54 protein-coding genes and 1 other annotated feature (1 of these 55 only partly in view) are annotated in these 57671 nt (G+C 38.4%); of the genes, 43 read left to right on the top strand and 11 right to left on the bottom strand.

Annotation, left to right across the window (positions count from 1 at the left end):
* Nucleotides 1–90 precede the first annotated feature (90 nt).
* The 5 genes from PB1_RS02935 to PB1_RS02915 all read left to right on the top strand — a co-directional run bounded on the left by PB1_RS02935 (nucleotide 91) and on the right by PB1_RS02915 (nucleotide 5030).
* Nucleotides 91–1002, top strand: a complete 912-nt coding sequence (locus PB1_RS02935; protein ID WP_034644846.1) for a sensor histidine kinase — start codon at nucleotides 91–93, stop codon at nucleotides 1000–1002.
* A complete protein-coding gene (locus PB1_RS02930) occupies nucleotides 980–1612 on the top strand; it encodes a response regulator transcription factor (protein WP_003350664.1) in 633 nt (210 codons plus the stop codon). The genes PB1_RS02935 and PB1_RS02930 overlap by 23 nt, the downstream gene beginning before the upstream one ends.
* Nucleotides 1613–1726: 114 nt before the next feature.
* The gene (locus PB1_RS02925) at nucleotides 1727–2659 is read left to right on the top strand and encodes an ABC transporter ATP-binding protein (RefSeq protein ID WP_003350663.1); all 933 of its coding nucleotides are present in this window, start codon (nucleotides 1727–1729) and stop codon (nucleotides 2657–2659) included.
* A gap of 11 nt (nucleotides 2660–2670) precedes the next feature.
* Nucleotides 2671–3939, top strand: coding sequence for an ABC transporter permease (locus PB1_RS02920; RefSeq protein ID WP_003350662.1), 1269 nt, complete (start codon nucleotides 2671–2673; stop codon nucleotides 3937–3939).
* Nucleotides 3936–5030, top strand: coding sequence for an ABC transporter permease (locus PB1_RS02915; RefSeq protein ID WP_003350661.1), 1095 nt, complete (start codon nucleotides 3936–3938; stop codon nucleotides 5028–5030). Before PB1_RS02920 ends, PB1_RS02915 begins: the two co-directional genes overlap by 4 nt.
* A gap of 103 nt (nucleotides 5031–5133) precedes the next feature.
* Here the strand turns inward: PB1_RS02915 and PB1_RS02910 are convergent, their stop codons facing one another.
* A complete protein-coding gene (locus tag PB1_RS02910) occupies nucleotides 5134–5697 on the bottom strand; it encodes a DUF2777 domain-containing protein (protein ID WP_003350660.1) in 564 nt (187 codons plus the stop codon).
* Between the two features lie 155 nt (nucleotides 5698–5852).
* Between PB1_RS02910 and asnB the strand changes: the two genes are divergently transcribed.
* Entirely contained in the window at nucleotides 5853–7700 is a 1848-nt protein-coding gene (gene asnB, locus PB1_RS02905; RefSeq protein WP_003350659.1) for an asparagine synthase (glutamine-hydrolyzing), read from the top strand.
* Nucleotides 7701–7773: 73 nt separating this feature from the next.
* Here the strand turns inward: asnB and PB1_RS02900 are convergent, their stop codons facing one another.
* The gene (locus tag PB1_RS02900; RefSeq protein ID WP_003350657.1) at nucleotides 7774–9534 is read right to left on the bottom strand and encodes an alpha-glycosidase; all 1761 of its coding nucleotides are present in this window, start codon (nucleotides 9532–9534) and stop codon (nucleotides 7774–7776) included.
* A gap of 276 nt (nucleotides 9535–9810) precedes the next feature.
* Between PB1_RS02900 and PB1_RS02895 the strand changes: the two genes are divergently transcribed.
* Both PB1_RS02895 and PB1_RS02890 read left to right on the top strand, forming a co-directional pair.
* Nucleotides 9811–11346 carry an alpha-amylase family glycosyl hydrolase gene (locus PB1_RS02895; RefSeq protein ID WP_003350655.1) on the top strand — a complete coding sequence of 512 codons (1536 nt, stop codon included), beginning with the start codon at nucleotides 9811–9813 and terminating at the stop codon, nucleotides 11344–11346.
* A gap of 46 nt (nucleotides 11347–11392) precedes the next feature.
* Nucleotides 11393–13753, top strand: coding sequence for a glycoside hydrolase family 31 protein (locus PB1_RS02890; RefSeq protein WP_003350654.1), 2361 nt, complete (start codon nucleotides 11393–11395; stop codon nucleotides 13751–13753).
* Between the two features lie 290 nt (nucleotides 13754–14043).
* Here the strand turns inward: PB1_RS02890 and PB1_RS02885 are convergent, their stop codons facing one another.
* The gene (locus PB1_RS02885; protein ID WP_003350653.1) at nucleotides 14044–14535 is read right to left on the bottom strand and encodes a YajQ family cyclic di-GMP-binding protein; all 492 of its coding nucleotides are present in this window, start codon (nucleotides 14533–14535) and stop codon (nucleotides 14044–14046) included.
* A 116-nt stretch (nucleotides 14536–14651) separates the two neighbouring features.
* Here PB1_RS02885 and PB1_RS16770 point away from each other — a divergent pair, with 116 nt between their 5' ends.
* On the top strand, nucleotides 14652–14801 hold the full coding sequence (locus tag PB1_RS16770) for a S1-like domain-containing RNA-binding protein (RefSeq protein WP_003350652.1): 150 nt from the start codon (nucleotides 14652–14654) through the stop codon (nucleotides 14799–14801).
* A 453-nt stretch (nucleotides 14802–15254) separates the two neighbouring features.
* On the opposite strand, the gene PB1_RS16765 is transcribed toward PB1_RS16770, so the two are convergent.
* A complete protein-coding gene (locus PB1_RS16765; protein WP_003350649.1) occupies nucleotides 15255–15386 on the bottom strand; it encodes a DUF3941 domain-containing protein in 132 nt (43 codons plus the stop codon).
* 73 nt (nucleotides 15387–15459) lie between these two features.
* Nucleotides 15460–16317 carry a DegV family protein gene (locus tag PB1_RS02880; protein ID WP_003350648.1) on the bottom strand — a complete coding sequence of 286 codons (858 nt, stop codon included), beginning with the start codon at nucleotides 16315–16317 and terminating at the stop codon, nucleotides 15460–15462.
* A gap of 155 nt (nucleotides 16318–16472) precedes the next feature.
* On the opposite strand from PB1_RS02880, the gene PB1_RS02875 reads away from it, so the two are divergent.
* Entirely contained in the window at nucleotides 16473–17315 is an 843-nt protein-coding gene (locus PB1_RS02875) for a YitT family protein (RefSeq protein ID WP_003350647.1), read from the top strand.
* Nucleotides 17316–17333: 18 nt separating this feature from the next.
* On the top strand, nucleotides 17334–17729 hold the full coding sequence (locus tag PB1_RS02870; protein WP_238533078.1) for a Gmad2 immunoglobulin-like domain-containing protein: 396 nt from the start codon (nucleotides 17334–17336) through the stop codon (nucleotides 17727–17729).
* Between the two features lie 101 nt (nucleotides 17730–17830).
* On the opposite strand, the gene PB1_RS02865 is transcribed toward PB1_RS02870, so the two are convergent.
* From PB1_RS02865 to PB1_RS02860, 3 genes are all read right to left on the bottom strand, one after another.
* Nucleotides 17831–18016: a DUF3813 domain-containing protein gene (locus PB1_RS02865; protein WP_003350645.1), complete on the bottom strand. Its 186-nt coding sequence runs from the start codon at nucleotides 18014–18016 to the stop codon at nucleotides 17831–17833.
* Complete coding sequence (locus PB1_RS17765) at nucleotides 18017–18169, bottom strand: hypothetical protein (protein WP_003350644.1); 153 nt, start codon at nucleotides 18167–18169, stop codon at nucleotides 18017–18019.
* 109 nt (nucleotides 18170–18278) lie between these two features.
* Nucleotides 18279–19097: a Cof-type HAD-IIB family hydrolase gene (locus PB1_RS02860; RefSeq protein WP_003350642.1), complete on the bottom strand. Its 819-nt coding sequence runs from the start codon at nucleotides 19095–19097 to the stop codon at nucleotides 18279–18281.
* Between the two features lie 204 nt (nucleotides 19098–19301).
* Between PB1_RS02860 and PB1_RS02855 the strand changes: the two genes are divergently transcribed.
* The 14 genes from PB1_RS02855 to clpB all read left to right on the top strand — a co-directional run bounded on the left by PB1_RS02855 (nucleotide 19302) and on the right by clpB (nucleotide 36342).
* On the top strand, nucleotides 19302–20090 hold the full coding sequence (locus tag PB1_RS02855; RefSeq protein WP_003350640.1) for a prolyl oligopeptidase family serine peptidase: 789 nt from the start codon (nucleotides 19302–19304) through the stop codon (nucleotides 20088–20090).
* Nucleotides 20091–20113: 23 nt separating this feature from the next.
* Nucleotides 20114–20422 (top strand): metal-sulfur cluster assembly factor, encoded by a 309-nt coding sequence (locus tag PB1_RS02850; protein WP_003350639.1) that lies wholly within the window; start codon nucleotides 20114–20116, stop codon nucleotides 20420–20422.
* A 363-nt stretch (nucleotides 20423–20785) separates the two neighbouring features.
* The gene (gene moaA / locus PB1_RS02845) at nucleotides 20786–21802 is read left to right on the top strand and encodes a GTP 3',8-cyclase MoaA (RefSeq protein WP_003350638.1); all 1017 of its coding nucleotides are present in this window, start codon (nucleotides 20786–20788) and stop codon (nucleotides 21800–21802) included.
* Nucleotides 21803–21921: 119 nt separating this feature from the next.
* Entirely contained in the window at nucleotides 21922–23187 is a 1266-nt protein-coding gene (locus PB1_RS02840) for a molybdopterin molybdotransferase MoeA (RefSeq protein WP_003350637.1), read from the top strand.
* Nucleotides 23175–23723 carry a molybdopterin-guanine dinucleotide biosynthesis protein B gene (mobB, locus tag PB1_RS02835; RefSeq protein ID WP_238533077.1) on the top strand — a complete coding sequence of 183 codons (549 nt, stop codon included), beginning with the start codon at nucleotides 23175–23177 and terminating at the stop codon, nucleotides 23721–23723. Before PB1_RS02840 ends, mobB begins: the two co-directional genes overlap by 13 nt.
* 172 nt (nucleotides 23724–23895) lie before the next feature.
* Nucleotides 23896–24930, top strand: coding sequence for an N-acetyl-gamma-glutamyl-phosphate reductase (gene argC / locus PB1_RS02830; protein ID WP_003350635.1), 1035 nt, complete (start codon nucleotides 23896–23898; stop codon nucleotides 24928–24930).
* Nucleotides 24931–24948: 18 nt separating this feature from the next.
* A complete protein-coding gene (gene argJ / locus PB1_RS02825) occupies nucleotides 24949–26181 on the top strand; it encodes a bifunctional ornithine acetyltransferase/N-acetylglutamate synthase (RefSeq protein WP_003350634.1) in 1233 nt (410 codons plus the stop codon).
* Between the two features lie 12 nt (nucleotides 26182–26193).
* On the top strand, nucleotides 26194–26967 hold the full coding sequence (gene argB, locus PB1_RS02820) for an acetylglutamate kinase (RefSeq protein WP_003350633.1): 774 nt from the start codon (nucleotides 26194–26196) through the stop codon (nucleotides 26965–26967).
* On the top strand, nucleotides 26964–28127 hold the full coding sequence (locus PB1_RS02815) for an acetylornithine transaminase (RefSeq protein WP_003350632.1): 1164 nt from the start codon (nucleotides 26964–26966) through the stop codon (nucleotides 28125–28127). Before argB ends, PB1_RS02815 begins: the two co-directional genes overlap by 4 nt.
* Nucleotides 28128–28193: 66 nt before the next feature.
* Nucleotides 28194–29276 carry a carbamoyl phosphate synthase small subunit gene (locus PB1_RS02810; protein ID WP_003350631.1) on the top strand — a complete coding sequence of 361 codons (1083 nt, stop codon included), beginning with the start codon at nucleotides 28194–28196 and terminating at the stop codon, nucleotides 29274–29276.
* Nucleotides 29269–32382, top strand: a complete 3114-nt coding sequence (locus tag PB1_RS02805; RefSeq protein ID WP_003350630.1) for a carbamoyl phosphate synthase large subunit — start codon at nucleotides 29269–29271, stop codon at nucleotides 32380–32382. The genes PB1_RS02810 and PB1_RS02805 overlap by 8 nt, the downstream gene beginning before the upstream one ends.
* Nucleotides 32379–33332 carry an ornithine carbamoyltransferase gene (gene argF, locus PB1_RS02800; RefSeq protein WP_003350629.1) on the top strand — a complete coding sequence of 318 codons (954 nt, stop codon included), beginning with the start codon at nucleotides 32379–32381 and terminating at the stop codon, nucleotides 33330–33332. The genes PB1_RS02805 and argF overlap by 4 nt, the downstream gene beginning before the upstream one ends.
* Before the next feature lie 128 nt (nucleotides 33333–33460).
* Entirely contained in the window at nucleotides 33461–33640 is a 180-nt protein-coding gene (locus PB1_RS02795; protein WP_003350628.1) for a YjzC family protein, read from the top strand.
* 101 nt (nucleotides 33641–33741) lie between these two features.
* Nucleotides 33742–36342: an ATP-dependent chaperone ClpB gene (gene clpB, locus PB1_RS02790; RefSeq protein WP_003350626.1), complete on the top strand. Its 2601-nt coding sequence runs from the start codon at nucleotides 33742–33744 to the stop codon at nucleotides 36340–36342.
* Nucleotides 36343–36452: 110 nt separating this feature from the next.
* On the opposite strand, the gene PB1_RS02785 is transcribed toward clpB, so the two are convergent.
* Complete coding sequence (locus PB1_RS02785; protein WP_003350625.1) at nucleotides 36453–36635, bottom strand: YjzD family protein; 183 nt, start codon at nucleotides 36633–36635, stop codon at nucleotides 36453–36455.
* 203 nt (nucleotides 36636–36838) lie between these two features.
* Here PB1_RS02785 and PB1_RS02780 point away from each other — a divergent pair, with 203 nt between their 5' ends.
* The 3 genes from PB1_RS02780 (at nucleotide 36839) to PB1_RS02770 (ending at nucleotide 39685) form a co-directional block, all read left to right on the top strand.
* Nucleotides 36839–37576, top strand: a complete 738-nt coding sequence (locus tag PB1_RS02780) for a lipase family protein (protein WP_003350624.1) — start codon at nucleotides 36839–36841, stop codon at nucleotides 37574–37576.
* A gap of 79 nt (nucleotides 37577–37655) precedes the next feature.
* A complete protein-coding gene (locus PB1_RS02775; RefSeq protein WP_003350623.1) occupies nucleotides 37656–38510 on the top strand; it encodes a hypothetical protein in 855 nt (284 codons plus the stop codon).
* A gap of 224 nt (nucleotides 38511–38734) precedes the next feature.
* Entirely contained in the window at nucleotides 38735–39685 is a 951-nt protein-coding gene (locus tag PB1_RS02770; protein ID WP_003350622.1) for a BMP family ABC transporter substrate-binding protein, read from the top strand.
* 39 nt (nucleotides 39686–39724) lie between these two features.
* Here PB1_RS02770 and PB1_RS02765 read toward each other — a convergent pair whose 3' ends face one another.
* The gene (locus PB1_RS02765) at nucleotides 39725–40021 is read right to left on the bottom strand and encodes a hypothetical protein (protein ID WP_003350621.1); all 297 of its coding nucleotides are present in this window, start codon (nucleotides 40019–40021) and stop codon (nucleotides 39725–39727) included.
* A gap of 216 nt (nucleotides 40022–40237) precedes the next feature.
* On the opposite strand from PB1_RS02765, the gene PB1_RS02760 reads away from it, so the two are divergent.
* The 10 genes from PB1_RS02760 to PB1_RS02720 all read left to right on the top strand — a co-directional run bounded on the left by PB1_RS02760 (nucleotide 40238) and on the right by PB1_RS02720 (nucleotide 50809).
* Nucleotides 40238–41170, top strand: coding sequence for a beta-ketoacyl-ACP synthase III (locus PB1_RS02760; RefSeq protein WP_003350620.1), 933 nt, complete (start codon nucleotides 40238–40240; stop codon nucleotides 41168–41170).
* Between the two features lie 299 nt (nucleotides 41171–41469).
* Nucleotides 41470–42711, top strand: coding sequence for a beta-ketoacyl-ACP synthase II (gene fabF, locus PB1_RS02755; protein ID WP_003350619.1), 1242 nt, complete (start codon nucleotides 41470–41472; stop codon nucleotides 42709–42711).
* Between the two features lie 188 nt (nucleotides 42712–42899).
* Nucleotides 42900–43613, top strand: a complete 714-nt coding sequence (locus tag PB1_RS02750; protein WP_238533076.1) for a DUF2268 domain-containing putative Zn-dependent protease — start codon at nucleotides 42900–42902, stop codon at nucleotides 43611–43613.
* A 227-nt stretch (nucleotides 43614–43840) separates the two neighbouring features.
* A complete protein-coding gene (locus tag PB1_RS02745) occupies nucleotides 43841–44824 on the top strand; it encodes an ABC transporter ATP-binding protein (RefSeq protein ID WP_003350617.1) in 984 nt (327 codons plus the stop codon).
* Complete coding sequence (locus PB1_RS02740; protein ID WP_003350616.1) at nucleotides 44821–45843, top strand: ABC transporter ATP-binding protein; 1023 nt, start codon at nucleotides 44821–44823, stop codon at nucleotides 45841–45843. The genes PB1_RS02745 and PB1_RS02740 overlap by 4 nt, the downstream gene beginning before the upstream one ends.
* Nucleotides 45844–45948: 105 nt before the next feature.
* Nucleotides 45949–47589: a peptide-binding protein gene (locus PB1_RS02735; protein ID WP_003350615.1), complete on the top strand. Its 1641-nt coding sequence runs from the start codon at nucleotides 45949–45951 to the stop codon at nucleotides 47587–47589.
* Nucleotides 47590–47719: 130 nt separating this feature from the next.
* The gene (locus PB1_RS02730) at nucleotides 47720–48670 is read left to right on the top strand and encodes an ABC transporter permease (protein ID WP_003350614.1); all 951 of its coding nucleotides are present in this window, start codon (nucleotides 47720–47722) and stop codon (nucleotides 48668–48670) included.
* A 90-nt stretch (nucleotides 48671–48760) separates the two neighbouring features.
* Nucleotides 48761–49600 carry an oligopeptide ABC transporter permease gene (opp4C, locus tag PB1_RS02725; RefSeq protein WP_238533090.1) on the top strand — a complete coding sequence of 280 codons (840 nt, stop codon included), beginning with the start codon at nucleotides 48761–48763 and terminating at the stop codon, nucleotides 49598–49600.
* A gap of 145 nt (nucleotides 49601–49745) precedes the next feature.
* Nucleotides 49746–49967 carry a YuzI family membrane protein gene (locus PB1_RS18675; RefSeq protein WP_081485586.1) on the top strand — a complete coding sequence of 74 codons (222 nt, stop codon included), beginning with the start codon at nucleotides 49746–49748 and terminating at the stop codon, nucleotides 49965–49967.
* A gap of 95 nt (nucleotides 49968–50062) precedes the next feature.
* Nucleotides 50063–50809, top strand: a complete 747-nt coding sequence (locus tag PB1_RS02720; protein ID WP_003350610.1) for a YjbA family protein — start codon at nucleotides 50063–50065, stop codon at nucleotides 50807–50809.
* Nucleotides 50810–50846: 37 nt separating this feature from the next.
* Here PB1_RS02720 and trpS read toward each other — a convergent pair whose 3' ends face one another.
* Nucleotides 50847–51836: a tryptophan--tRNA ligase gene (gene trpS / locus PB1_RS02715; protein WP_003350609.1), complete on the bottom strand. Its 990-nt coding sequence runs from the start codon at nucleotides 51834–51836 to the stop codon at nucleotides 50847–50849.
* A gap of 98 nt (nucleotides 51837–51934) precedes the next feature.
* Nucleotides 51935–52176: a binding site (T-box leader), on the bottom strand.
* A 571-nt stretch (nucleotides 52177–52747) separates the two neighbouring features.
* Here trpS and PB1_RS02710 point away from each other — a divergent pair.
* The 5 genes from PB1_RS02710 to PB1_RS02690 form a co-directional block, all read left to right on the top strand.
* Complete coding sequence (locus PB1_RS02710; RefSeq protein WP_003350608.1) at nucleotides 52748–54397, top strand: peptide ABC transporter substrate-binding protein; 1650 nt, start codon at nucleotides 52748–52750, stop codon at nucleotides 54395–54397.
* Between the two features lie 104 nt (nucleotides 54398–54501).
* Complete coding sequence (locus PB1_RS02705; RefSeq protein WP_003350607.1) at nucleotides 54502–55437, top strand: ABC transporter permease; 936 nt, start codon at nucleotides 54502–54504, stop codon at nucleotides 55435–55437.
* A 2-nt stretch (nucleotides 55438–55439) separates the two neighbouring features.
* Nucleotides 55440–56357, top strand: coding sequence for an ABC transporter permease (locus tag PB1_RS02700; RefSeq protein ID WP_003350606.1), 918 nt, complete (start codon nucleotides 55440–55442; stop codon nucleotides 56355–56357).
* 12 nt (nucleotides 56358–56369) lie between these two features.
* Nucleotides 56370–57437, top strand: coding sequence for an ABC transporter ATP-binding protein (locus tag PB1_RS02695; protein WP_003350605.1), 1068 nt, complete (start codon nucleotides 56370–56372; stop codon nucleotides 57435–57437).
* 1 nt (nucleotide 57438) lies between these two features.
* A protein-coding gene (locus PB1_RS02690; RefSeq protein WP_003350603.1) for an ABC transporter ATP-binding protein crosses the window boundary here: on the top strand, nucleotides 57439–57671 show its 5' portion. It continues 703 nt past the right edge of the window; 233 of the gene's 936 nt are visible here — the first part of the coding sequence; the start codon lies at nucleotides 57439–57441; its stop codon lies off the right edge, out of view.

The raw sequence follows: 57671 nt of genomic DNA, 5'->3' as shown, positions 1-57671 counted from the left end.
TACTTTATAATTCCAATTATTAAAAAGAAATGGATTCCATACTGGATCTTATCTTATTCTTCAGCCGCTGCCCTTTTGATAACAGAAGACATGTCTTTTTGGATTTTTGTTGCAATTGCTTTCTTTTACTTATTTGAAGCCGGTCGGGATTTAATGCCTGCAAACTTTCGGGCATTATTGTTTTCAATTTTCTCATTAATAGGAGGTATATTTTTCTTTCATTTTTCATTTTATTATTGGTGCATTTACATAGCAATCTCGATAGCAATCTCGATGGCTCTTTTTTATTTCAACAGCCTCCAATATGAGCTTATTTATCAGCGTAACTTGTATGACCAACTTCTCGATGAATATAGAAAGTTAAAAAGACTCGCTCTTGAAAATGAACGGACTGCCAGGCTTGAAGAACGGACACGAATTGCAAGAGAGATGCATGACTCCGTAGGGCATAAGCTTACAGCATTAAATTTGCAGATTGGGATGATGCTTGCCGAGAATAAAACAAACTTGCTTTTGCAAATGAAGGAAATGGTTGAAGACAGTCTCAAAGAAACGAGAAGGGCAGTGCGCGCTCTTGAAACGGATGAAATCGAAGGAATTTCTTCGGTGATCCACTTAATACGGAAACTGGAGGCCGAAAGCCATTTAAGAGTACATTTTACAACAAAGCAGGGGGTTCTTGGTGTCTCTTTATCAAACGAACACAGCGTTGTAATGTACAGGGTGATTCAGGAAGCATTAACAAACGCAATGAAGCATGCATATTCCAAAGAAGTATATGTTACTCTCGGCGTCTCTCCAATCGGACAGTTAACTTTTGAAATAAAAAATAAAATCCATTCGCATAAACCTTTCCATGAAGGATTCGGGTTGAGGAATATAAAGGAGCGGATGATGGAAATCGGAGGTAAAATTACGATTTTTAAAACAGACAATCATTTTATTATTCAAGGAATTATGCCGGGAGAAGGTGAGAAGCATGATTCGAATTTTGCTGGTTGAGGATCAGAGCATTGTTCGCCAAGGACTTAAGATGATTATTGAACAAGATAAAGAATTCTCTGTAATAGGAGAAGCGGAAAACGGAAGAGAAGCGATTGACTTCCTTGAAAAGCAGGAAGTCGATGTTGTTTTGATGGATATTCGCATGCCTGTCATGAACGGTCTCGAAGCAGCCCATAAAATGAAACAAAGATGGCCGGAAATAAAAATCATCATCCTGACAACCTTTAACGATGAAGAATATGCTTTGCAAGCATTCAAGGACGGGGTGAGCGGATTTTTGTTAAAAACAGCTGATGGGCCAAAATTAATACATTCGATTAGGAGTTCCATAAACGGAGGAATCTCGATTCATGAACAAGTAGCGGCAAAAGTGGTGCCAAAGCTTTTGCAACAGCCGAAAGCATCCCCGGCAAATCTCCCATTAACGCCCAGGGAATTAGAAATCACAAAAATGGTCGGTCAGGGCAAAACAAATAAAGAAATTTCGGCCGAACTGTATTTGTCAATCGGAACCGTTAAAAACCATATGACGCAAATTTTGGATAAGTTGGAACTGCGCGATCGAACCCAGCTTGCCATTTTTGCAGTAAAGAATAATATTATATAAGATTTTGAGCAAAAACCATGACTCTGGTCATGGTTTTCTCATTATTTCATGACGGAAGATAGTATAAGCGTTTTTATAAACGATATATCATTTTATTGTAAAGGAGGAGATTGAATGTTAGAGGTTGTCGATCTTTCAAAACATTTTAAAAATAAAAAGGCAGTAAACAGTGTAAATTTGTATCTGGAACAGGGTGAAACGGTCGGTTTGCTCGGGCCGAACGGAGCAGGAAAGTCTACCACCATTTCGATGATTTCTTCGCTAATACGTCCTACGTATGGAGATATTAGACTCGGGAATAACAGCATTTTAAAAACTCCTGAAAAACTAAGGAAAATATTGGGGGTTGTACCACAAGAGTTGGCCCTGTATATGGAATTAACTGCCCGTGAAAATTTAGAATTTTTCGGCGCCATTCATCAAATCCCAAAACAAGAGTTAAGAAATCGTATAGAAGAAGTTTTGGAGATTATTGGTTTAAAAGACAGAGAGAAAGAACTTGTCAAAACATTTTCCGGAGGAATGAAAAGGAGGCTCAATATTGGGGCAGCGCTTCTTCATAATCCGGAAATTGTCATTATGGATGAACCGACGGTCGGCATTGATCCGCAGTCCCGAAATTATATCCTTGAAACGGTAAAACGGCTTAATAAAGAGAAAAATATGACGGTTTTATATACGAGCCACTACATGGAGGAAGTGGAATACTTATGTGACCGGATTTACATTATGGATAACGGACGCATCATCGCGTCCGGGACAAAAGAAGATATAAAAAGCATTTTATCTCAAGAACAGTCTATTTCTATTAAAGTAGAAATATTAAAAGGGACTTTTCTGGAAGTTCTGGAACAAATCCAGGTTATTAAAAACATATCTGCTAAAGAACCGTATGTTACAATCATTGTCCCCAAGCAGGTGAATATATTAAAAGATATTTTTAAAGCTGCGGAAGAAACCGAAACGAATATTGTTTCTGTCAATATTGAAACCCCTACATTAGAGGATGTTTTTCTGCACTTAACAGGCCGGCAATTAAGAGATTAGGAGGCGAACACATGCTTTTTCAAATGATAAAAAAAGATTTACTTATGTTTTGGCGGCGTCCCAGTGAATTGATCGTCCTTCTTCTCATGCCGTTTGTTTTAATCTGCATTCTCGGCAATGCTCTTGAGTCTGTTATTAATGGGGAGATTCCTGAAATAAAATTGAAGGTTGGGGTTATTCAAAAGGACCATCCTGAAAAAGGAATTGAGCAGATCGTAGAGGAGATGAACAATCTCCCTATACCGGAAGAGCAAAAAAATCAAATAAAAGAAGGAATAAACGAGTTCCATCCGACCGCTGTCCTAACTGAAGAAATTTTTAAAAGCAAAGAATTAAAAGACATCATCAAAGTGGAGCAAATTTCTGAGAAGGACGCAGAAAAAAATAAAAAACAATACAGCGGCATTATCGAAATCCCGGAGAATTTTACGTATGACTTTTACAAGAAAGCAATTTTTCATGAAAAAAAAGAACCTCAGTTTAAGGTTCAATTGAATAAATCCAAAGGAAGGGAAGCTGGAATACTAAGGGATATTCTATCGACCTTTCAGCAAGACATATCGTTGATGGTTGCGGCAAATTCAAAAGGATTTAACTCAGATAGCATGGATGTAATTAAGCAAATGCATTTGAGTATGGGTTCAATCAAAACGATTTCGGCCAAAGAACCTATAAGTGCCGTTGACTATTATGCAATTGGAATGAGTGTCATGTTTATCTTTTTTGTGGCCTCAACGGTTGCCTCTTATGCTTATGCGCAAAAAGAAAGTCTTGTTTTTAATAGGATTATACTTGCAAATGTCCCTGTATCTATTTTTTTCTCAGGAATTTTTGTTTCTGCAGCGATAGCCGCTTTTTGTCAACTGAACATTCTTTATGGCCTTGCCGCGGTCATTTTCAAGGTGCACTGGCCAAATTTCATGAATTATTTGGCAATTACGGCTGCGATGTCGCTTATGATTGGAGGCTTTGCCGTGTTATTATCTGCTATAAGCTATCGCAGCAATAATGAAAAGACTTCAAGTATCTTCTCTTCATTTCTATTGCCAATTTTTACTTTTATAGGCGGTGGTTTTTTTCCTATCTCGCAGTTGGGAAAATCGTTTGAGGAATTTAGCATTTATACACCGATCGGCGCAGGTATATCTGCTTACTTAAAGGCGATGCAGGGGTATCCAATTGGTGAAATCGATACAGAGCTGCTTTTCATCGTGATTCTTGCAATGATTCTTACTGCAATTGCCGTGATGCTACAGCCAAAAAGAGGTGAAACGGTATGATCGGAATTTTGATTGGTAAGTTCAGGCTATTGCTGCGAAAACCGGGCGCTTTAATCACCACGACTCTTATTTGTATGGTATTTGCGTTTGTTACCGGTAAAGCAGGATTTGATAAATTGGAAATTCCCGTTTACAGTTCGATGGAAGCAAATGAATTGAAACAATATATAAATCAGCTCAACAAGGGAGATGTCTTTCATTTTAAGCAATCATCAGAAAACGAAGTAAAAGAAAGGGTTTCCGAGGGAAAAGTTGAAGCAGGCGTTCAACTTGAAAAAAGCAAATATACAATTTATATTGCAAGAAATTCTGAAAATATTCCTTTGCTTGAGCAATATGTAAAAGCTTTTTATAAACAAACATTAAAACAAAAAGCATTGGAAGGTATTTCCTTGGAATCGACTGACTCCAACAAAAAAACCGTTGCTGAATGGCCTGAAATGTTTAGTCTGAAAACATCCTATTTTAATAACAAAGAAAAGCCGGCATATAACCAGGCGCTTCAATCATTATTTGGATTTACTTTATTTTTTGTCATTTATACAATAGGTTTTAATGTTGTCGATATATTAAATGAAAAACAGATGGGTGTATGGGATCGGATTATTATTTCACCTACTTCAAAAGTTGCTGTCTATACGGCTAACTTGCTTTATTGTTTTCTTATTGGTTACGTGCAAGTGGTATTCATTTTTTTGGTGTTCCGCTTTGGTGCTGGAGTTGATTTCCAAGGAGCGTTCGGTAAAACACTTATCATTATTATACCTTACCTTTTTTCTATTGTTGCGCTAACAATATTGCTGACAGGTTTAGTAAAAACGACTGGGCAATTTAATGCGCTTCTGCCGTTGATCGGTGTAAGTTTTGCGATGCTGGGGGGAGCGTATTGGCCGCTTGAAATTGTAAGTTCGGAATTGCTTCTGGGAATTTCGAAAGTAATTCCGGTAACATATGGCATGGAATTATTAAAAGGTGCAGTTATTTCCAAGTCTTCGCTGCAAGAGCTGTTATATCCAATTGGTATTTTGTTATTAATGGGCGTCGTAATGATGGGTATTGGAATAAGGCTAATTGAACGAAGGCATGTTTAGGAAAAGGAACAAAGGGGCTTACTCCCTCCGGCAGAGACAATATATAAAATGATTTTATCAGTGTTTGTCTATATGTTGTATTGGAGGGGTTTGACCCTTTGTGTTATGAAGATATTTTTTCAATTATCATCCGCTTTCCGGTGTTCAAAGTAAATTCAAAACGGTCGTTAATTTTCTCATAATAAGAAAAATGGTGCTGGACGCTGCAAATTTGTTCCTGATTATCAAAAACCATAAAATTGACACCGATTTTTCGTTCATTATCCCCTAAAAAATCAAGATGGTTATAGCAATAAATACAATCATAGATTGAAAAATGCAGCGAATTAAGCGTTGTAACGAACTGGACAAACGCTTCATCATTTATTTTATTTAATAATTGATCTAACGCATAAATTAAATGTTTTCGAATCCTAATTAAATCCTGATCCTTTAAATAATGGACCTCATCGCCAAATCCGATTTTTCCATCTTCAAACAAAATACCTTTTTTCCATCTGTTATATCGGAAGACTTCAATCTCTTGATGAAGAAGATCATCCAATATTGATGCTTCTTCTGTTTCACTGTCAAAGAAAATCCATTGTCCGTTAATATTTTCCACGGTTCCTTTAGTAAACGCCCTCATTTGATGCTCAAAAAGCTTTAATCGTTGATGTCGATTCATGACTGACCTCCATGAAAATTGCCTCACCATCCTTTGTAGACAGTTTTCGTGAAATTTATAACTGTATATTGGCATAATTAGGACAATTAACCATTTAATAAGCATTGCATAAAATAAAAGCATACAATTTGTTCCGCTAAGAAAGGATGAGGGCGATGTGCGGCATAACCGGTTGGGTGGATTTTGAAAAAGATATTCAAAAAGAGAAATCTGTAATTGAAAAAATGGCAGAAACTCTGTCGAAGCGGGGTCCTGATGAAACAAATGTATGGATCGGGTTGCATGCAGGCTTCGGTCATAAACGGCTTGTTGTTGTAGACCCTGCCGGGGGCAAACAACCGATGGTTAAGGAGAAAAATGGACAAAAATATATTATTTGTTATAATGGTGAGCTTTATAATACGGAAGATATTAGAAAAGAACTTTTATTTAAAGGATATTCATTTAATGGCTATTCTGATACTGAAGTACTATTAACAGCATATATGGAATGGGAGGAAAAATGCGTTGATCATTTAAACGGTATATTTGCCTTTGCGGTTTGGGATGAAAGAAGAGAACAGCTTTTTATCGGCAGGGACAGGTTAGGGGTCAAACCATTATTTTTTGCTGAGCATCAGAAGGGCTTGCTTTTTGGATCAGAGATTAAGAGTTTACTGGCACATCCTCACATTAACGCTGAACTGGACAGAGAAGGATTGGCTGAAATTTTCGGATTGGGGCCTTCCCGATCACCGGGCCATGGTGTGTTCAAAGGGATAAAAGAGCTAAGACCCGCACATGCGCTTATTTTTTCAAGAAACGGTTTAAAGACATATCGTTATTGGAGCCTAAAGAGTGAATTTCACAAAGATAGTTTAGAAGAAACAGTGGAAAAAGTTCGGTACTTCGTAACAGATGCTGTCAAAAGACAGCTCGTTTCAGATGTGCCTTTATGTACATTTTTATCTGGCGGAGTTGATTCAAGCGCGATAACTGCGATTGCAGCAAATGAATTTAAAAACGATGGGAAAGGGAGACTGCACACTTATTCCATCGAATACGAAGGAAATGACCAATACTTTAAAGCAACTGAATTTCAGCCGAATTCAGATGAACCGTGGATTCAAAAAATGTCAAATACTTTTGAAACGATTCATCACCGCTGTGTGATTTCCCAGGAACAACTGGCAGACTCACTTATTGAAGCCGTCCATGTAAGGGATCTGCCGGGAATGGCTGATATTGATTCTTCGCTCCTTTGGTTTTGCCGCGAAATCAAGAAAGATTTCGTTGTCAGCTTATCTGGAGAATGTGCAGATGAAATATTTGGGGGTTACCCGTGGTTTCACCGAACAGCAGATTTAAATCGGCCCGGGTTTCCATGGATGAGGTCTACGGAGGCGAGGGAGCGCCTTTTGAAAGAGCATTGGAGAAACAAATTGAACCTTTGGGATTACACTTTGGCAAAGTATAAGGAAACAGTATCAGAAACTCCCCTGTTGGAAGGGGAAGGAACAGAAGATGCGAAACGCAGGGAATTGTTTTATATAAATAAGATCTGGTTTATGACAACTCTTTTAGACAGAAAGGACAGAATGAGCATGGGAGCAAGCCTCGAAGTCAGAGTGCCTTTTGCTGATCATCGCCTCGTGGAATACGTATGGAATATCCCTTGGGAAATGAAAATGTACGGCAATCGGGAAAAAGGCATTTTAAGAAAAGCATTAGAAGGAATTTTGCCGGAAGAAGTTCTTTACCGAAAAAAGAGCCCTTATCCGAAAACCCATCATCCGAAATATACAAAGGCAGTGAAGAAGTTATTAGAAGATAGCCTTAAAGACAAAAGTTCCGCACTATATGAGTTTTTTGACCAAAAACAGCTAAAAGAGATTATTGAAACGGAAGGGGCTGCTTTTAAAGTTCCGTGGTTCGGGCAGCTAATGACAGGTCCTCAGTTATTGGCTTATATGGCTCAGTTTCATATTTGGTTTAAAGATTACAAAATTGATATTGTTGATTAATCGAAATTGTCTCGTTCTATAAGAATCAAAAAGAAAGAAGAGGCGGCCCTTATTGAGCCCGCCTCTATTTCAATTAAAATTTAAAAATTGCGTGTTCATACCCTTTTAAGGGGATATAATGATGTTCAGCTTCCGATGCAAATACCGTTCCATCTAACAGATTTGTGACTTTTTTTCCTTTTAAATTGAATGGGATCGAAAATTTTGCTTCATTGCCGGATGAATTTAGCACTACAAATACACTTTCCTCTCCAGTTGACTTTATGAACGATACACAGCTGCTATTCTCAGCCGGTGTTAATAATTCAATTTGTCCCTCATTACTGAGCAATTTTTCTTTGGAACGAAGTTTAATGAGGCGCTGGACATGCCTGAACAAATCTCTATTTTGGTTTTCCTTTTCCCATTGCATGCATTTTCGGCACCCTGGATCCATTTCTCCTGTTAATCCAATTTCATCACCATAATAGATGCAAGGTGTTCCGATAAATGTAAGTAAGAAAGTAAAAATCAATTTTACCTTGTTTACATTTTCACCGCATTCTGTCAATATTCTCGGAGTATCGTGGCTTCCAATAAGATTAAATGTGGCTTCGTTTACAGTAGCCGGGTATTGGAAAAGGACTGCCGTCATTTTTTCAGTAAATTCTTTTGATGATATTGTTTCTTTTGCAAAAAAGTTTATTACGTTTGTCAGAAATGGATAATTCATGACCGCATCAAATTGGTCTCCACGCAACCACGGCATCGCATCATGCCAAACCTCTCCCAATATATATAAGTCGGGCTTAATTTTCTTTACTTCCCTTCTAAAATCGCGCCAAAATTGATGGTCAACTTCGTTTGCCACATCAAGCCTCCAGCCGTCAATATCAAATTCCTTGACCCAGTATCTCCCCACTTCAAGAAGATACTCTTTTACTTCGGGATTTTGCGTATTTAATTTTGGCATCGACTCTACAAACGCAAAGGTTGAATAATTTGGTCGTTCTCCGCCTTTTAGGGGAAATTCGTTTATATGAAACCAATGGCCGTAACGTGAATTTTCCCCGTTTTTTAAAACGTCCTGAAAAGGTTCAAAATAATAGCCGCAATGGTTAAATACCGCATCGAGCATAACTCTTATTCCGTTTTTATGGCATTTTTCCACAAGCTGCTTAAAAACTCCCTTGCTTCCGAACTGCGGGTCAATCTCAAAGTAATCGATTGTATCGTATTTATGATTCGAGTATGCTTTAAAAATCGGTGTAAAGTAGATTCCGGTGATCCCTAAATCTTTCAAGTAATCAAGATGATTCATCACTCCTTGAAAATCACCGCCAAAAAAGTTATCAGGCGAAGGGGCTGTTGATCCCCATTCTAATGTATTTGGCGGATTTATCGATTCATCGCCATTTGCAAATCTCTCCGGAAAAATCTGATACCAGACTGTATCCTTAACCCAATTAGGCGCGCGGAATACTTCGCTGGCGTGTAAATATGGGAAACAGAAATAATAACCGGGATCTTGAGGCGGCTCTTGAAAAAATCCTTTTTCAGTATAAGTTGTTTGTTCGTTCCCGCTATGCAAAATAAAACCGTATCTCAGCCGTTTATAAGGCGGTCTTATTTCAATATGCCAGTAGTCGTACAAAAAATCGGAGCCTATTTTATGTAATTCTTGCTTAAAACTGACCCAGCTGTCGTCACTCCATTCATATTGATCGCCGTATAGAAGTTCTGCTTTTGAAATGTTGTTCTTTTTCGTTTTTAATCGTATATGAAGCAATTCTTCCCGAAAAGGGTAAGCAAAATTATCAGTAGGCCGATGAAAAATCGAAGAATACTCAATCATAAAAAACACCTCAACAATGCAATCTTTCGCATTAATTTTTTCCTTTTAAAATAAATTACAATATAAATACATAAGAAACAAATTACATAAAATGATTTTCAGGAGTTTTCAAAATCAAAATTGGAAGTAAAATGAAAACAAATGTTTGAACAACCGTTTTTACTAGAAGTCCATAATTTCAATTTCCATCTCAAAATAATTTATCTTTCGTTTGACGCAAGGAGGGACGAAAAGCTAATCTTAAAAGCGTAGAAGAAACTCAAGGAGGAGCAGGGGATGAAAAAATTTTTTGTAACTTATATCTTAATCCCGTTTCTTCTTTTTTACGCGGTCCCGATTGAGGCGGCAGAAAAAGAACAGCGGAAATGGAAAGATGAAACGATTTATTTTTTAATGGTTGACCGTTTTAATGATGGAGATACAACCAATAATTTTACAGTTGATGTCAATGATCCGGAAGCATATCAAGGAGGAGATTTTCAAGGAATTATTGACAAGCTTGATTATATAAAAGATATGGGCTTTACAGCTATTTGCCTGACGCCGATCTTTGATAATGATAAAAAAGGTTACCACGGTTATTGGATAAAAGATTTTTATAAGACGGAAGAGCATTTTGGTTCATTGGATAAATTTAAGGAGTTAGTCAAGGAAGCACATAAACGCAACATGAAAGTAATCCTTGATTTCGTAGCCAATCATGTCGGACTAAAATCTGAATGGGTGAATGATCCTGACAAACAAGATTGGTTCCATGACAAAAAGGAAATTATTAATTGGAATAACCAGAAAGAACTCGAGAATGGCTGGCTTAACGGTCTTCCTGATCTTGCCCAGGAAAATCCCGAGGTGAAAAATTATTTGATCGATGCCGCCAAATGGTGGATCAAAGAGACCGATATTGACGGATATCGGCTTCATGCAGTAAATCATGCCCCTGTCAGTTTTTGGGCAGATTTTGCAAAAGAAATAAAAAAAGAGAAACAAGATTTTTTTCTATTAGGTGAAATTTGGTCAATCGAGCCAACTTACATAGCACAATACGAAAAGGCCGGAATTGACGGTTTTGTTGATTACCCGTTAAACGGGCATTTACGCACTGCATTTGCCAAGCCGGACCAATCATTAGAACGGCTTTTTACCGTATGGGAAACAAATAAAGAAGCATTTGAAAATCCATATTTGCTGGGTACGTTCATGGATAATCACGATACTGTCCGCTTTACTCGGGCTGCAGTCAATAACAATCTGCATCCGGGTCCAAGATGGAAGTTGGCTCTAACATATTTATATACAACACCTGGTATACCAATTGTCTATTATGGAAGTGAAATTGCTCTTGACGGCGGGAAAGATCCAGACAATCGCCGAATCATGGATTTTCGGACAGACAAAGAATTGATCGATTATATTTCAAAAATAGGAGAATTGAGAGATAAGCATCCTTCTTTAACAAGAGGAACAATGGAACTTCTTTACGAGAAAAAGGGAATGGCTGTTTACAAACGAGAGTATGAAAATGAAACCTCTGTCATTGCCATCAATAATACGAAGAAGTCACAAAAGGTGACGTTGACAGATAAAGATATTGATGCAGACAAAGAACTGAGAGGCTTGCTGAATGGTGACGTTGTCCAAAGTGAAAACGGTGAATACAACTTGATAATTGACCGCGATGAAGCAGAGATTTATTTTTTGACAGAAAAAACAGGGTTAAATATTCCTTTCCTTGTCATTTTGGGAGGGGTTATTGCGGCCTTCATTCTATTCCTTATTTTAGCTCGGAAGAAAGGAAGAAAGACAAGTTCCTAGTATTAATTGAATTTTTTCAGCTCGGGACTAAAAGGAGGTTTGCGGCATGTTAGAAGATACAAGCTTTGCTATTCATCCAGGACAAAAAAAGCAAATGAAAGATACTAACTACAAGGATATCGGGAATGTGTTAGAAGTTGTAAAAACGGATAACGGTGCATCGGTAAAAACAGAATCCGGGACATTATTCATCAAATTCTACCGCGATGATATCGTCCGTTTTGTGTTCAATCCATTTGGCGAGACAACTTTGAAGAGCAGTCCGGCTCTGATCACGGATGGTGAGAAAACAGAGGTATCCGTATCCGAAAAAAACGGAGAAATTCTTTTAACATCTGCAAAATTACAAGTTTATTTAGATAAGTCGCCTTTGCGCATTACGGTAACCGATCCGGATGGGCGCCTGCTTGTAAAAGAAGGCGCAAAAGGGATGGGATATAAGGAGTCAAAAGAGATTATTTGTTTTAAGGAAATGCATCCGGAAGACCATTTTTACGGATTTGGAGAAAAAACAGGATTTTTAGATAAGCGCGGTGAAAAAATGACGATGTGGAACAGTGATGTTTACGCACCGCACAACCCTGAAACCGATTCCTTATATCAATCGATTCCGTATTTTATGACGTTAAGAAACGGGTTTGCACACGGGGTCTTTTTAGATAATACGTTTAAGACAACGTTTGACTTTCGATCAGAGGAAGCCAATTATTCTTTTTCAGCAGAAGGCGGGCAAATCAATTACTACGTTATGGCCGGTCCAACCCCGAAAGATGTATTGGAACAATACACATATTTAACGGGAAGAATCCCGATTCCGCCAAAATGGGCAATCGGGTACCACCAGTCCCGCTACAGCTATGAAACAGAACAGGAAGTTCGTGAATTAGCAAACAATTTTATCGAAAAAGGAATACCGCTCGATGTGATATATTTGGATATTCATTACATGGACGGCTATAGGGTTTTTACTTTTGATAAAGAGAGATTTCCAAATCCGAAGCAGCTAGTTGAAGATTTAAGGGCACAGGGCATCCGCATTGTTCCAATTGTCGATCCTGGTGTAAAAGAAGATCCTGAATATTATATCTACCAGGAGGGTATCCGGGGAGATTTTTTTTGCAAGTATATTGAAGGAAATATTTATTTTGGCGACGTTTGGCCGGGAAACAGTGCCTTCCCTGATTTTACAAATTCAAAAGTGCGGCGGTGGTGGGGAGAAAAACATAAGTTTTATAGTGATTTGGGCATTGAAGGCATATGGAATGATATGAATGAGCCTGCAGTGTTCAATGAAACAAAGTCGATGGACGTGAAAGTCATGCATGATAATGACGGTGATCCCCGCACCCATCGGGAACTCCACAATATTTACGGATTAATGATGGGAGAAGCGACTTACAGCGGAATGAAAAAGCAGCTAAGGGGCAATCGGCCTTTCTTGTTAACCCGTGCCGGCTATTCAGGGGTTCAGCGTTACGCAGCCGTCTGGACCGGAGATAACCGAAGCTTTTGGGAGCATTTGCAAATGTCAATTCCGATGATTATGAATCTCGGCCTATCAGGCATTCCGTTCGCTGGAGCTGACGTTGGCGGCTTTGCCCATGATTCAAACGGAGAGCTGCTTGCACGCTGGACTCAAGTTGGAGCGTTTACACCTTATTTCCGCAATCATAGCGCTCTTGGTTTTGCACGCCAAGAACCATGGTCATTCGGGGAAAAATATGAAAAAATCATTAAGAGATATATTGAATTGCGATATAAATGGCTTCCGCATTTCTATTCGCTTTTTGCTGAAGCGCACTATACAGGGACTCCCGTAATGCGCCCGTTAATGATGGAATACCAGAAAGATGAAAATACGTACAATCTTTCTGACCAATTCATGGTTGGCGATAATGTCATTATTGCACCGATCATGCAGCCGGCCGTTCAGCATCGCGCTGTCTATCTTCCTGAAGGAAATTGGGTGGATTACTGGACGGAAGAAGTATATAAAGGAGGAAAACACCATCTTGTAAGAGCAGATTTAAACACGCTGCCGATTTTTGTTAAACAAGGTTCTATCCTTGCTCACGGCCCGGTAAAACGATCAACGGAAATCAAAAACGAAAAGCTGACTCTCCATTTGTATTACGGTGAATATACATCATCTTCTTTTAAGTTGTATGATGATGACGGAAGTACGTTTGAATATGAACAAGGAGGCTATTTAATAAAAACCTTTGATGTAAAATGCGAAAAAGACCAAATTTCGTTGACTATTTCTAATGAAGGCAGATATAAGCCTGCTTGGAAAGAAATCGAACTGGTTGTGCATGGAGCCCATGAAAATATCGCGTTATTTATTAATGGAGAAGAGAAATATTTACAGAAAAAGGGAGATTATACACTTAAAGTTACTTTATAAAAAGAGGCTGTCTCAAACCTCCATGGCATATCAGCCACCACGATAAATGAGTCTTCTAGATAAGACACCGTATAAAAAGCCTAAGGGTCAGACCCCATAACACAATATATAGGACATAATGTTGGATAAATGTGCTATATATTGATAAATGCATATGGGGTCAGACCCTTATGAGACAGCCTCTTTTTAATTTTGCCACATGATTGTCCGGTATTTTGTCAATTGGCTCATAAATGCTAAAAATTGACGCATTAAACAGTGTGGAAAGCACGTTCCCATGATTCCACTTTTTATCGGTAATTAATAAACTGAACCTCAATGGACAGATCGGCTTCACGAATGGCAGCAATGATTTTTTGAAGATCATCCCTGCTCTTTCCGGATACGCGGATCTGGTCATCCTGTACCTGACTTTTCACTTTTAAGGCACTGTTTTTAATAATAGTGTTGATTTTTTTGGCGTTATCTTTATCAATACCTTGAATGAGCTTAGCTCTTTGTCTTACAGTACCTCCGGAAGCATTTTCAATTTTTCCGTAATCCAGATTTTTAATAGGGACTCCTCTTTTTATCAATTTCCCGATTAAAACATCCTTTAATTGTCCGAGTTTGTACTCGTCATCAGAAACAAGAATGAGTTCGTCCTTTTCCAGCTTAATATCACTTTTGCTGCCTTTAAAATCGTAGCGAGTTTGAATTTCTTTCATTGCTATATTAATTGCATTTGTTACTTCAGACAGATCTACTTTAGATACAATATCAAATGAACTCTCTTTTGCCATTTTAACCTCCGAAAACATTTTTATTTATTGCCTTAATTATAGTAAAATATAGCAGTTCGAACAACTTTATAAGAAAAGCGAAAAACACTAAAGAAATGAATATTGGAGGGATCAAGGTGTCCTTGACTGCACTATTGGGCCGGATTGTGGATTTTAAAGTTTCCCGTATTACAGAATTTGGGTATTTTTTAACGGATGGAAATGAAGCTGTGATAATGCATAAAAACGAAGCAAAGAGTGAATATACAGAAGAAGAGAATGTGTAGACTTGCATCTGACAAAGTGATCGAAGAAATTGCAAAAGATTTATCGGGAAGAAGGCTGGACATATCTGAAAAAAAGTAAAATCCTAAAGATTTACTGGATTTTTGATCCTTTTCAAGGGGAAAATTATGAATTTTTGTTTGCTTAACGAGCTTTTTATCGTTTATGAGCCTTTAATTTGAAATATGAGCCCTTATTTTGAAATATGAGCCTTTATTCCGATATATGAGCCGTTAATTCAGCATTTTAGCCTTTATTCTAATTTATGAGCTGTCATTCCAATATATAAGCCGTCGTTCTGATATATGAGCCATCATTCAATATATGAGCCGTTATTCCGATTCATAAGTCCTTTTCCAATTCAGATGCCCTTATTCAATTTTATGAGCCGACAAACTCACTTATGAGCTTTCATTCCAATTTAAAAGAACCGGGCGCAACCCCGGTTAATCTTATCATAGATGATCAGTCTTTTTTGAGTACTGGTTTTTTCCGGCTTTTCGGTTTTTCTCCCGAAGCATGTTTTTTTCATGCCTTAGTGCCTGGTTGTCTTTGGCCTTTTTATCATTATCAGAAGTATGCGGCATATAAATACCCCTTTCAGTAAATTTAGGTGGCTGCGACCTTATTGTTTACATTACTGAAAGGAGTATGTATGAATTATGGCATTTGATTTAAGAAAAAGACCGCAATCGCTCCCGGACCTGTATGGGCTCCGATTGCTGCTCCAATAGAAGTAATTTCAATGTGTTTTGGGCTGAATTCCTGTTCGATCATGGTTTTCATTTTTTGAGCTGTTGCTTCGTCGTCAGCGTGACTGATTCCAATCACCTGACTGCTCAAGTCGGTTCCGCGCTCTTTCATCAATTCAATGATGCGGTGCATCAATTTCTTTTTCCCGCGGATCTTTTCAATAGGAATTAGTTTGCCGTCTTCAACATTTAAGAGCGGTTTAATGTTTAGCAATCCTCCTAAAAAAGCAGATGCTTTGGAAACCCGGCCCCCTTTTGCTAAATACTCAAGGTCATCGACTGTAAAAAGGTGTTCCATATGTTCACAGCGAAAGCGGATATCCTCGAGTATCTTTTCTTTTGCTACGCCATTATTCGCTAACCGGGCCGCTTCCTTGATGACTAGACCAAGACCGAGTGAGGCGCATTTTGAATCAATAATCGTTAAATTGAAATTGGGGTACCGTTCCTTAACTTGTTCAAGGACCATCACAGCAGTTTGGTATGTTCCTGATAGTTCAGAAGAAAAAGCGACGTATATTCCATTTTCGTTAGCTTCAGCCATTTTTGTGAAGAGTTCTTCAAGTCCATGAGGGGAAGCTTGCGAAGTTTTTGGAACTTTTCCTTCTCTTATTGAATCATAAACCGCTTTTGGTTCAATTGTTTTAAGATCGTCGTATTCTTGTCCATCTAAATGTACCTTAAGAGGAATCAACACAGTCTGTTGCTCGTTGTAAAATTCTAAAGGCAAATCGCATGCACTGTCTGCCAAAATTTTAATTGACATTTTTTCACCTGCTTTCATTCCATAAATTACGCTTTAAGTTTATCCGTTTCATCATAAAAAGACAATTAAAGTAGTGAGAAACAGCAAATTAGGGTAAAAAATAATAACAATCAATAAAGTTCTTAGTTTTTTACGATTTAATAGGAGGATTCATCATGATCTGGCTGCAAACAAAAAAAACAATTGTCGTACTATTTGGGGCATTATTAAATGCTATAGCAATGAACTTTTTTTTAATTCCTGCCAATGTATATGCCAGCGGTTTTACCGGTGTAGCCCAGTTAGTTTCAAATATCGTTGGTGAATATACACCATTTACTATATCAACTGGCATATTTTTATTTTTGCTTAATATTCCTGTAACAATTCTAGGGTGGAAAAAAGTAGGCAAATCTTTTACTTTATTTAGTTTTATTAGTGTTTTATCAATGTCGTTTTTCCTCGAAGTATTTCCTGTTAAGCAAGTATCAACTGACATTTTGTTAAATGCTGTTTTTGGAGGAGTTATTGCAGCTATAGGGGTCGGTATTACGCTTAAATGGGGAGCTTCAACGGGTGGGCTTGATATTGTGGCAATGGTAATTTCAAGAATGAAAGATAGACCGGTCGGTACATATTTTTTTACACTTAATGCCATTATTATAATAACAGCAGGATATTTGTATGGGTGGGAAAAGGCGTTGTATACCCTTGTTACCCTTTATGCTTCTACAAGGGTGATAGATGCGATCCACACAAGGCATGAAAAACTTACTGCAATGATTATTACAAAGAAACCGGATGAGCTGAAAAAAGCGATTCATAAGAAGCTTGTGCGGGGAATTACAAGAGTGCCTGCCAAGGGAGCGTTTACAAACGAGAGCAAAGAAATGATGATTATTGTAATAACCCGTTACGAACTGTTTGATCTTGAAAGAATTATTAAAGAAGTCGATCCTAACGCGTTTACAAATATTGTGCAAACGACTGAAATTTTGGGGTTTTTCCGGAAAGATTAAAACTGTGCTGGAGGGATAATGGTGAAGCGATTATTGCTATTATTAGGCTTGCTGTCAATGTTGACTGCACCTGTAAAAATGTCTGCTATGGAAAATGAAAAGGCTGAGGAAAACCCTGTTTTCCGAAATGTGAAAGTCAGCGGTGAAAAAGGGAATTATGAAGTAAGCGGGGAAGCAAGGCCGATAAAAGGTGTGTTTTATTTTACAGTGGAAGACGGCCATAATGAGTTTATTTTTGAAACAAAAAGGGACCATAAAACAAAATTTCCAGTGTGGGCTCCATTCAGCATTTCTATAGACATAGATAAAAATAAGCTCCCTTTAAATGGCAGCTTGATTTTAAATTTGTATGAACGAAGCAAAAAAGATAACAGCATTATCCATACTTATCCGGTCCAATTAGAACAGTTTTAATCGCAAGAAAGGGTCTGACTCCCTCCAACAATAACAGTATATAGAAACGTTATTTAGTCCTTGTCTATATGTTGTATTGGAAGAGTCTGACCCTTTTTTAATTACTTTATATTTTCAAGCTCATTTTGTAATTCTTGGAGCTGCCGCTCTTCAGCAATTGTGGAGTTGGCATAAGCAGAGCTTATTGCGTTTTTTGCTCTGGATAAGGCTTCCGGCTTGTTGGAAGTGTCGGCTTTTTTTGCCAGATTTACAAACTTTCTTGCTTCCTGTAAAAGCCTGTTGCCCATCTATACCCCTCCAAGTGAGGATTCTTTCACATTTGCCATTTTCATTGCTTCAGCTTCGGCATATGTCATGTGGTAAGGGATGCGTTCATCATGCTTTGTTACTGAATCAACACTCTGCTGTACAAAGCGCTTAGATTTGTTGCGTTTACCCATGTAAATCCCTCCAAAATTAGTATTGAGCTTGTGAAACAGACTAGCTGTTTCATTTGTAGTATGTGCTCAATTCAATGAAAAGAATTGCCGGATAAACGATTACCAAAAATTAAAGTGCTTTTAAATTTAACAAATCATTTAAATAAACAGCAATACCGTCTTTCTCATTAGAAAGTGTAACGTCATTGGCAATATTTTTAACCTCGTCAGCGGCATTCTCCATTGCAATGCCTTTGCCAGCGAATTCAAGCATTTCCAGATCATTGTCTTCGTCGCCAAATGCAATGATCCTTTCTGCAGGAATTTGAAAATAATCAGCAACTTTTTTTACGCCTACAGCTTTATTCAGACCATATTTTACAATCTCAATGACATACCACGGTGCTGCCCAGCTTCGATGATCTATCACTTTGGCATGAACTTCCGATAAATGATCCCTTATTTTTTTAACGTTTTCTTCGTCAGTATGAATCAGCATACTTGTTGGGGACTTCTTCAAGAATTTCCGCAAATCGCCTGTTGTAATATTCGGTTTTCCTATTCCAAACACATCCATTAATTTTTCATCGTGATAATGGAAGAATACATCATCGATAACCTCTGCAATTATATTATGAAAATGGAAAGAGTCCAATGCATCGACAATGTCTTTTGCTACTTTCATGTCCAAAGGCGAATGGTAAACCCCCCATTTATTATCTAATGGATGGTGGATAAATGCCCCATTAAAGTTCACGATTGGAGAATCCAAATGCAGCTCGCGGTAGTACATTTCACTGGATCGAAATGGCCTCCCGGTGGCAATCATTACCACATGCCCATGTTCCTTCGCTTTTAGAATTACTTTCTTCGTTTTATGGGATATTGTTTTATCATCTTTTAATGCAGTTCCGTCTAAATCAAGTACAATTAAATGTTTCTCAGCCATAAACGCTCCTTTTTAAAAACAATTTTTTAAAAATAGTGTATTCCCTTATGAAAAAATTGGTTTAAGTGCTAAACTAAATGTAGAGGAGATATATAAATATATTCCCATCTTGACTCTTAATTCCTTCTATAAGTCCTATGTTACCAATACTGTATGAATTTTGTAAAAAAATTTACCTTATCGTCTTTTTGGTGGTGAAAAGAAGTGATTTCAATTGAAAAAGTGTTGATTCACAATATTCCTGTTCTTCATATCGCAAAACAAAGTGATTTTTCAAAAAAGATGCCGCTCGTCATCTTTGTTCACGGTTTTACAAGTAGAAAGGAAAAAAACCTTCATTATGCTTATTTACTTGCTGAAAAAGGATTAAGAGTTGTATTGCCTGAAGCACTTCTTCATGGGGAAAGAAGCGAAAATATAAGCGAAAAAGATTTGAATTTTCACTTTTGGGAAATTGTATTAAATACGATCGAGGAAATACCATTAATTAAAGATTATTTTGAAGAGAAAGGGACCATCGATTCAGGAAGAATCGGGCTTGCAGGTACCTCGATGGGAGGTATTGTGACACTTGGTGCATTATCTCAGTATGATTGGATTCATACGGCTGTTGTTTTGATGGGAAGTCCATCTTATGAAGAATTTGCAAAATGGCAGCTGCAAAATATACAAAAATACGGGATTGATCTTAAGGTGAGTCAGGATGAAATTGACAGCTTGCTTGAAAAAGTCCGCCAATATGACTTAACCCTTCAGCCGGAAAAAATGAGAAACAGACCGATACTTTTCTGGCACGGAAAAAAGGATCAAGCTGTGCCATTTAAATATTCGTTTGAGTTTTATGAAAGAATTAAAAAAGACTATGATCCGGATCACCTCATGTTTATTCTTGATGAAAACGCTGGTCATAAGGTAAGCAAAGAGGGCATTGACAATTCTGTATTGTGGTTTGAAAAGCACTTGACACGCTATAATAGTTATAGCGTGAATTAAATATAGAAGGAGAGTGTTTTTACATGGATCAAGATCTTAAAGACAGCATTTTGGGTGCTCTTGAACTTGTTATTGACCCGGAACTTGGGATTGACATAGTTAATTTAGGATTGGTTTATGATCTGGAGATGGATGAGGAAGGAAAACTAACAGTAGCAATGACACTTACAGCAATGGGATGCCCGCTTGCCGGAACGATCGTAGACCAAGTTAAGCGTGCTCTTGCCGATATTCCAGAAATTAAGGATGTTGATGTTAACATTGTTTTTAACCCGCCATGGACAAAAGACAGAATGTCAAGATATGCAAAAATTGCATTAGGCATTCAGTAACATTAATTAGCTTTTAAATATGTATGTATATTGGTCGATAAAAGAGGCTGACTCAAAAGTGTTTGGCACCTTCTGACAATGAAAATATAGAGAATGATACGATAACTGTTTGTTTATAAATTGTATCGGAGGGGTCTGGTCCTTTGCATTTGAGTCAGCCTCCTTTCTTAGCCCAAAATGCGGAAGAATGTCTAAATATAAGTTATGTTGTCATATCGCGCAATTTGAGAGAAAAAGTATAGGCAATATACAGAAACACTGTTAAGATAGTAATAACTTTTTACCTTTTATCCCATTTTAGCAGGGCGGTATATTATTCTTCCTATTTAAATCGGAAGTTTGCATTTAATGGAGTGGATTGTCATGAAAAAATCTATGATTAAAGACAAGTTAAATAGACCGCTCAAAGATTTGCGTATTTCTGTTATTGATCGCTGTAATTTCCGCTGCCAATATTGCATGCCGGCTGAGATATATGGCCCTGATTTTGCATTTTTGCCGAAAAGTGAACTTTTGACATTCGAAGAGATTTTTCGCATAGCAAATATTTTTGTGAAATTAGGAGTTGAAAAAATCCGGCTTACTGGAGGAGAGCCGCTCCTTCGTACAGATTTACCCATTCTCGTTAATATGCTTGCAACAATTGACGGACTGAAAGATATTGCCCTTACAACCAACGGTGTGCTGCTTCCGAAACTCGCACAAGGGTTAAGAGACGCAGGCCTTAAAAGGGTAAACATAAGTTTAGACAGCTTGAATGACGAGATATTTGGAAAAATTAACGGACGAAATGTCGGAGTGAAACCGGTTCTTGAAGGTATTGATGCGGCAAGAAAAGCAGGGTTAGGCATAAAAATCAATATGGTCGTAAAAAAGGGTTTAAACGATTCGGAAATTTTTCCAATGGCAGATTTTTGCAAACAAGAAGGATTGGAATTGCGTTTTATCGAATTTATGGATGTTGGCAGTACAAACGGCTGGAGAATGGATGATGTTATAAAGAAAAAACAAATTTATGAAATACTAAAAGATAAATATGACCTTGAAGAAGTGGAGCCTGCCTATTTCGGTGAAGTCGCCAAGAAATACAGGTATAAAGGTACAAACATACTTGTCGGTTTTATTACTTCCGTATCGGAATCTTTCTGCCAAAGCTGCACCCGTGCGAGGCTTTCCGCAAATGGCCAGCTGTACACGTGCCTGTTTAACGGGAACGGACATGATATAAGGGATTTTATGAGAAGCGGAGCAACTGATGAACAGTTGCAGGAGCGAATTGTGAATATATGGAATAATCGGAAGGACCGGTATTCTGATGAACGCACAGCAGAAACAGCAGCGCAACAAAAAAAAATTGAGATGCCTTTTATTGGCGGATAGGGTCTGATACACCTTCAGGCAATATATAGAATGGCTTTTTCAAAATTTGTCTATATGTAGTATGGCAGGAGTCTGACCATTGTAATAATTTCTAAACGATACTTTAGGGGCTGATGTTGATGGTTGAAAGAAGAACTCCAATTCCCGTCGGGGAAGCAGTGAAAAAAGTAATGGAGTTCGCAATAAGAGGTGAAACTGAATTCATTTCTATTAACGACAGCCATGGACGTTTTCTGGCAGAGGATATAAAAGCAACACATGATGTTCCCCACTTCGACCGTGCTCCGTACGACGGCTTTGCCGTCAGAGCGATTGATACAAAGGAAGCATCTCAAACCAGTCCGGTTGAATTTGAAGTAATTGACCAAATTGGGGCTGGAATGGTTTCTTCAAAAACGGCCGGTCTGTTTCAGGCTGTTAGAATTATGACCGGTGCCCAAATACCTGATGGGTGTGATGCGGTTGTTATGCTGGAACTGACAAAAGAGGAAGAGAGAGATGGAAAAAAGTTCATGTCGATAAAGCGGCCTTTTAATAAAGGGGAAAATGTTTCGTTCCGGGGAGAGGACGCAAAAGATGGACAAGTCCTTCTAAAGAAAGGAACGAAAATAAATCCGGGAATACAGGCTGTATTGGCTACTTTTGGGTACGCAAAAGTGCCTGTTGCAAAAAAACCCGTTATAGGGCTGTTTGCAACTGGAACAGAACTTCTGGAAGTTGATGAACCGTTGCAACCGGGAAAAATCCGAAACAGCAATGCTCATATGATTGCCGCTCAAATCGACAGGGCCGGAGCGGAAGTGCGTTACTTCGGCAAACTCAATGATAATTTTGAAACGTGCTTTGAAGCAGTCCGGAAAGCGATCAATGAAGTAGATTTATTGATTACGACAGGCGGAGTTTCCGTAGGTGATTATGACTATCTTCCTGCCATTTACGAAAAACTTGGTGCAGAAGTATTGTTCAATAAAGTCGCAATGCGGCCGGGAAGTGTAACAACCGTTGCACTGTTTGGAAGAAAATTATTGTTTGGTCTGTCCGGAAATCCATCTGCCTGTTATGTCGGTTTTGAGTTATTTGCAAGGCCAGTCATTAAGACGATGCTTTTTTCTGAAAAGCCTCATTTAAGAAAAGAAAAAGCAATTCTCGAGGCAGACTTTCCAAAAGCCAATCCATTTACCCGCTTTGTTCGAAGCACATTAACGATTCGGGACGGAAAACTTGCCGTTTCGCCAAGCGGGCTCGATAAATCAAATATTGTGACGAGCCTTGCAGAAGCCAATTCATTAACAATTCTTCCCGGAGGCACAAGAGGATTTAAAAGCGGAAGTGAAGTTGATGTTTTAATGCTTGAAGATGAAACCGGGAGTGAGTGGCCTTGGTAAGCCCTGTCGTATTTCAGATCGCGGGGTTTCAAAACAGCGGCAAAACTACATTCATGACAAAGCTCATAAAAGAGTTGTCAATTGAAAAACACCGAGTCGCAACGATTAAACATCACGGGCACGGCGGCAAACCTGATGTTATCAAAAATAAAGATTCAAGCAAGCATGCTGCTGCAGGAGCGGAAGCAACGCTTGTCGAAGGGGAAGGCAGCATACTTCTTCATGCAGAAAATACGACTTTGACTCTAAAGGACCAAATTGCTCTTCTTTCTTTCTTTAATCCAGATGTCATTTTAATTGAAGGGCATAAAAAAGCAGAGTTTGAAAAGGCTGTTATTATTAGAGACGATGCTGACCTCCCGCTTATTAAAGGGCTGGAAAATATAAAACTGATCCTTTGCAGAGATTCACAACTCGCTTTAATGCTTGCGGAAAAGCAAAATATACCGGTTTTTTCCATGGGTAATGACAGCGGCTTACACTGGCTGCTCCATTATTTGAAATCCCGAATAATTGCAAACAGAAATTCAAATTAACTATAAAAAAATAAGTCGGCTTACTTTCGGCCGGCTTTTTCATTTAAAAATATTTTAAATTTCAAAATAATGATTGATTTTAGTTTCCTAAGTTTTTATAATAAGAGAAACAATTATACATAAATATAAAATTAATTGATTAAATATACAACAAGACTGAAGGGTGAAAAGAATGAAAGTTTCTATTATTGGGACTACAGGATATGGGGGTGGTGAACTCCTGAGGATCCTGCATCACCATCCTGTATATAATATACAATCTATTCATACAACGAGAGAAGAAATTGCAATAAATGAGGAGTATCCGCACTTGAGCGGAATTATCGAACAAAAGCTGGAAAAGATTGATCCATACAAAATCGCTAAAGAAAGTGATTTAGTGTTTCTTGCAACGCCATCAAGAGTGTCAGGGAAATTGGCTGAAGCTTTTTCAGAAACCGATATACAAATCGTTGATCTATCAGGAGACTTGCGTTTAACAGATCCGGATGAATATCGAATTTGGTATAAAGATGAACCTGTGAAAGAGGAACTTCTGCAAACAGCTGTCTACGGATTAAGTGAATGGAATCGAGCTAAGATTGCTTCAGCGAGAATTGTGGCCAATCCCGGATGCTATCCAACCGCTGCTCTTTTAGGGCTTGCACCGCTCGTAAAGGAAGAGCTTATTGATCCAGGCAGTATCATTATCGATGCAAAATCAGGTGCTTCCGGGGCGGGAAGAGGCGGTTCTAAAAGCATCAATTTTTCCGAAGTAAATGAAAACTTAAAGATTTATAAGGTGAATGAACACCAGCATATACCGGAAATTGAGCAGCAGCTAAAAAAATGGAGCCCAAAAGTGAAGCAGATCACTTTCAGTACTCATTTGCTTCCCATTACAAGAGGGATTATGGCAACCATGTATGTTCAGCTTTTAGAAGAAAAAAGTACCGAGGAAATTCTCGAACTATACCGAGAGACATATGGGGACAGCCCTTTTATTCGCATCAAGCCTTTTGGCCGATATCCATCGATAAAAGAGGTCAGCGGTTCAAATTTCTGTGACATTGGGCTTCATGCAGATCAGAGAACAGGCAGGGTTACGATTGTATCCGTTATTGATAATTTAATGAAAGGAGCAGCCGGCCAGGCAGTACAAAATGCCAATATTATGAATGGGATCGATGAAAAAGCAGGGCTCGGTTTTGTTCCTTTGTATCCGTAAAGAGGGGGGATTGTACCAATGCAAATTTTAACAGAAAATGAAGAAATACAGTTTATAACCGGAGGCAATATATTAACTCCGAAAGGATTTAAAGCAGACGGCGTGCATGCAGGACTTAGATATTCAAAGAAAGACATTGGCGTAATTGTAAGTGAAATACCTGCTAATTGCGCAGCCGTATACACAACAAGTCATTTCCAGGCTGCTCCGTTAATAACAACGAAAGATAGTATTGCAAAAGAAGGACTTCTTCAAGCTGTTATCGTTAATAGCGCTTGTGCAAATGCATGCACCGGGGAAAGAGGATTAAAAGATTCCAATAAAATGAGAGAATTAACAGCAAAAAAATTTCAATTGAAAGAACATCATGTTGCGGTTGCCTCCACCGGTGTAATTGGAGAGTTTTTGCCGATGGACAAAATCGAGGAAGGGATTCAATTATTGTCGCCGGGAAAAGACGATCAACATGCAGAAGCTTTTCAAACTGCGATTTTAACAACCGATCTAGTCCAGAAAGCATGCTGCTATTCTGCCAATATTGACGGAAAAACCATTTACATGGGAGGCGCGGCGAAAGGTTCCGGCATGATTCATCCAAATATGGCAACGATGCTTGCTTTCATTACAACCGACGCTGCGGTCGAATCAAGTGATTTGCATATAGCTCTAAAGGAAGCAACAAACAAATCATTTAACCAAATAACCGTTGATGGCGATACCTCAACAAATGATATGGTTTTAGTTATGGCAAATGGAAAAGCGGGAAACAGTCCATTGAACAAAAGCCACCCTGATTGGCCTATTTTCGTGCAGCTATTAACGACCACTTGCGAAAACTTAGCAAAGCAAATTGCAAGGGACGGCGAAGGTGCAACAAAATTGATTGAAGCAGTAGTAACAGGCGCCGAAACGGATGAGGATGCCAACAAAATTGCTAAGCAAATTGTCGGATCAAATCTCGTCAAAACAGCGGTTTACGGTGCGGATGCAAACTGGGGAAGAATCATTGGTGCTGTCGGTCAGTGCGATGCAAAAGTTGTTCCTGAAAAAATCAATGTATTAATTGGAGATATTGTTATGCTTCAAAACGGAGAACCTCAAGCCTTCTCTGAAGAAGAAGCAACTGAGTATTTGAAAAACGAAACGGTAAAAATTACTGTCGATCTCCAAATCGGGGATGGAACAGGCCGGGCTTGGGGATGCGACTTAACCTATGATTATGTCAAAATCAATGCCAGCTATCGGACATAGGAGAGAGTGGAAATGAAAAGAATCTTGATTAAATGTGGAGGAAGTGTCATTGATTCATTAACTCCGGAGTTTTTTTCAAGTTTGAAAAAGCTTATCTCACAAGGCTATCAGTTAATTTTTGTCCATGGCGGCGGCCCTGATATAAATGAAATGCTTAATCTGTATAATGTTAAGCCGGAATTTCATAACGGCTTGAGAAAAACAACCGAACAAACAATGAAAGTAGTCGAAATGGTATTGTCCGGCCATACGAATCGAAAACTCGTTCATCTCCTTGAAGCAAATGGACTTACCGCTTTCGGATTAAACGGCAGCGACGGCAAATGCCTTCAAGCAAAATACATCGATAAAGAACAGCTTGGATTGGTAGGAGAAATTGAGACAGTCAATCAGGAAGTAATCTTAATGCTGATACGGGAAAATATCATTCCGGTTATTACTCCAATAGGCATTTCTAAAAGCGGCGAAAAATTAAATGTGAATGCTGACCATGCAGCAGCAGCTGTAGCGCGAGAGTTGAACTGTCAATATTGTTTATTTGTTACTGATGTTGACGGGATTTATATTAATGGAAACTTGCTTTCTGATGTAAGCGAAGAAGACATCCATACTTATATAAACGAGGGGAAAATTACCGGAGGAATGATTCCTAAGGTGAAATCTGCTCTTGCAGCAATCGAAAAAGGCCTTGAAAGAGTAATGATTGTTTCCGGCAAAAAGGCATTTTTTGACGGACAGAACTGGATGGGTACAAAAATACAAGGAAAAGCGGGGATATTACAATGAGTTATTTATTTCCGACCTATCAAAAGTGGGAGATCGAACCTGTTTCCGCCAATGGGTGCAAATTAATGGATGCTGACGGAAAGGAATACTTGGATTTTTCATCAGGAATCGGGGTATGCAATTTAGGCCACAGGCCGAAAGCGGTCGAAGAGGCAATTGAAATACAACTGAAAAAATTTTGGCATGTGTCAAACCTTTTTCATATGAAAGAACAAGAAGAAGCTGCAAAGCTCCTTGCGAAAAGTGCAGAAATGGATTTAGTTTTCTTTGCAAACAGCGGTGCGGAAGCGAACGAAGGAGCTATTAAACTCGCAAGAAAATATACGGGAAAACATAAAATTGTAACGTTTGAAAAATCGTTTCACGGCCGTACTTTTGCGACGATGGCAGCTACCGGACAGGAAAAAATTAAACAAGGATTCGGTCCGATGCTTGAAAGCTTCGTTTACGTGCCTTTTAACAACACGAAAATGTTAAAAAATGTTATGGACGAACAAGTTGCAGCGGTTATGCTCGAAATTGTTCAGGGCGAAGGCGGAATCCATATTGCCGATGAAGAGTTTTTAAAAGAAACTGAAAAGCTTTGTAAAGAGTATGGTGCATTATTGATTATCGATGAGATTCAAACGGGTATAGGACGTACAGGAAAACCGTTTGCATTTCAGCATTTCGGCCTTAAACCTGATATCGTTACAGTTGCAAAAGGTTTGGGAAGCGGTTTGCCAATTGGTGCCGTAATCGGTAATAAAGAGTTAGAGCCGGCGTTTGGTCCTGGAAGCCATGGATCTACGTTCGGAGGAAATCCGGTTTCAGTTGCTGCCTCAATTGCAACAATGAAAACCATTTTTCAAGAAGAATTTTTGAAGAATGTAACCGAAAAAGGCAAGTACTTAACCACGAAATTAAAAACAGTTCTCGGTAAATCCCCCGTCATTTCCGAAATAAGAGGGATGGGGTTAATGATTGGGATTGAGATAAAGGCGGAGGTACAGCCATTATTAACAGAAATGAGAAAAAATGGTCTGATTGCACTTCCGGCAGGCAACAATGTTTTAAGGCTCTTGCCTCCATTAACAGTAACGGCGGATGAAATTGATGAAGCTGTTGCAAAAATCGAAGAAACCATTCAACATTTTGTGAACACTGCTGTAAAGGCATAATTTTTTGGTTCTTGATGTATAAAAATAATTTTGGTGTTATAAATATTCAAACATGAGGTGCGCTAAATGGACGGATACCTGCATTTGAAGAATGGAGAAACATTTAAAGGCATTTGGCTTACCGAATGTCCGCAAAACGATATCGAAGGAGAAATTGTTTTCTATACCGGAATGACAGGCTATCAAGAAGTATTAACAGACCCTTCATATAAAGATCAAATAATTGTTTTTACTTACCCGCTGATTGGCAACTACGGTATAAATGAACAAGATTTTGAAAGTAAACAGCCCCATGTTGCGGGTGTGATTGTATATGAATCAAATGATGCAACAGGACATTATGAAGCGAAATATTCCCTCAAGCAATACTTACAAAAATGGAACATACCTATGCTTGGGCATATTGATACAAGGGCAGTTGTAAAGAAAATTCGCGACTTTGGAACAATGCCTGCTGTTCTGTCAGTAAAAAAAGAATCTAAACAGCTGAAATTTTTGTTAAATAAAAGCCAAAAAGTGTGCAAAGTATCGGAACCGGAAATTCGCTCTTATGGAGAGGGCGACATTCATATTGTTCTTATTGACTTTGGTTTTAAAAGATCGATTCTCTCTTCATTATTAAAAAGAAATTGCCGGGTAACAACAGTGCCATATAACACTTCTTATGAGACGATTAAACAATTAAATCCAAATGGCATATTACTGTCAAACGGACCAGGCGATCCAAAAGATTTATCTGCAATATTGCCGACTATAAAAAAACTCATAAGTGAATATCCTGTTTTTGGAATATGCCTCGGCCACCAATTAGCGGCTCTCGCTCTTGGAGCAGATACAAAAAAACTTCCTTTCGGGCACCGCGGTGCCAACCATCCGATCATGGATATGAAACAAAAAACTGTCTTTATGTCTTCACAAAACCACAGTTATGTTGTAGATGAAAAAAGTTTAACAGGAACGAGCTATAAAGTTCGTTTTTACAATTTGCATGACCAGTCGATTGAAGGGCTTGTTCACGAGAATTTGCCGGTTCAAACCGTGCAATTTCATCCGGAAGCCAATCCCGGCCCGAACGATGCTGATTATCTTTTCGACGATTTTATTGAAATGGTTAAGGCTTATAATGGGAGAGAAATTGCATATGCCTAAAGATCACACTATTAAGTCAATACTCGTAATCGGGTCCGGTCCGATCGTCATCGGCCAGGCCGCAGAATTTGATTATGCAGGGACACAAGCATGCCTTGCCCTTAAAGAGGAGGGTTACAGGGTAATACTTGTGAACAATAATCCTGCAACCATTATGACAGATCATACGTTTGCTGATTCAATCTATTTTGAACCGCTTACGGCAGATGTATTGGAAAAAATCATTGAAAAAGAACGACCGGATGGACTCCTTGCAACGCTGGGGGGACAAACTGGATTAAATTTAGCCTTCCAGTTGAGTGAAAACGGAGTTCTTGATAAATATCAGGTGAAATTACTTGGCACATCGATTGAGTCAATAAAAAAAGGTGAAGACAGAGATGCCTTCAGGCAATTAATGAAAGACCTGGGGGAACCTGTTCCGGAAAGCAAAATTGTTCATAAAGCTGAAGAGGCTTTCCAGTTTGCGGAAGAAATCGGATTTCCTATCATTGTCCGTCCGGCCTACACGCTGGGAGGATCTGGCGGGGGTATTGCCGGAGATATGAAGGAGCTTTCTGCTCTCATAACAAGAGGACTCAATGAAAGTCCAATCGGGCAATGCCTCGTTGAAAAAAGTATTGCCGGGTATAAAGAAATTGAGTATGAAGTGATGAGAGACTCAAGCGGCACGTGCATAACGATTTGCAATATGGAAAATATTGATCCGGTCGGCATTCATACAGGCGACTCAATCGTCGTTGCTCCGTCCCAAACATTAACGGATGACGAGTATCATATGCTTCGGTCAACAGCGATCAAAATTATTTCAGCACTGGAAATAATCGGAGGATGTAATATCCAATTCGCTCTTGATCCAAAAAGCAAGCAATACTATTTAATTGAAGTCAATCCTCGCGTAAGCCGTTCTTCGGCACTCGCTTCAAAGGCGACAGGGTATCCGATTGCAAGAATGGCAGCTAAGCTTGCAGTCAGCTATACATTATCAGAATTGATTAATCCGGTAACCGGGGACACATATGCAAGCTTTGAACCAGCTCTTGATTATGTAGTTGTTAAATTTCCAAAATGGCCGTTTGACAAGTTCCCGAACATAAATCGAAAACTCGGGACACAAATGAAAGCAACCGGTGAAGTAATGGGAATCGACAGAAATCTTGAGCGTGCATTATTAAAAGCTCTTCATTCTCTTGAAATAAACAATTCCGACTTAAAGCTTCCGGGACTGGAACTTAAGTCAGAAGAGCAATTGGCAGAAATTTTAAACGGACAAACAGATGAACGGTTCTTCGTTGTTTTGGAATGCATTCGCAGAGGTTTTAAGTTGGAAGAAATCTATAAAGCAACGAAAATTGACTTGTTCTTTTTACATTGTTTTAAACGGCTGATCGACCTTGAAACACAAATCAAGTCGGTGACTATTAAGACTGTTTCAAAGGAACAACTCGCTCTCTTTAAAGAAAAAGGTTTTAGTGACAGGTTTTTAGCGAACGAATGGAACGTAACGGAGAAAGAGATCAGGCAAAAACGAAAAGAATTCGGAATATTACCAGTTTATAAAATGGTTGATACGTGTGCGGCTGAATTTAAAGCAAATTCAAACTACTTTTATTCAACCTATTTTGGCGAAGATGAACAATTGCCTTCTAATAAAAGAAAAGTGCTTATTATTGGCAGCGGTCCGATCCGCATCGGCCAGGGCGTTGAATTTGATTATTGCTCTGTCCATGGCGTTTTTGCATTAAAGCAGGAAAATATTGAAACCATAATGGTGAACAATAACCCGGAAACAGTTAGTACTGATTTTGCAACGGCAGATCGACTTTATTTTGAACCTTTAATTCTTGAAGATATCTTAAACATTATTGAATCCGAAGGTATTTCCAAAGTTATTGTTCAATTCGGGGGACAAACTGCACTAAACTTGGCGAAAGAGCTTGAAGATTATGGTGTAGAGCTTCTCGGTACAAATTCTGACACAATTGATGTATTGGAGGACAGGGAACGTTTTTACGAGTTGCTTGATCGAGTTAATATCCCCCATATCAATGGTGATATTGCATACAGTTTGGAGGTATTGCCGGAAAAGGTAAAAGAAATCGGCTATCCAGTACTTTTGCGCCCTTCTTACGTAATCGGGGGCAAAGGGATGGAAATCATTAGAAATGACATTGATTTGAAATTGTTCCTGCAAAGAACGGATATTTCTTTCCCTATTTTGGTGGATCAATTTTTGCACGCAAAAGAAGCAGAAATTGATTTAGCAGCTGACGGAGAAAATATTTTAGTGCCGACAATTATGGAACATATTGAAAAAACAGGCGTCCATTCGGGTGACAGCATGTCTGTCCTTCCTGCAAAAAATCTCTCATCCATTGCTAAAGAAAAGATGCTGAAATATGCAGAAACAATTGTCCAAGAGCTTAAATATAAAGGTGTCATGAACATTCAATATATTATTGACGGTGATGATGTTTACGTCCTGGAAGTGAATCCGCGTGCAAGCAGGACCGTACCGATCGTCAGCAAAGTTACAGGCGTGCCATTGATCCAAATTGCGACAAAAATATTGCTTGGGAAATACACTTTGTCGGAAACAAATCTTAGCATGGAAACAGCTCCTTTCCATTGCATCAAGTATCCGGTTTTTTCAAACTTTGCTTTAAACGGACTCGACCCGAAAGTTGGGCCTGAAATGAAATCTACGGGTGAAGGAATTTGCCTTGCACGAGATTTAGAAGGAGCATTAAGAAAAGTGTTTTATCCGGTTTTAAAAGAAAGATCGAAGAAAAACCGAATTATTTGCGGGAACGTGGAAAATCTTTCTGAACTCCGTCCATTTGCTGAAAGTCTTGGAATTGAACTTAAGCAAGCAAACGAGTTGCAGAATAATGATTTTCAATCCGGAGTACTCGCGTTTTATAGTACAAATGAATCTCTTGAAGACCAAAAACTGAGAGAAATTGCGACAAAAAACAGGATTCCATCTTTCAGCGAAAAAGAAACATTGATAGCCTTCTTCGAAGCATTGAAGGCAACGAATTTGCAAGTAACTTCTATTAATGAATGGCACGAAAACGGAATAAAGGATGTGACAATAGTATGATGTCAATTCAAGCAAATCCAATTAAGTCGGATTTAAAGGGAAAGGATTTCTTATCTTTAGCTGATCATTCTGCAGGCACGATCGAAGCTCTGCTTAAAAAAGCAAAACAAATGAAAAATGCACCAGAACAATTTTCTTCTTTACTAAATGGGAAAATCCTTGGGATGATATTTGAAAAACCGTCGACAAGAACACGCGTCTCTTTCGAAGCCGGGATGCTGCAGCTCGGAGGCCATGCGTTATACTTAAATAGCAATGATTTGCAGCTTGGCAGAGGAGAACCGATTGCAGATACAGCCAAAGTTTTATCTCAATACGTAGATGCAATTATGATCCGAACTTTTTCACATTCGATCGTGGAAGAATTGGCTTATCATGCTGATATTCCTGTCATCAATGGCCTTACAGATTTGTCACACCCATGCCAGGTTTTGGCTGATCTGTTAACGATTCAGGAGGTTAAAGGAACTTTTAAAGGCTTAAAGCTTGTCTATATTGGAGACGGCAACAATGTTGCCCACTCTTTGTTGATCGGTGCTTCCAAAATGGGCATCGATGTTACAGTTGCCAGTCCTCCTGGCTACGAACCTGATTCAAAGGTTGTTTCACTCGCGAAGGCGGCAGCATTTGAAAATGGCTCCCAGGTTCACATTTTAAACGATCCATACGAAGCTGTCATAGAAGCGGACATTCTTTATTCTGATGTTTGGACAAGTATGGGACAGGAACAGGAAAATCAGCAAAGATTAAAGGTATTCAAAGATTTTCAAGTTAATGAGCAGCTTGTAAAAAACGCAAAAGACGATTTTCTGTTTTTACATTGCCTGCCGGCTCACAGGGGAGAGGAAGTTACCGCAGAAATTATTGATGGAAGCCATTCAGCTGTTTTTCAGCAGGCCGGCAACAGGCTGCATGTCCAAAAAGCGTTATTGGCGGAAATATTGAAATAACAAACCAGGCCTTCTCGTTCGTTGAGCAGGCCTGGATTATTTTTTAGGAAGGAAAAACAGTCCAGAGAATGAACTAGGATATCAATGAAAATAATAAACATGAGAAAGGCAAAAGGAGGTTTAACGCAATGGGACAAAACCGTCATTTCCGTCCAGGCCAAAAAGCTCCCAATAATGGAATCTATATAGAAATCGGTGAAACAGGGAGCAATGTAAAAAATCCGCAGCAATTAAAGCTAAAAGCCGGAGATCGATTTCCGGAAACGTCAAACCATAATCGTATTTGGACATATCAACGAAAACCTTAAAAATTTTTTTCAGCCATCCAATGCGGGTGGCTTTACATATGTAAAAAGTTGTTTTTATAATATAGTTAATGGTCAAAAAAGGTCAGATAGGAGGTGCATCCTTGGATATTAATCGCATGACTGAACGGATGCAAGAGGCTTTTTTTCGTGCTCAAACAATGGCGATTCAAAATCATCATCAGGAAATTGATGATGTGCATATATTTTTAGCTCTATTGGAAGATGAGAATAGCCTAATTCATTCTATTTTTGAAAAACTGCAACTTTCTGCAAACGATTTTAAGAACAGACTCGAAAGTTTATTAGCAAAAAAGCCGCAAATAATAGGGAGCGGTGTTGAAAATGGAAAAATTTATATCACTCCTGTATTACAAAAGGTGTTGGCAGAAGCTGAGTCCCGGATGAAAACGTTTAAAGATGAATATTTGTCTGTTGAACATATCCTTCTTGCTGCTATAAATACAGATCTGTCAGCAGCAGGGCAAGTGCTAAAAGATTTTCGGGTCACAAATCAATCAGCAATAGAGGCAATTAAAGAAATTAGGGGGAATCAGAGAGTGACAACGCAAAACCCGGAATCTACCTATGAAGCATTAAAAAAATATGGAAGAGATTTAGTAGCGGAAGTAAAAGAAGGAAAAATTGACCCAGTTATCGGAAGAGACAGTGAAATTAGAAATGTAATTCGGATCCTCTCAAGAAAAACGAAAAACAATCCTGTTTTAATCGGCGAACCGGGAGTAGGAAAAACTGCGATTGTTGAAGGGCTCGCACAGCGGATCGTTCGAAAAGATGTTCCAGAGGGATTGAAGGATAAAACTATTTTTGCTCTCGATATTAGCTCATTAATTGCAGGTGCCAAATTCCGGGGCGAATTTGAAGAAAGACTGAAGGCTGTCTTAAATGAAATAAAGAAAAGTGAAGGGCGCATTCTTTTATTTATTGACGAACTTCATACGATTGTCGGAGCAGGGAAAACAGAAGGGGCAATGGATGCTGGAAACATGTTGAAACCGATGCTTGCGAGAGGAGAATTGCATTGTATCGGAGCAACAACTCTTGACGAGCACCGGAAATATATTGAAAAGGATCCCGCGCTGGAACGCAGGTTCCAGCCAGTGCTTGTACAGGAACCGAATGTCGAAGACACGATTTCAATTTTAAGAGGGCTAAATGAGAGATTTGAAATTCATCATGGTGTCAATATACATGATCGGGCACTCGTTGCTGCCGCCGCTCTTTCAGATCGTTATATTACGGACCGTTTTCTTCCCGATAAGGCAATTGATTTGGTTGATGAAGCATGTGCCATGATCAGGACGGAAATTGACTCGATGCCATCTGAATTGGACGAAGTAACGCGAAGAGTCATGCAGCTTGAAATTGAAGAGGCTGCATTAAGCAAGGAAACTGACGCAGCAAGTAAAGAACGGCTGGAAGTTCTTCAAAAAGAATTAGCGGAAATGAGAGAAAAGGCTAATTCCATGAAAGCTCAGTGGCAGTTAGAAAAAGAAGCGATTCAAAGAGTTCGGAAAAAACGTGAAACACTTGAAAGACTTCGAAGGGAGCTTGAGGAAGCTGAGAATAATTATGATTTAAACAAAGCAGCCGAACTGAGACACGGAAAAATTCCTGCATTGGAAAAAGAATTAAAAGAGCTGGAGAATGAAGAGAAAGAAAAACGGGGCAGCCGATTGCTGCGAGAAGAAGTTACAGAAGAAGAAATTGCTGAAATTGTTTCACGTTGGACGGGTATACCGATCTCAAAGCTAGTGGAGGGAGAAAGAGAGAAACTTCTCCGGCTTGAGAGTATTTTACACGAGCGAGTAATTGGACAGGATGAAGCAGTAAACCTTGTATCAGATGCCGTTTTACGGGCCAGGGCGGGGATTAAAGATCCAAACCGTCCGATCGGTTCGTTTATTTTTCTTGGCCCAACCGGTGTAGGGAAAACAGAGCTTGCCAAAACTCTTTCCCAGTCATTATTTGATTCGGAAGACCATATGATTCGTCTTGATATGTCTGAATATATGGAAAAACATGCCGTATCCCGGTTGATTGGTGCTCCGCCGGGATATGTAGGGTATGAAGAGGGCGGCCAATTAACAGAAGCCGTAAGAAGAAATCCATATTCAGTTATCCTGTTAGATGAGATTGAAAAAGCGCATCCGGAAGTGTTTAATATCCTTCTGCAAGTGCTTGATGACGGACGGATTACTGATTCTCAAGGGCGGACTGTTGATTTTAAAAATACGGTAATCATTATGACTTCAAATATCGGTTCATCCTTTCTGCTGGAAAGAACGAATATCGAAGGAGAGATTCCAGAAGAAACAAAAAATAAAGTGTTATCTCAATTGCGCAGTCATTTTCGTCCGGAATTTCTTAACCGTGTTGATGAAATAATATTGTTTAAACCGCTAAAACTTGAAGAAATAAAACAAATTGTAACAAAACTCATTTCTGATTTACAGAAAAGGCTTAATGATAAGGAGATCCTTTTAGTAATTACAAAAGAAGCAACAGAATACATCGCCGAAAATGGTTTTGATCCCATTTATGGAGCGAGACCGCTTAAACGGTTTATTCAGCATCATGTTGAAACAAAACTTGCAAGAGAAATAGTGAAAGGCAGCATTAAGGAACAAACGATAGTAGAAATCGGAGTTGAAAATGGAGAAATAACATTGAAAGTTAAGTAGGAAAGCGGCTGGCTTATACCAAAGGGCCAGACCCCTCCAATATTAATAAAACCATTCTGAATATTGTTATTGTTGGAGAGAGTCAGACCCTTTATGAGGTCAGCCCTTTTTTAATGTTTTTCAACAGGATCGTTCGGCAAAATCAGCGGAACAATAATAATGAAAATTGTAGCAGCCACTGCTAAAATGGAACCGGTTCTTAAATCAAACTCAGTACCGATCATAGAACTAGTTACATAAGCCAACATTTGAATAAGAAGAAAAGTCCAGAAAAATGTCCAGAAATACCGCATCGTATTCACCTCTTGCGAATTAAAGTCCACTTTCATATTATCATAACAATATTAAATAATAAACGCCATTTTATTATTTCACTTTTTTCGGAAAAAAATATGTTTCTTTACGCACTTCTTTTATAAATTTAGGCAATCCACCCTATCATCAACAATGAATCTTCATACATTAATATGACCAAATCTGTTAAGGAGTGTATTATATGGAGCACCGGAACTTTCAATTGGATACCGAATGGAATATTATCCATTATCCCGAAAGGCCTAAAGGTTTCGGTATCCTAATTATTGGAGATGATCGTAATTTTGTTGATGAGAAAAGCAGTTTTTGGATGCAAAATGAAAGAAAAATGGCATTGCTTCGAACATTAAAGCAAGAAGGCTATACTGTATTTTATTCGAATTTGTATGGGAAGAACTGGGGAAGTCAAAAAGCGGTAAATTTGGCGAAACGACTATACAACCATATTATGAGGACGGAAATTATTAATGACAGAATCCATATTATAGCTGAAGGAATGGGAGCATTAACAGCTATAAAATTAATAAAGGAATTAAAACAACATATTAGATCGGTTACTTTGTTAAATCCGATCCTATCTTTATCTCATTATTTGGAATATGAAAAGGAACGCAAGTTTTTTTACAAAAAGCTGATGAAAGAACTTGCCAGAGCTTATGAAACAGAACCAAAAGAAGTGGAGAAAATCATTCTTTCGAACAAGAATTTGCCGGAGCTTCATTCCGGGCATCCATTGAAAATTATTTACATTTTGACAAGAAATCAAAACTATTCCCAAAGAAACATTTTAGATGATTTATCTACAAAATGGGAAAAAGAAGGTTATTCGGTTTCGAAAACCTACCTAATCCCGGAAAAACAGCAACAGCTCGCCAATCAAATTGTAAGGTTTATGAATGAACATGAGAAAATCCTTTAATTCTACGGACTCCCTGAAAAGAAATAATTTATGTAAATATTGCATAGGATAAAGAGAACGTGTTTCAGGGAGGCATAATATGGACAAGGCAGTAATAATTGGAACATACGAGTTCTTAGGTTTTAGTCTTTGTGAAAACTTGCTTGAAAAAGGTTATCAGGTTGAAGGGATTCACATAGACCTTGAAGAGGAAGATTTTTTTCTTGAAGAAAAGCGTATGAAAGTAGGAAGGAATGCAAATTTTATCGAATTGACTTTGGAAGAATGGAAACAACAACACTTTATGAAGAGTAAATCGGTATTAATTATCATTTCAGTTTATGATTATTTTATAAAGAACAATATCCAAACACTATTGAAAGACGAGCAGTTTTGGAATACAACATTTCCTCGATTTGTTAAATCAGAAATTTTAATACTTTGGCCAATTCAAATGTTAGTAAAAAATAAAGATGTAGAAAAAGAAGAACATGGAATGGACGAACTTCTTAATTTCTATAAAAAATTCACCCATCATTCATCAATAATATCAGTTTTTATTCCCACTTTATTCGGTCCGTGGCAACCCCAAGAATTTATTTTTCAGCAAACCATTCTTCACCGGCTTGGCAAATATGCACATCCTGTTTTAAAAAAGCACGAATGGGTTTTTGACGCAATCTATATCGAAGACTCTGTTAATAAAATTATTAATATTTTTGAAAAAAAGAGCATCAAAAGTTGCTACTTAAGGAATACAATAAATGACAGTTGGCTGAAATGCGCTAAATCGCTTGGGATTGAATTGAAAGAAGTCAGAGAAGCTAGAAAAGAAGACCTATTTATTGATAGCAAATTCCAGGCTGAATCGGTCGAGTCAAGCGTAGAACTTTTAGACGGGATTAAGAAACAAAAAGACCATTTAGAGCGTATTTTATCTCTTAAGAATATGTGATCAAGAGTGATTTTTGAACCGGGAGAGGAGACCGGTTTTTATTTTAGTTTAGAATAATATTGTAATAAAGGAAAAAATCTTTTCATTTCATTTGGTTGAATGTAGAATGAAAGAGAAAATTGCCTATTTGGGACGATTGTCTCAGTTATTAAATATCTGAAAAAAAGCTTTGCTCTTTCTATCTATTCTTTAGCGGGAGAGGCTGAGTAAAGGAGATGCATTGAATGTTAAAACGTTTCGGAGTCATTCTTTTATGCCTACTTTTACTGGCTGGATGCGAGCAGCCGATACAAACTGGAAAATTGGAGAAAGTGGGATTGCTTGTTCCTGATACGGTGAACGACCAGGTTTGGGGAACAAAAGGCTATAAAGGAATGCTGAAAATCCAATCTCGTTTTAACGTAGATGTTTATATTAAAGAAGGAATGAATTCTGAAATGATTGTGGAACGCGCCGTAAAAGAATTTGACCAAAAGGGCGTCAATTTAATTTTCGGCCATGGGAATGAATACGCCGAGTATTTTAACAAAATTTCAAAAAATTATCCGCATATTCATTTCATTAGTTTTAATGGCGATGCTAAAAATAAAAATACGACAAGCTTAAGTTTTAAGGCTTTTGCGATGGGTTTTTTTGGGGGCATGGTAGCTTCTCATATGACAAAAAAGAACAAGGTTGGAATCATTGCAGCCTATGAATGGCAGCCTGAAGTTGAAGGTTTTTACGAAGGAGCAAAGTTTGAAAATAAAAATGTGGACGTAAATATCCAATATGTTGGCCAATGGGATGATGACCAGACTGCAATGACGATCTTAGACAAAATGATTAGGATTGGAGTGGATGTTGTTTATCCTGCCGGTGACGGCTATAACGTCCCAGTTATTGAAAAAGTCAAAGAAGAGGGGTTTTATTCAATCGGCTATATATCTGATCAGTCAGACCTAGGGAAATCAACTGTTTTGACGAGTACGATTCAGCATGTTGACAAGCTTTACGAATTAGCAGCAGAAAAGTATAACAACGGAAAACTTAAATCCGGAAATCTACATTTTGATTTTAAAGATGGAGTTATTTCTCTCGGGGAATTCAGTCCGCTGATAGATAATGAATTTAAAGCTGAAATAAAATCGTATATTGAAGAATATAAAAAAACCGGAAAACTTCCAAATGAGTAAGCTAATGATGTATAAAGCTGCCGCTCATTGATGGCAGCTTTACTTATTTTTTTTTATAAACTGATTAATAAAAGGAGTAATCTTATTTAAAAGAGGCTTTAATTGTTTGGCAGAATCAAGAAGCATATCGATATTTTCCATTAGCAGCATATAATCAATTTGATCTACGGTATTTTTTGAATGATTGTTCTGAGTTTTCCTTTCTGACGGCCGTCTTCTCGGTCCAAACATGAACCTTGTGAAAGGATCATCTTCCTCTTCATCAATTTCAGGTATATCCTTTGATTCATTTACTTTCGATTTAACCTCAGGATTTTCTTTATGTGAATCTTCCATCGTTTTAACCCCCTTTAAATGATTTCCTTATTAGTAAAATATGTAACAATCTTCAGATCGGTATAGACATTTGTTTATAAATAGTGAATAGAGCCAGGATTAAAATATTGCATCATATAAAAAAGAAATGATAAAATTAGTACCAAGTCATAATAATTGATAATAACTTGTACTTTTAATATTGTTTAAAATGAAAAAGGTAAAGGAGTTGTCTCCATGAATTCAGGAATAATTGGAATTGGCAGAAGCTTGCCCGAAAAAATAGTAACAAACTTTGATTTGGAAAAGATAATGGATACGTCAGATGAGTGGATTCGGACAAGAACAGGAATTGAAGAGCGCAGGGTTGCTGACGACCAAACAGATACATCGGATATGGCATACGAAGCAGCTGTAAAAGCAATTGAAAATGCAAACATATCCGCTGAAGAAATCGATCTTATTCTAGTAGCGACTGTAACTCCAGATCATGCATTTCCATCAGTGGCCTGTATGCTTCAGGAAAAATTGGGGGCAAAAAAGGCTGCTGCCATGGACATCAGTGCAGCGTGTGCAGGCTTTATGTACGGAATGGTTACGGCAAAACAGTTCATTGAGACCGGGGTTTATAAATACGTTCTCTTAGTTGGTGCGGAAAAACTCTCAAAAGTTGTGAATTGGAAAGACCGGAATACTTCTGTATTATTTGGGGATGGAGCGGGCGCTGCTGTCATTGGGCCTGTTTCAGAAGGAAGGGGCATACTATCATTTGAACTGGGGGCAGACGGTACAGGCGGAAAACACCTTTATCAGGATGAATATGTGATTATGAATGGCCGGGAAGTATTCAAATTTGCTGTTAGGCAAATGGGAGAAAGCAGCATAAATGTACTTGAAAAAGCCGGATTATCAAAAGAAGATGTCGATTTTCTGATTCCTCACCAGGCCAATATACGAATAATGGAGGCTGCCCGCCAGCGTTTGGAGCTTCCAGAAGAAAAAATGTCGAAAACAGTTCATAAATATGGGAACACTTCAGCAGCATCAATTCCCATTTCAATCGTTGAAGAGGTGGAAGCCGGTAAAATAAAAGAGGATGATCTTATCGTAATGGTAGGTTTTGGCGGAGGCTTAACATGGGGTGCTATTGCGATGCGCTGGGGTCTTTAATTACTTAAATGTTACTTATTTAAAATAAATTTTGCCTTGTTCTTTTCACAAACTTTGTTTCTATTGTTAAGATAGGAACAAACCTTCTATAATAAATATCAGAATCTATATAAATTTTCCAATTTGCCGTGAATGCCCGCTGCGTTTAATGCGGGATCAGACATCAATCAACTCATGTGTTTTCAAGATGAAATAATTTAATAGCAAAGGAAATTTTTGTTCGATCGAAAGTCCGCGCCTTATGGTTTCTAAAAGCAAAAAATTTTTTAGAAAAGAGCGTAAAAGGAGATGCAAAACAAATGGAAAAACGAAGAGTTGTTGTAACTGGAATCGGTGCTGTAACACCTCTCGGCAATGACGTTGATACGACTTGGAATAACATAATAGCTGGTGTATCGGGAATTGATCTAATGACGAGAGTAAACCGGGATGAATATCCCGCTAAAGTTGCCGCAGAAGTAAAAGATTTTAACCCGGAAACATTTATTGATAAAAAAGACGCTAGAAAAATGGACCGGTTCACCCAATATGCCGTAGCTGCCTCTTTGATGGCGGTTGAAGATGCCGGGCTTGTCATAAATGAAGAAAATGCAAACCGAATCGGAGTTTGGATTGGATCGGGAATCGGGGGTATGGAAACTTTTGAACAGCAGTTTGAAACTTTTTTAAGCCGCGGCTACAGAAGGGTAAGCCCGTTTTTTGTTCCGATGATGATTCCTGATATGGCAACTGGACAGGTATCGATCATCCTTGGGGCAAAAGGATTTAATTCCTGCACGGTAACTGCTTGTGCTACCGGAACAAACTCGATTGGCGACGCATTTAAAGTCATTCAGCGCGGAGATGCTGACGCAATGATCACAGGCGGGTCTGAAGCACCGATTACAAAAATGGCGGTTGCTGGCTTCTGTGCAAACACTGCTCTATCAACGAATCCAGATCCAAAAACTGCGAGCCGCCCGTTCGACAAAAACCGTGATGGTTTTGTTATGGGAGAGGGTGCAGGAATTATTGTTCTTGAAGAGCTTGAGCATGCAAAAGCACGTGGGGCAAAGATTTATGCTGAAATTGTTGGTTATGGTGCAACAGGTGATGCATATCACATTACGGCCCCCGCCCCTGCCGGTGAAGGTGGAGCACGTGCCATGAAAATGGCCATTGAAGACGGGGGCCTAAAACCTGAGGAAATTCAATATATTAACGCTCATGGCACAAGTACGGAATATAACGATAAATATGAAACGCTGGCAATAAAAGAAGTGTTTGGAGATCATGCTTACAAATTGGCGGTAAGCTCGACTAAATCAATGACAGGGCATTTATTGGGAGCAGCCGGAGGAATTGAAGCGATTTTTACTATTTTAGCTTTAAAAGAAGGCATATTGCCGCCAACGATCAATTTGGAAATACCTGATCCGGAATGTGATCTTGATTATGTTCCAAACGAGGCGCGCAAACAGGAAATCGACGCTGCCATCAGCAATTCGCTAGGATTTGGCGGACATAATGCGACGATTGTATTTAAGAAATATAGGGGCTGAAGTTGAACGGGGGTTGATCCCGTTCTTTCTATTTTGTTGAGCGGTTTTCCCACACGAACGCAAATCTCTGATTCGCCATAAACTAGCATAAACATGACAGCAGGGGGTGAATCGATCTGGGAATTATCCGCACTGATGAATGGCTGGAAAAGGATTTTGAACGGCCTGTGGACATTTGCAGCAAACTATTGGAGAAATTTGCTGAACAGAATTCCCGCAGCATCTATGAATATTTGCAGCGGTTTGGAATGTACCGTCCGAATCCGCGCAGCCGCAGATGCTTTGAAGAACTGAAAAATGACGATATTTGGACCAAAGTAGAACATATTTTTCAACGGTATAAAGCAAAATGGAACGGACCGGACATTCCTGTCTATATTTTTCCTATTCATGAAAGGAGGAATATTTTTGGTGGAAATAGCGAAGGAAAGTCTGGAGTTTCATTTAAAGACAAAATGTTTCTCTTTTTAACGCCCTTAAAAAAAGGAAAAGAATTAGAATCAATAATTGTTCATGAATATCACCATGTATGCAGGATGACCAGGCAAAAAAAGAACGTGGAAAATTATACATTGCTTGATTCAATCGTTCTTGAGGGACTGGCTGAACATGCTGTGCTGGAATACTGCGGAGAGGAATATATAGGTCCATGGTGCAATTACTATACAAAAAATGAGCTTTCTTTCTTTTGGAAAAATTTATTGTCTGACCACCTGTCTGCAAAACGAAATGAAAAAATACATGATCAATTATTATACGGCCAAGGAAGGTATCCGAAGCTGCTTGGGTATGCGTTCGGTTTTTATATGATTTCGCAATATAAAAGCAAACAGAAAAATTACTCAGATAAAATTTCTTTTCTTTTGCCTTCGGAAAAATTCATAATTAAAAAAGAATATTGACAAACTGTTTAAGCCCTAAACTATGGGCTTTTTTTTTGCCGGTTTTTTGGTAGTTGCATAAGAAAAGATAAAAAACCATTTTCTATCTATTAAAGTTAATTTAAGAAATTAATACTACGAAATCCTTGAATACGCAAAAAATTTGTAATATTATACAGTTAATAATTAAGAAAATACAAAAAATTTATACTTTTACATATTTTGCCATATCGGCGGTGGTGGTATATATGACAGCTTTATTGGAATTAAGAAACCTGAAAATATATATTAAGAAAAAAAATATCGATATTCCTGCTGTCGACGGAGTCGATTTAAAAATTCGGAAAGGAGAAACGGTTGCACTGGTGGGTGAATCGGGTTCCGGGAAAAGTATTACATCCCTTTCAATTATGCGTTTAATTCCAAGTCCTCCCGGAAAAATTGTGGACGGTGAAATCTTTTTTGATGGAAAAGATCTTGTAAAGTTGTCGGAAGATGAAATGTGTAAAATCCGTGGAAATGATATTTCAATGATTTTTCAAGAGCCGATGACTTCATTAAATCCTGTATTAACAATCGGCGAACAAATTATAGAGTTGTTGATATACCATCAGAATATGTCTAAAGCAATGGCTAGAAAGAAAGCAATTGAAATGCTTGAAATGGTTGGTTTCTCGCGAGCAAATGAAATTATATATGAATATCCTCACCGTTTGTCAGGCGGAATGAGACAGCGTGTGATGATTGCCATTGCAATGAGCTGTAATCCAAAACTGTTAATTGCCGATGAACCGACAACAGCACTAGATGTTACGATTCAGGCACAAATCTTGGAGTTAATGAAAAATTTAAGTAAGAAATTTCATACTTCAATCCTCATTATCACCCATGACTTAGGCATAGTATCCGAGGTTGCTGAAAGAGTTGTCGTCATGTATGCAGGCCAGGTGGTAGAAGAGGCATCGGTTTATGATTTGTTTGATGAACCGCTTCATCCATATACAGATGCGCTAATCGGATCAGTCCCATCGATTGAAGGGGAGATTTTGAGATTAAAATCTATTGAAGGAAATGTCCCGACACCGGAAAACTATTCAAAAGGATGCCGATTTGCCCCGCGATGCCCCAAGGTGTTTGACCGCTGTTTTAGTGAAATGCCGCAACTAATAAAGAAAAACGGTTCACGTTCTGTAAGATGCTTTTTACATGAAAGCAAGGGGGCTGGCGAATGATTTCAACAAGTGGAGAAAAACTAAAACACTCGGCCAAAAATGATTCTAGCATCATACTGGAATTACAAAATGTAAAAAAACACTTTTCGATTAAAGCGGGGTTTTTGCAAAAAACAGTCGGCCATATAAAAGCTGTTGACGGAATTAACTTAAAAGTGAAAAAAGGCGAGACAATCGGAATTGTTGGGGAGTCTGGATGCGGTAAATCTACCGCAGGAAGAACGATCATTCGTCTCTATAAACCTACTGAAGGAAAAATATTGTTCAAAGGAAGAGATATTTCCCGTTTAAGCGAATCTGAATTGCGGAAAAGCGTTCGCAAAGATATTCAAATGATCTTTCAAGACCCTTTTGCTTCATTAAATCCCAGAAAAACATTACGGTCGATCATTCGTGAACCTTTAAATACACACAACATGTATTCTGGTAAAAAGCGTGATGAAAGGGTAGAAGAGCTGCTAGAAAAAGTCGGTTTGAATGCATCCTACATTAACCGCTATCCCCATGAATTTTCGGGAGGACAAAGGCAGCGCATCGGAATCGCCCGAGCGCTCGCATTAAATCCTGAATTAATTATTGCCGACGAACCGGTTTCATCATTAGACGTTTCTATTCAAGCGCAAATTATTAATTTAATGGAAGATTTGCAAGAAGAATTTAGTCTGACTTATTTGTTCATATCCCACGATTTGAGTGTTGTAAGACATATAAGTGACAGAGTCGGCGTTATGTATCTTGGAAAAATGATGGAACTGGCTGATAAACATAAGCTTTATTCCGATCCGCTTCATCCATATACACAAGCCTTGTTATCTGCAGTGCCGGTTCTTAGAAAAAAAGGAGTGGCCAAAAGGGAACGCATCATATTAAAAGGAGAACTTCCGAACCCCGCTAGTCCGCCAAAAGGCTGTGTATTTCATACTAGATGTCCGGCTGCAACTGATTTATGCAGACAACTGGTTCCTGATTTCAAAGAAATTAAGAGAAATCACTTTGTTGCATGTCATCTTTACGAATAGAGAGAAGACATGTTCAGTATACTTGCTTTGAAAGGGGGAGGCAGATATTTTTAATCTTTTTTAGACCTAAATTTCAAAAAATTGAAAAAGTAAGGGGGAAGTAGATTGAGATTTAGACAAATTTCATGGATGTTTTTATGCCTGATATTTGTATTTTCATTGTTCCTTTCAGCATGTTCAAGCAAGGAAACAAGTGAACATGAAGAAAATGGAAATACAGGAAAAGAAAAAACAGGTGAACCGCAGAAAGGCGGAGATCTGATTGTAGGTTCTACCGGGTCACCAACTTTATTTAATTCATTATATTCCACAGATACTGCAAGCGGTGTAATTGAAGATTTAATTTTCAACGGATTAGTAAAAGCTGATACGAAGTTTAATGTTCAGTACGATTTAGCGGAAGATATTCAGGAATCAGAAGATGGCTTAACATATACTGTGAAAATTAATAAAGGAGTTAAATTCCATGATGGAGAAGAATTAACTGCTGACGACGTTGTATTTACGTACAACATTCCCTTAAGTCCGGATTACGCAGGTGAGCGCGGCTCTAACTTTGAAATGATTGAAAGTATTAAAAAAGTTGATGAGTACACAGTAGAATTTAAGTTAAAGAGAAAAGACGCAACTTTCGTCCCGACAACTTTAGAATATGACATTTTACCTAAACATATTTTAAAAGATGTTCCGATTGGTGAACTAGGTGAACATGAATTTAATACGAAAAAACCGATTGGAACTGGTCCATTCAAATTTGTTGAGTGGAAAGACGGCGAATATGTCAAAGTGGAAGCATTTGATGACTATTTTGAAGGCCGTCCATATTTAGATTCGATTACGTATAAAATTGTACCTGATGGAAATGCACTTATTGCTCAATTGCAAGCTGGTGATATTGATTATTGTGCAGAAGTCCCAGGTACAGACTTAGAAACTGTCAAAGCGATTGATGGGGTAAAAGTAGTTTCAGATTTAGCTTTATCTTATACATTTCTAGGTTATAACGAGAAGAACCCGCTTTTCAAAGATAAAATAGTTCGCCAAGCCATTACACACGCCATTGACCGAGAAGCAATCGTTGAATCAGTCATGAATGGAGAAGGTAAAGTCGCCCACGCACCGGAGAGCCCGCTTTCTTGGGCTTATAGCGACGATGTGCCAAAGTTTGAATATGATCCTGAAAAAGCGAAGAAATTACTTGAAAAAGCAGGCTGGAAAGATACGAATGGAGACGGCATCTTAGACAAAGACGGCAAAAAGTTCTCTTTTACTGTTAAAACAAATCAAGGCAATAAAGTTCGTGAAGATATCGTTGTTGTCCTTCAACAACAATTAAAAGAAGTAGGCATTGAAGTGAAACCGGAAATCGTTGAGTGGAGTGCATTCATTGAGCAAATTTCTGCACCAAATTGGAAATATGATGCGCTTGTTCTCGGATGGGGTTTATCAACATTCCCTGACCAATATGATGTTTTCCATTCCAGCCAAAGGGAAGAAGGGTTGAATTTTGTTTGGTGGTCAAATAAGCCAGCGGATAAATTGATGGAAGAAGCCCGGCAAATTCTTGATAAAGAAGAATATAAAAAAGCATATAGCGAGATTTACAAAATTATCGCAGAAGAGCAGCCTTATACGTTCCTTTACTATCCAAAAGAACATCGTGCAATGCCTGAAAACCTTCAAGGATTTGAGTTCCATGCAAGAAATCCATTCTGGAACGTTCATAAATGGTGGTTAAAACAATAAGCAGAACAAATTTTTGTTCTAGCATAGGGAAGGGGGTTTCTCTTCCCTCCTTTCATTGAAAATAGAAAACTGGACTATTTACTGGAAACATATTAAATAAGTTCGATTATTTTTCAAAGGAGAAATTGCCATGTTATCATATATCCCCCGACGTACATTTGCAGCTATCCCTTTGTTGCTGGGAATTACTGTTATCTCCTTTGTGATTATTCAAATGGCTCCAGGCGATCCGGCAAGTCTATTGATGGATCCAAATATAAGCCCTGCAGATAAAGAAAAATTTATTGAAAAGTACGGATTGAATGACCCGATACATGTCCAATACTTAAAATGGCTTGGAAATATGTTGCAGGGGGACTTTGGCACTTCATTAATAAGAAAGGGTACGCCTGTCATCGAACTAATTATTAATCGTTTGCCAAATACGCTGCTTTTAATGGCAGTATCCACTCTGATTGCACTCTTAATTTCGATTCCTTTTGGCATTATATCTGCTACAAAACGTTATTCAAAACTCGACTATTTAGTAACTGTTGCTTCTTTTTTAGGGTTAGCTATACCAAATTTTTGGTTAGGTTTAATCTTAATTATGGTTTTTGCTGTTCATTTAAAATGGTTTCCAACGGGCGGTGTAGCGACATTAAATGCGCCGTTTAGCATATGGGATCGAATTCACCATTTAATCATGCCGGCGTTTGTCCTTGCTTCTGCTGATATGGCAAGTCTTACACGTTACACCCGCTCAAGCATGATTGAAGTGATAAACCAAGATTATATGAGAACCGCCAGAGCGAAAGGATTTAATGAGCGAAAAGTCATTTATAACCATGGACTTAAAAATGGATTAATTCCGATCATAACGATTTTCGGATTAATGATACCGGGTTTTATTGGCGGAGCAGTCGTTGTAGAATCAGTATTCGGTTGGCCTGGTCTTGGCAAACTATTCATTGATTCTGCATTCCAGCGCGATTATCCTGTTATCATGGCATTAACGGTTATATCTGCGGTATTTGTAGTCATCAGTAACCTTTTCGCAGACATATTGTATGCGATATTTGATCCAAGAATCGAGTATTAAGGGGGTGACAAGGGAATGGCGCAAACAAATTCAACAACAGAAACAACAAAAGATATTTCATTACATGGAGTAAAAAGCAAACCTGATTCGATGCTGAGAATTTTTGTACGTAAATTTATGAAAAATAAACTTGCTGTTGCCGGTGCAATTTTTCTTTTTATTGTAATCAGTGCTGCAATACTTGCACCAGTTATTGCACCTTTTTCCCCTGAACAACAAAGTTTAGTAGATAGACTTAAACCGCCAAGTAAAGAACATTTGCTGGGAACTGATAGATTTGGGCGTGATTTATTTACTCGATTATTATACGGTGCCAGAGTTTCATTGTTAGTCGGTTTTGCATCAGTTTTAGGTTCAATAACATTCGGAACGGTTGTCGGAGCTATAGCAGGTTATTTTGGCGGATGGATTGATGCTGTTCATATGAGATTTGTCGACATTGTCCTTTCAATTCCCCAAATCTTTTTACTTATTACACTTGTAACGATTTTTAAACCTGGTGTAGATAAACTGATTATCATTTTTGCAATGTTAGGTTGGACTACAACTGCCCGCCTTGTTCGAGGTGAATTCTTATCATTAAGATCAAGAGAGTTTGTATTAGCATCAAAAACGATTGGAACAAGGGCGCATAAAATTATTTTTTCTCATATTTTACCGAATGCGATGGGACCAATTATTGTTTCTGCTACATTGTCAGTCGGCAGTGTTATTTTAGCAGAATCAGCGCTAAGCTATATAGGACTTGGAATCCAGCCGCCAACAGCAAGTTGGGGAAATATGCTGCAAGATGGACAAAACATAACAATTCTGTTAAATTCTTGGTGGTATCCGCTTTTTCCTGGATTAATGATATTATTTACTGTTCTTAGTTTTAACTTTGTTGGAGAAGGATTAAGAGACGCCTTAGATCCGAAAATAAACGAGTAAAAGTCAAGAATTTCTTGGCTTTTATTTTTTTGTTTAATAAATGAGATAAAAGTAAGAAATGAAGGCGGACATGCATATGAATAGTAGAAAAAAGGACTAGATAAGGGGCGATTTTGCATGAAACGAGTTTTTGAAGAGTTCAAATATGATAGTTAGATTATTTTTCTTTTTGCTTGGATTTAGTCTGGCAGTATCCGGCGGAATCAGCATAATCGCCTATCTAAATTTGTTGGCAACTGGCCATGGGATGATACATTATTTACAATTTATCAGCACTCGATTTGAATGCTATCTTCTGCCCTTCGGCTTAATTCTTATCTCACTTAGCATATATTCTGCACCGTCTAAAAATCACAATAAAATATAAAAATCATTGGAAGGAAAAGAATAATTTGGAATAATTTTTTCCGCCTCTGCCCATACTGATTGACAAACAGTTACTTGAAGTGAGGGGTTATGATCATGTTGTATCTTCATGATGTTTGGGTGAACTGGTTTGAAGGGGAAGAAAACGGATATAATGTCTGTCATTTTCATGAATGGAGAAAAGATGACAGTGTAGAATTATTAGACCAAGTACCGCTTTTAAAAATCGAAGCTGGTTTATTTAATTATATTGAAAACGATCTCTCTGAATTACCTCAACAGCTTTTAGACGATATTTTTCAAAAAGCGTATTTACGGAGAAATCACGAAAGAATCCAACTTGATTATTGTTGTGTCGTCTCCGATGGGACAGGCATTTTGGCAATTGATACAATAGGTTATAATATCCCAATCCGAAAAAGCCGGTTAATTCCAAGACAAGAGCAGCTAGTATATGAAATGATTGAAAATCAAGAAACCCTCTGTTATGGATTTAACTGTGAAACATCTTCGAAAAACTTCCATATTTTGTCTCCTGAACCGGAATTAATGAGAGGCCTGACGAGAAAAGAAAGACAATTAAAACAATTGTTGTTTATGGCACTCGATCAACTGAATTCTTCACAAAATGTCGCTGAAGTCCGCTACTGGTATACTGAGTGGTGTCCTGAAAAGTATTCAGAAATTCAACAATTGCCATTCAATGATGTTTGGAAAATGCTATTTGATGAAACGAAGCATGGTTGGTCAACCAAGCATGAGAAATTTTGTGAAAATATCATAAAAGGGCAGCCGTTCTTTGAAAAGTTGTGGGAAATGGAACACGGCCCAAAAGTAAATTAAAGGAGCTGAACTTACAGCTCCTAATTTTTTGTACTCTTTATTTCCGTTTTCTTCCGAGACCCATGGCATTTTCCATTTTCTTAAGCATTTTATTGGCAACATAATTCGCTTTTTCCGCCCCTTGATCTAATATTTCGTCAAGCTCGCTCGATTCCATCAATTCATAAAATTTTTGCTGGATAGGTGTAAGCGTATTTATAATTACTTGTGCAAGATCAGCTTTGAAGTCCCCGTATCCTTTTCCCGTATATTCCTCTTCAATTTCAGGAATCGGCTTATCGGTTAAAATCGAATAAATGGTAAGAAGATTGGAGATTCCCGGCTTTTTGTCTTTATCATATTTTACGATTCCTTCTGAATCAGTTACGGCGCTTTTAATTTTCTTTTCAATTTGTTTTGGATCATCTAAGAGAGTAATAAAAGCCTTTTGATTCGGATCGGATTTGCTCATTTTTTTTGTAGGATCCTGAAGTGACATGATCCGGGCGCCTACTTTCGGGATTCGCACTTCAGGAATCGTAAAAATGTTGTTGTATTTTTTGTTGAATCTTTCAGCCAAATCCCGTGTTAGTTCCAAATGTTGTTTTTGATCTTCTCCAACCGGAACTATATCGGTATTATAGAGCAAAATGTCTGCTGCCATTAAAGGCGGATAAGTCAATAACCCTGCAGATACAGCTTCTTTCCCTGCCGATTTATCTTTATATTGGGTCATTCGCTCCAATTCGCCGATATAGGCAATACATTGAAGCATCCATCCGGCCTGGGCATGTGCAGGCACTTCTGATTGAATAAATAAAGTACCCTTTTTAGGATCGATTCCTACAGCTAAATAAAGAGCAGCCAGGCTTCTAATATTTTTCCTTAATTCGAGCCTGTCCTGCGGAACTGTAATCGCATGCTGATCCACTATGCAAAAATAACAATTGTATTCATGCTGCAGCTCTACGAATTGCTTCATAGCACCAATGTAGTTTCCAAGCGTGATTGTGCCGCTCGGTTGAATACCTGAAAATATTGTTTTCATATCATTTCCTCCTTTAAATCCAGATCGCTCGATTGAGCAGCAAGAGCAGTAAGGAGAGCAGGATGGAGATGAAATAAAAGAGACCATTCGTTCCTAAAAATAGGGACGAATGGTCCGCGTTGCCACCCTAATTACTCCTAAGAGTCACTCATACCCCTTTCATCAAGAAAAAGGGGGTCCCTTTTAACGCGAGGAACGCGCCGGAAAATACTTTATCGCAGGATAATTTTCTTCCCGGGGCTCAAAAGTCCATTCCGTTCGCCTGGTTGCTTGTTTCCACCTGCCACAAACTCTCTGAAAACCGATGGACGAACGTACTACTCTTTATCATTGCCGCTCTGTAAATATTAGTCTTAAGTAATAAATAAAATATCCTAAATAAGTAAAAAAATCAAGAGGAGCTGTATTTATACAAGTTGCAGGAAATGGCTGCTTTTTATTATTTTGCCACAATAAGCCCTTAAAAATAAATATTTAAAAAATATTTCCTAAGAAATTGTCAAAAAAATTTTTGATTTCATGATACTGACGGCAATATATTTGCAATATAATATTTTCTGAAATGAAAACTTACTTGAAATAATGTTTTTAACTATTTATAATAAACCTAACAAACGCTTTCATTACGAAATTGTTACAATTTATTGAAAAAACTGTAAATCTCAGGGGAAACTTTCAGACAGTTTATAACTATCGATCATTCATTTAACTCTGAATTTTTCAGATAAAGAGTATGATTGATAGAAAAATTATAAACTTGTTTTTTTGTGTATTTCTAAATATTCCCAAAAATTTATTGATTTAAATTGACAGATTATTTAAGAAATATACTTGAGGCGTACAGTTGTTTAGAGAAGGAAGGACATATCGTAAAGAGCGTTTGCGTAATATTTATACGGGGGGGTAAAACCGTGAAAAAAAGATTATCAATCTTTTTCAGCATGTTGCTTGTTTTGAGCATGTTTCTCGCTGCATGCGGCGGCGGAGACAGTGCGGACGGCGACAAAGACAAAAAAGGGGACGGCGGGGCTAATCCGGATGTGCCTCAAGAATTTCGTGTAAACATCAAAACAGAGCCGTATTCTTTACATCCTGGTTTGGCAAACGATTCAGTTTCCAGTAACGTGTTATATCAAACTTTTGAAGGACTGACTCGTATCGACAAAAATGGTGAGCCTCAGCCTGCTATGGCAGAAGAAATCACTAAATCCGATGATTTGACAAAGTACACTTTTAAGATTCGCGAAGATGCGAAATGGACAAACGGAGACCCTGTAACTGCCCATGACTTCGTATATGCTTGGAAATGGGCTCTTGATCCTAAAAACGAATCTCAATATGCTTATCAGCTCTACTACATAAAAGGTGCACAAGCTGCCAACGAAGGCAAAGGTTCCCTTGATGCAGTAGGCGTTAAAGCAATTGATGACAAAACTTTGGAAGTTACTCTTGAAAATCCAACTCCATACTTCCTGGAGTTAACAGCGTTTTATACTTATTTCCCTGTAAACAGCAAAATTGCTGAAAAAAATCCAAAGTGGCATACTGATGCAGGGGATCAATATACTTCTAACGGACCTTTCAAAATGGTGGAATGGTCTCACAGCGACAAAATCATTCTTGAAAAGAACGAAAATTACTGGGATGCTGATGCTGTAAAACTTGAAAAAATTGAAATGTACATGATCAACGAACCTAATACTGAGCTTTCTATGTTTGATAACGGTGATTTGGATTGGGCAGGTAAGCCATTTGGAGAGCTTCCGACTGACGTTCTTCCGCAATTGAAGGATGAAGGAAAACTCCATGTGGAGCCAATTGCAAGTACTTATTGGTATAAGTTCCAAACTGAAAAAACGCCTTTAAACAACGTAAACATTCGCAAGGCTTTAGCTTATGCAATCAACCGTAAAGCAATTGTAGAAAACATTACTCAAGGCGGAGAAATTCCTGCGATGGCAGCTGTTCCTCCTTCCATGTTCAAAGAAAACGAAAAAGGTTATTTCAAGGATCATGATGTGAAGAAAGCAAAAGAGTTCTTGGCTAAAGGCTTAAAAGAACTAGGATTAAAAGACGTTTCTGAATTACCGCCAATCACGCTTTCTTATAACACAGATGAAGCACACCAAAAAGTCGCTCAAGCGATCCAAGATATGTGGAAGAAAGACCTTGGCATTGAAGTAACTCTTGACAATGCTGAGTGGAATGTTTACATCGATAAACTTCACACCGGTGATTTCATGATCGGCCGTATGGGATGGTTGGGTGACTTTAACGATCCAATCAACTTCCTTGAGCTGTACCGCGAAAAAAATGGCGGTAACAACAATACATTCTGGGAGAACGCTGAATTTAAGAAACTCCTAATTGATTCTCAAAAAGAAAGAGATCCTGAAAAACGTCTTCAAATGTTAAAAGATGCTGAAGAAATCTTTATCGATGAAATGCCTGTTGCGCCAATTTATTTCTACACTAACACATGGGTTCAAAAAGATAACCTCAAAGACGCAGTGATGTCTGGTCTTGGCGAGGTTCAATTAAAGTGGGCTTATTTTGAATAATCACCAAAATTGAATGAAAAATCACCAAAGGTATATGGGCTTTATGCCCATATACCTTCGTTTCTGAATAAAGCTCTTATTAGAAAAAAATGGAGGTGTGTCTTTTGGCAAAATACATTTCAAAACGTTTGCTGTATATGGCAATTTCCTTATGGTTAATTATTACAGCAACGTTTTTCTTAATGAGATTAGCACCAGGAAACCCTTTTACATCAGAAAAGCAGCTGCCTCCTGAAATTGAGGCGAGCCTCAATGAACACTACGGACTTGATAAACCTTGGTATGTACAGTATGGTGATTATCTAAAAAGAATTGTTCAATGGGATCTAGGTCCTTCATTTAAATACAAAGCACGCACCGTTAATGATTTAATAAACGAAGGCTTTCCAGTATCGCTGGCATTGGGAATTGAAGCAATCTTAATCGCAGTTGTATTCGGTATTGTATTAGGAGTAATTGCTGCACTGAAACATAATAAATGGCAAGATTATTCAGCCATGATCATTGCTGTTGCAGGAATCTCTGTTCCGTCTTTTATTATGGCTACGTTCTTGCAATACTTTTTGGCTATTAAAATGGGGATTTTTCCTGTTGCCCGCTGGGAATCATTTATGCATTCTGTTTTGCCTGCATTGGCGCTTGCTTCAACGCCGATGGCATTTATTGCCCGTTTAACACGTTCCAGTATGCTGGAAGTGTTAAGTAATGACTATATTAAAACTGCAAAAGCAAAAGGTCTAAGCCAAGGTGTTATTACGATGAAACATACAATCCGAAATGCACTCTTACCGGTTGTTTCCTATTTGGGACCGCTTTCTGCAGGAATCATTACCGGGAGTTTCGTAATCGAACAGATTTTCGGTATCCCGGGTCTAGGCAGTCACTTTGTCCTTAGCATCACCAATCGCGATTATACTGTTATAATGGGTGTAACTGTCTTTTACAGTATTTTACTTTTAGCGTCTGTTCTCCTTGTCGACATATTGTACAGTTTAATTGACCCGCGTATCAAATTGGCCGGCGGAAAGAAAGGAGAGTAACAATGCAGCAGATATCAAAAGAGAAATTTCAAATTGTTGGACCTAAAACATCAGACGCAGAAAAAATCTCAAAACCTAGTCTTTCTTTCTGGAAAGACGTGTTTATTCGCTTTCGAAAAAACAAGCTTGCCATGTTTGGAGTCGTACTTTTGGTTTTACTTATTTTTATGGCAATCTTTGGACCATATATGACAGAATATGATTATGCAACAAACGATTTAACGAATACGAATAAACCGCCATCATCAGAGCATTGGTTCGGAACCGATGATCTCGGCCGCGACGTTTTTGCCAGGGCATGGGAAGGTGCACGAATCTCTCTATTTATAGGAGTGGCAGCGGCACTTATCGACTTTTTTATCGGTGTTATATGGGGAGGCATTTCCGGTTATAAAGGCGGACGCACTGATGAAATAATGATGCGCATCGCCGATATTTTATACGGTGTTCCTTATTTGCTCTTAGTTATTATTTTAATGGTAGTGTTAGGACAAGGTTTAGGTACAATGATTCTTGCCATAACGATTACCGGCTGGATTAATATGGCGCGGATCGTCCGCGGACAAGTATTGTCACTAAAAAACCAGGAATATGTACTTGCGGCGAAAACGTTGGGAGCAAGCACATCACGCATTATGATGCGCCACTTGATTCCGAATGCAATGGGTCAAATTCTTGTTACTATGACATTGACAATTCCTACAGCTATCTTTACAGAATCATTCTTAAGCTTTATAGGTCTCGGGTTAACACCTCCGTTGGCCAGCTGGGGAACGATGGCATCAGAAGGTCTGCCGGCATTAAAATACTACCCATGGCGTTTATTCTTCCCTGCAACGCTTATTAGCTTAACGATCTTTGCTTTTAACGTCATCGGGGACGGTCTCCGCGATGCATTAGATCCAAGATTACGCAAATAAGGGAGTGAGAAAATGGAAAAATTACTCGAAGTTAAAAATTTGGAAGTCTCATTCCAGACATATGGAGGAGAAGTGAAAGCTGTTCGCGGTGTCAGCTTTGACCTTTATAAGGGCGAGACTCTTGCAATCGTTGGCGAATCAGGGTCAGGAAAAAGTGTTACATCGCAAACGATAATGAAATTAATTCCGATGCCGCCCGGCAAAATTACAGGCGGGCAAATTTTGTTTAATGGCGAAGATATTGTTTCTAAAACAGATAAACAAATGGAAAAAATTCGCGGGAAAGAAATCAGCATGATTTTCCAGGATCCTATGACATCTTTGAATCCGACTATGAAAGTCGGACGTCAAATTATGGAAGTTCTCATCAAACATCAAAATATGCCGACTTCCAAAGCAAAAGAACGTGCAATTGAACTGCTTCGTTTAGTTGGGATTCCAATGCCGGAAAAACGCGTTAACCAATATCCGCATGAATTTTCCGGAGGAATGAGGCAGCGTGCGATGATTGCGATTGCACTTGCAGCAAATCCAAAATTGTTAATTGCCGACGAACCGACAACCGCACTTGATGTTACCATTCAAGCGCAAATTTTAGAGCTTATGAAAGACCTTCAGAAAAAAATGGGTACATCGATCATTTTTATTACCCACGATCTTGGCGTTGTAGCCAATATGGCTGATCGAGTAGCAGTAATGTATGCAGGCCAAATTGTCGAAATGGGTACTGTTGATGAGATATTTTATGATCCTCGCCATCCGTATACATGGGGTTTGCTTACATCAATGCCAAGCCTTGAGAATGATGAGAAAGCAGAGCTGGCTGCTATTCCGGGAACGCCACCTGATTTAACGAACCCTCCTAAAGGAGATGCTTTTGCACCGAGGAATAAGTATGCACTGGCGATCGATTTTGAAGAAGAGCCGCCAATGTTCCAAATTTCAGAAACGCATTTTGCAAGAACATGGCTTCTTCATCCGGATGCACCTAAGGTTGAACCGCCAGAAGCAGTAAAGAAGCGTATGCGCAAAATATCCTCCGCTTTTGAAAAGCCAATTATAGTAAAGGAGGGTAAGTAATATGCCTGAAAAACTTCTTGAAATAAAGAATCTAAAACAATATTTTAATGTTGGAAAACCAAATATGGTAAAAGCGGTTGACGGGGTGACTTTTGATATTTATAAGGGTGAAACACTTGGCCTTGTTGGCGAATCAGGATGCGGCAAGTCAACAACCGGCCGGACAATTATTCGTCTTTACGATGCTACAGAAGGAGAAGTCCTTTTTAAAGGCGAAAATGTCCATGGAAAAAA

It is taken from the genome of Bacillus methanolicus PB1 (assembly GCF_000262755.1).
GTDB lineage: Bacteria > Bacillota > Bacilli > Bacillales > Cytobacillaceae > Bacillus_Z > Bacillus_Z methanolicus.
Note: the sequence above shows the minus strand (reverse complement) of the source record. Positions and strands in the feature narration are given on the sequence as shown.

Bases quoted from the DNA above. Each gene is read 5' to 3' on its own strand.
- PB1_RS18675 (WP_081485586.1), top strand. From the start codon at position 49,746: ATGATAGTTAGATTATTTTTCTTTTTGCTTGGATTTAGTCTGGCAGTA.
- argF (WP_003350629.1), top strand. From the start codon at position 32,379: ATGATGTCAATTCAAGCAAATCCAATTAAGTCGGATTTAAAGGGAAAG.
- PB1_RS02920 (WP_003350662.1), top strand. From the start codon at position 2,671: ATGCTTTTTCAAATGATAAAAAAAGATTTACTTATGTTTTGGCGGCGT.
- PB1_RS02700 (WP_003350606.1), top strand. From the start codon at position 55,440: ATGCAGCAGATATCAAAAGAGAAATTTCAAATTGTTGGACCTAAAACA.
- asnB (WP_003350659.1), top strand. From the start codon at position 5,853: ATGTGCGGCATAACCGGTTGGGTGGATTTTGAAAAAGATATTCAAAAA.
- PB1_RS02870 (WP_238533078.1), top strand. From the start codon at position 17,334: ATGGTGAAGCGATTATTGCTATTATTAGGCTTGCTGTCAATGTTGACT.
- moaA (WP_003350638.1), top strand. From the start codon at position 20,786: ATGAAAAAATCTATGATTAAAGACAAGTTAAATAGACCGCTCAAAGAT.
- PB1_RS02890 (WP_003350654.1), top strand. From the start codon at position 11,393: ATGTTAGAAGATACAAGCTTTGCTATTCATCCAGGACAAAAAAAGCAA.
- argB (WP_003350633.1), top strand. From the start codon at position 26,194: ATGAAAAGAATCTTGATTAAATGTGGAGGAAGTGTCATTGATTCATTA.
- PB1_RS02860 (WP_003350642.1), bottom strand. From the start codon at position 19,097: ATGGCTGAGAAACATTTAATTGTACTTGATTTAGACGGAACTGCATTA.
- PB1_RS02745 (WP_003350617.1), top strand. From the start codon at position 43,841: ATGACAGCTTTATTGGAATTAAGAAACCTGAAAATATATATTAAGAAA.
- PB1_RS02815 (WP_003350632.1), top strand. From the start codon at position 26,964: ATGAGTTATTTATTTCCGACCTATCAAAAGTGGGAGATCGAACCTGTT.
- PB1_RS02720 (WP_003350610.1), top strand. From the start codon at position 50,063: ATGTTGTATCTTCATGATGTTTGGGTGAACTGGTTTGAAGGGGAAGAA.
- PB1_RS17765 (WP_003350644.1), bottom strand. From the start codon at position 18,169: ATGGGTAAACGCAACAAATCTAAGCGCTTTGTACAGCAGAGTGTTGAT.
- PB1_RS02910 (WP_003350660.1), bottom strand. From the start codon at position 5,697: ATGAATCGACATCAACGATTAAAGCTTTTTGAGCATCAAATGAGGGCG.
- PB1_RS02840 (WP_003350637.1), top strand. From the start codon at position 21,922: ATGGTTGAAAGAAGAACTCCAATTCCCGTCGGGGAAGCAGTGAAAAAA.
- PB1_RS02780 (WP_003350624.1), top strand. From the start codon at position 36,839: ATGGAGCACCGGAACTTTCAATTGGATACCGAATGGAATATTATCCAT.
- argJ (WP_003350634.1), top strand. From the start codon at position 24,949: ATGCAAATTTTAACAGAAAATGAAGAAATACAGTTTATAACCGGAGGC.
- argC (WP_003350635.1), top strand. From the start codon at position 23,896: ATGAAAGTTTCTATTATTGGGACTACAGGATATGGGGGTGGTGAACTC.
- PB1_RS02865 (WP_003350645.1), bottom strand. From the start codon at position 18,016: ATGGGCAACAGGCTTTTACAGGAAGCAAGAAAGTTTGTAAATCTGGCA.
- PB1_RS16765 (WP_003350649.1), bottom strand. From the start codon at position 15,386: ATGCCGCATACTTCTGATAATGATAAAAAGGCCAAAGACAACCAGGCA.
- PB1_RS02900 (WP_003350657.1), bottom strand. From the start codon at position 9,534: ATGATTGAGTATTCTTCGATTTTTCATCGGCCTACTGATAATTTTGCT.
- PB1_RS02740 (WP_003350616.1), top strand. From the start codon at position 44,821: ATGATTTCAACAAGTGGAGAAAAACTAAAACACTCGGCCAAAAATGAT.
- PB1_RS02810 (WP_003350631.1), top strand. From the start codon at position 28,194: ATGGACGGATACCTGCATTTGAAGAATGGAGAAACATTTAAAGGCATT.
- PB1_RS02730 (WP_003350614.1), top strand. From the start codon at position 47,720: ATGTTATCATATATCCCCCGACGTACATTTGCAGCTATCCCTTTGTTG.
- PB1_RS02930 (WP_003350664.1), top strand. From the start codon at position 980: ATGATTCGAATTTTGCTGGTTGAGGATCAGAGCATTGTTCGCCAAGGA.
- fabF (WP_003350619.1), top strand. From the start codon at position 41,470: ATGGAAAAACGAAGAGTTGTTGTAACTGGAATCGGTGCTGTAACACCT.
- PB1_RS02895 (WP_003350655.1), top strand. From the start codon at position 9,811: ATGAAAAAATTTTTTGTAACTTATATCTTAATCCCGTTTCTTCTTTTT.
- PB1_RS02915 (WP_003350661.1), top strand. From the start codon at position 3,936: ATGATCGGAATTTTGATTGGTAAGTTCAGGCTATTGCTGCGAAAACCG.
- PB1_RS02760 (WP_003350620.1), top strand. From the start codon at position 40,238: ATGAATTCAGGAATAATTGGAATTGGCAGAAGCTTGCCCGAAAAAATA.
- PB1_RS02770 (WP_003350622.1), top strand. From the start codon at position 38,735: ATGTTAAAACGTTTCGGAGTCATTCTTTTATGCCTACTTTTACTGGCT.
- PB1_RS02935 (WP_034644846.1), top strand. From the start codon at position 91: ATGTCTTTTTGGATTTTTGTTGCAATTGCTTTCTTTTACTTATTTGAA.
- PB1_RS02875 (WP_003350647.1), top strand. From the start codon at position 16,473: ATGATCTGGCTGCAAACAAAAAAAACAATTGTCGTACTATTTGGGGCA.
- PB1_RS02765 (WP_003350621.1), bottom strand. From the start codon at position 40,021: ATGGAAGATTCACATAAAGAAAATCCTGAGGTTAAATCGAAAGTAAAT.
- trpS (WP_003350609.1), bottom strand. From the start codon at position 51,836: ATGAAAACAATATTTTCAGGTATTCAACCGAGCGGCACAATCACGCTT.
- PB1_RS02925 (WP_003350663.1), top strand. From the start codon at position 1,727: ATGTTAGAGGTTGTCGATCTTTCAAAACATTTTAAAAATAAAAAGGCA.
- PB1_RS02885 (WP_003350653.1), bottom strand. From the start codon at position 14,535: ATGGCAAAAGAGAGTTCATTTGATATTGTATCTAAAGTAGATCTGTCT.
- PB1_RS02695 (WP_003350605.1), top strand. From the start codon at position 56,370: ATGGAAAAATTACTCGAAGTTAAAAATTTGGAAGTCTCATTCCAGACA.
- PB1_RS02805 (WP_003350630.1), top strand. From the start codon at position 29,269: ATGCCTAAAGATCACACTATTAAGTCAATACTCGTAATCGGGTCCGGT.
- PB1_RS02880 (WP_003350648.1), bottom strand. From the start codon at position 16,317: ATGTCAATTAAAATTTTGGCAGACAGTGCATGCGATTTGCCTTTAGAA.
- PB1_RS02850 (WP_003350639.1), top strand. From the start codon at position 20,114: ATGGATCAAGATCTTAAAGACAGCATTTTGGGTGCTCTTGAACTTGTT.
- opp4C (WP_238533090.1), top strand. From the start codon at position 48,761: ATGCTGAGAATTTTTGTACGTAAATTTATGAAAAATAAACTTGCTGTT.
- PB1_RS02795 (WP_003350628.1), top strand. From the start codon at position 33,461: ATGGGACAAAACCGTCATTTCCGTCCAGGCCAAAAAGCTCCCAATAAT.
- PB1_RS02775 (WP_003350623.1), top strand. From the start codon at position 37,656: ATGGACAAGGCAGTAATAATTGGAACATACGAGTTCTTAGGTTTTAGT.
- PB1_RS02785 (WP_003350625.1), bottom strand. From the start codon at position 36,635: ATGCGGTATTTCTGGACATTTTTCTGGACTTTTCTTCTTATTCAAATG.